Below are 47,787 nucleotides of genomic sequence, written 5' to 3' on the forward strand. Positions count from 1 at the left end.
GCCGCGGCGTCCGGCTTACAATGAGCATGCGGGACGATGCCGCATGGTCTGTTCATCATAGGAGGGGTTCTCAATGAATAACGTACGGACACGAAAAAAAGTACAGACATTGATTCCGGCCAGTATCCTTGCGCTCGGCTTGCTCTCGGCATGCGGATCGAACTCGGATGCGGGAGGAAATGGATCCGTTGCAAGCCCAAATACGGCGTCCGCGAGTCCGGCAAGCGGCGAAGCGACGGCCAGCAGCGCGCCGACCGGAAGCGACGCGTCGGCGCAGGATACCGAAGCGTTTACGATCAGCGTGGCGAGCTGGAACCTCGGAGACGAGCCGCTGGGCATCGTGAAGGCTTATCGCGAAGCGTTCGAGAAGGCCTACAAAGTCAAATATCCGAACGCCACGATCGAATACAAGAATACCCCGGGCGAAGCCTACTTCGATCTGCTCAAAGCGCAAATGGCTTCGGCGTCGGCGGCCGACGTCGTCCAGTTCCAGAGCGCGCAGTTGCCGCTGTTCGCGAAGGCGGGCTATATCGCCGACCTGTCGGACATGCCGTTCGTGGCGAATATCGACGGCGCGCCCAAAACGCAAAGCTCTTACGGCGGCAAAGTGTACGCAGCGCCGTTCGACCTGAACAGCAACGGCGTCTGGTACAACCGCAAGCTGTTCGAGGACAACGGCATCCAGGTGCCGAAGACGTGGGACGAGCTGGTGCAGACGGCGGAGACGCTGAAAAGCAAGGGGATTACGCCTTTTGCCGGCGGCTTCAAGGACGCCTGGGTGGCGAGCATGACCGTCAGCGTATTCCTGCCTAACGAGTACGGCAGCGATACGTTCGAGAAGGACGTTTACAACGGCACCAAGAAGCTGAACGGTCCGGAAATTCAGGCCGCATTCGGCAAGCTCCAGCAGTTCGTGGACAAAGGTTATTTCGGAAGCAACGCGCTCAGCAACGGATGGGATCTGCAGCGCAAGGATTTCGAGGACGGCAAAGCGGCCATGATTATCCACGGTCCGTACATCGGCGGTCTCGTCAACAGCGAGATGAAAGACAGCGGCGGCATGGAAACCGGATTTTTCGCCCTGCCGAGCGACAAAGGCGAGCCGCTGCTCAGCGTATCCGTCGGCGTATTGACGGGCGTCAATGCGCATACGAAAAACCTGCAGCGGGCCAAGGACCTGGTGACGGCGATGCACGATCCGGATGCCATCGTCATTCGCGACAAGGATGCGGGCGTATTCCCGGCCATCAAAGGAATCGACATCGATTACAAAGAAGTGGGCAACAAGGATTTCCTGAGCGTGCTCGGCTCCACCAAGAGCATGATTCAGGGGCAGTTCATGCCGGCGTCCGTCGGCGACGTCTATGCCAAGCTGTTCACCAAGATGCTGGCCGGCAAAGCGTTCAGCCCGTCCTGGCTTGACGAAGCCGACAGCGCCTTCGTTCGCGACAAGGGGCTCGTGGCCGCTCCCGAGCAGTAAGTTTTATCATGGACAGCAACTGGCCGCAAGGCCGGGAAGGGATGCCGCGGATCGAGCTTCGCCGCCGTATCCCTTCTTCTTTCCAACGAACAACCGAAAGCAGGGAAGCGTATGAAATCGGGTTTTAGAAATGCATGGGTCGAACTCTCTTTTGCGGCGCCCGCATTGATTTTTTTTCTTATCATCGTCGTCTGGCCGTTCGTCAGTTCGTTCTATTACGCCTTGACGCAGTGGGACGGATTTTCCAAGCCGGTCTTTATCGGTTTCGACAACTTCGTCAACTTGTTCAAGGAACCCGGCTTTCGGATTGCGCTTCGCAATACGCTGCTTTTTGCGCTGGCCGGCCTTTTCCTGAGCAACGCGCTGAGCCTTGCGCTCGCGCTGGCGCTGAACAGGGCGGGTCGCTCGCAGACGGTGCTGCGCACGATCTTTTATTTGCCGGGCGTCGTCAGCTTCGTCACGATGTCGATCGTCTGGACGATGATCTACCACAATGACGGCGCGCTGAACCAGCTGCTGCGGTCGATCGGACTCGGTTCGGCGGGGCGGGAGTGGCTCGGCACGTACGACTCGGTTATGCCCGCCCTGATCGTCATTATGGTGTGGGGCGGCGTCGGCTTTGGCGTCATCGTCTTTCTCGCAGGCCTCAGCTCGATTCCGGCCGAGCTTTACGAGGCGGCCAATCTGGACGGCGCAGGCCCGGTATCCGTTTTTCGCTACATCACCTTCCCGCTGCTCATGCCGTCGATCACGGTCGTGACTTTCCTTGGGCTGACGACGACGCTGCGGATGTTCGATCTGCCTTTTATCATGACGAACGGCGGTCCGGGCGACGCCTCGAACACAATCTCCCTGATCATTTACAAGCATGCGTTCAGCTATAGCAATTACGGGTACGCGACGGCCGGGGGCATCATTCTCTTTCTGTTCGTCGGCGTCGTATCGCTGCTTCAGCTCAGGCTGACGAGAAGCAAGGAGGTGCAGATCTAAGATGAGCGCGCTTCAGACTTCGGCCCGGGCCAAACGGCAGGTCGATCGCGTCAATCGCGTACCGGCGCGAGCGGCCGCATCGCGGTCGTCGCTTCACGTCGCGTCCCAGGCCGCCACATGGCTCATGGGTGCGCTGTTCCTTGCTCCTTTTCTGCTGTTCTTCCTGAATACGTTCAAGGATAAAGCGCATATTTTCGACGCCTTTTACATGCCGGATCTCACGGATCTGAGCAATTACAAAACGATGCTGCGGAATACGGACTTCTTCGCTTCATTGTCGCTCACGGTCGTCATCTGCGCCGTTACCCTCTTTTTTATCGTCCTGTTCTCTTCAATGGCCGGCTACATCATCAGCCGCTCCGAGCGGAGGTGGATCAAGTGGATGTATGCGCTGTTCGCTGCCGGCCAAATCATTCCCGCCCAGTCGAGCATGCTGCCGCTCTACAAGCTCGGGGTGGCGACGCATCTGATCAACACGCCCGTTTTTCTGATCATCATCTACGTGGCGGGGGGCACGGCCTTTGCATCGCTGTTCTTCGCGGCCTTCACGAGGACGATTCCGCAAGCGCTGGAAGAATCGGCCTTCATCGACGGCTGCGGGCGATACCAGACATTTTTCCGCATCATCCTGCCGCTTCTCAGGCCGGCGACGGCCACGATCGTCACGACGACCGTGTACTGGTACTGGAACGATTTTCAGGGGCCGCTAATCTATTTGAATGCCGGTGACGTAGCGCCGCTTATGATGTCCGTCTACAAGTTCATGGGCGCCAACGCGACGGTGGATTGGGGACCGGTGTACGCGCTTTGCTTCCTGTCCGCCATACCGATGATCTTGTTCTTCTTGTTTACGCAAAGGTATTTGCTGAAGGGCCTGGTCGTTGGCTCGGTAAAAGGCTAGCTTGCGCTTGCAGGCGAACGAGGAGGATGGCGAGACGATGAACGACGCGAACAACGGTGAAGGAAGCGCGTTCGAAACGCCGCCGCTGCGATATCGCCCCTATCAGATCGTCCACGATTGGGGGCCCGATCCGGGAGAGAAGCTGGATCGCCTGGCTTCGCTCGGGATCGGCGGCATCGTGACGAACGTCCCTTGGGACGATCGCTATCTGCAGAATGAGAGCGCATTCCGAGAGCTCGCTGCACATATGGAAGCGGTAAGGGAAATGGGACTCGGCATCTGGCTGTACGACGAAAAAGGCTATCCCAGCGGCTCGGCGGACGGCCTCGCGCTGTCGGACCATCCGGAGCTGCAGGCGCGGGGGTTGTACCGGATTTCTGTGCGCGGCAGCGGAATCGCACCAGTGGTCGTATCGGTGCCGGATGACGGCATTCGCTTCTATTCGGCATCGCTGCATTCGTTAGAGGAAGCGGCGAGCGGCGGCACTGGGGCGAAATGCGCGGAAACGGCGCCGGACGGGTTGACGGTGCGAACCGAGGGCATCGAAGGCGAATGGGTGCTGCACGCTTACGTGGAGAAATACTTGTACGAAGGCACCCACGCCGAGCGGAACGGCTGGTCACCGCGGCGTTATCCCAATCTGTTGGACAGCCGGGCGGTTCGGCGGTTTATCGAGACGACGTACGAACCGTATGCGGTCCATATCGGCCAGGGACGAATCGGCGAAGCGGTGTCCGCCTTTTTTACCGACGAGCCGAGCCTGATGGCCGCCTATCAAAATACGGAAGAAACGTACGCGCGCGCCGTCGTGCCGTGGACGGAGGCGCTGCCCGGCCGATTTGAGCGGGAGCACGGCTACGCGCTCGCGCCTTGCCTGCATGCGCTGTTCGAAGGCGACGGCGTAGCGGAGAGAACCGTTCGCGTGCAGTTTTACCGCACCGTCTCCAGCTTGCTTGCCGAGAGTTACTTCCGTCAGCTTGCCGACTGGTGCAGGACGAGGGGCATCCACTTTTCGGGACATGCGTTGCTGGAAGAGAGCATGGTGTATCACACTGCTTATTACGGCAGCCTCATGCGCGTGCTGCGGGAGATGCCGTTTCCCGGCGTCGACATGCTGACGACAAGGCCCCGACGCTATGTCGACGATCCGTTCGGCTATCTGCTTGCCCCGAAGTTCGTCAGTTCCGCTGCGCGGGCCGCCGGACGACGGGATGTGATGGCCGAGATCTGCCCGGTTCATTTTGATCCGTCCGGCGCGTTTACATATGACGGCGATGCGTCGCTAAGCGACATGACGGGAACCGCCAATCTGCTGTATATGGGCGGCGTGACGCACATCAACTCCTATTACAACGCTCTGGAAATGGGAGAGGAGCAATACCGGCGCTACTGCGCGCATGTCGGCAGGCTCGGCGTCATGCTGGAGGGCGCGGCGCATCTGCCCGATGTCGGCGTCTACTACGGTATCGAGACTTATCAGGCCGACTATAAGCCGATTCGCCAAGCGGTGCGCCATCAGTCTGGGTCGATGTGGGACCGCCACGAATCGCTGCTAGCGACGGCGCGCGGACTCTTGTCGGCGGGGCTGGATTTTAATTTCCTCGACGATCGGGCGATTACCGATGCCGAGCTCAAAGGCGGTGCGCTCGAAGTCGGCGGCATTGCTTATCGCGTGGTGTTGATGCAGAACGTGGAGGTCATCCCGCTCGCCGTGCTGGAGAAGCTGCAGCGCTTCGAAGCCTCCGGCGGACGGATCGTCTGGTCCGGAGCGTTGCCGGCTAGCGGCATTTACGCCGACGAGCATGCCGAAGTTGTCCGGCGGATGCGAGCGTGCGAGCTTGTGCCGGGAGAAGAAGCCACAGTAAGGATACGGGCCGCCTGCTCCGAATCGATAGCTCAGCCTGCGCTTCGGATCGCGGGTGTCGACGGCGGCGAGCGGCTGTTCATGAGCCGTTACCGCAAGAACGGCGAGGAATTGCTCATGCTGCTCCATGCCGGCGACGGCATGGCGGAAGCGGTGCTGGACGCAGGGGCAGGGGGAGTTTCGTCCGCCGTGGTTTATAATCCCGAGACAGGAAGCCGAGCACATGTGAAGCTGCCTTTCCGGCTGCGGTTGAAGCCATACGGCTGCCTGTTCTTGCAGACGATGAGTGAAGGGGATCGTCATGCAGATGACTGATTTCTCCTTTCTACAAGTCGATTTGAAAGCGAATTCATTTCAAGAAGGGGACGACTATCTATGAAATATGCGCGTTTGAGGCCGTGTCTATTGATACTCTTTGCTGTCCTGCTAGTCATGCAGCTTATCGGTTTTGTGTTCTCGCCGGCGGTCGTACATGCGGCAGATGCGGCCGTATACTACGTCAGCCAGTCGGAAGGGGACGACACCGCTGACGGACTGTCGGAGGCGACCGCCTGGAAGACGTTGACGCATGTGTCGCAGAAGACATTTCAGCCCGGAGACCGCATTCTGCTCAAGGCTGGCGACCGATGGACGGGAGAGACGCTGACCCTGCGCGGCAGCGGTACGCCGGACCTGCCCATCGAGCTGTCGTCCTACGGGACGGGGGACAAGCCGCTTATTTCTCCTCAACTGATGGATGCGGCCGCCATCACGCTCCATAACGAGGAAGGCTGGCGCATCGACGGCATCGCGATGGAGAAGGCGATGACGGGCATCAACGCGGAATTCGACGGCGTGTACGACAAGCGGTCGCTCACGTTCGAGAATCTCGACATCCGCGATCTCGACGATACGTTTAACAGCAAGCCGAATTTGTACAACCACTTTTCCACGGGGATCGCCCTGAAGGGGAACGGCAACGCGTCGACGTACCATCTGCGCGGACTTACGATGAAGTCGATCGTCTTCGACAACGTGAATACGCCGCTCTTCCAGGGGGCCATTTCCCAATATACGAACACGGCCGGGTTCGGTACGAACGCCAGGTTCAAGGACGTGACGATCGACGGTTTGACCGCGACGAACGCCAAGCAGTGGGGCTTCAACTTCCTGTTCATGGTGGATGCGTCCATCACGAATATCAGCGCTGAAAATGTGGGCGTGCTGGGCGGCACGCATGACGGCGTCAATCCTTACGGCATCGGCGGTATCGTCGTCGCCAACTCGAAAAACGTCGTGTTTGACGGGGTTGAGCTTCGCAACATCGGCAAAGGCTCGCAGGGATACGACGGCGTCGGCTTCGATTTTGAAGGCGGTACGGACGCATCCAATGTCACGCTGCGCAACGCCGTCATAGACGGCATCGACGGCGCCGGCATCATGATCTTCGACAACGGCGGCGTGGGCGGCACCGACGGCGCTCATGTCGATGGCGCGATCGTTCGCAACTTCGGCAGAAGCCCCGGGAACTCCAGCGGCGGCCTCAAGTTTTTCCCGAACACCCGATCAACAGGCACGATCCAGAACGTGACCGTCGATCGGGGAGACGCGCAGGTTCCGTTCCTGGAAGGGAGCGCCGACGGGTTCACGCTGACGAACATGACCTATGTGCCCGATGCGCTCAAAGCCGAGTTCGTCGAGCTCGACACGGCGACCTCCGGCGATTGGCGCAGCCGGTTCGGACGGGAAGGTTACAAGCTCGAAAAGCTGGAAGCGAAGCTTCCTGCCTATGTCGTGCTGAACGAGACTAGCGGCGCGAGCCCCGTCGTCCTGCAGGAGGCGACCTCCGATCGCAGAGCGCTCACCAATGCGCAAGGCACGTTAAGGTCGGCAGCCGCCCTGGTCACGCCGGAAAAGGGAGGTACGCTCGCCTACGATCTCGATCTGAAAGACGGCTTGACGCACCGGATCGCCTTCTACATGGCGGACTGGAATCGCGAAGGCATGAAGCAGTCGGTGACGGTCGAGGACGAAGCGGGACAGGTGCTCATCGAACCGCGTACAATCGAAAATTTCGGAGACGGCGTTTATTACGTATTCGATGCGGCGGGCCATGTCGTCGTCAAGGTGACCGGGGCTGCGGACAGCAAGGCGACCGTGAGCGGGCTGTTTTTCGGCAGCGCGAAGGCAACGCCGATCATGACGGTCGGCAAGGCGACGGCGAAGCCCGACATCGACGGGGAGATCGGCGCCGCGGAGTGGACGGCTGCCGAACCGATCGACATGAGCGACGAGACGCAGGTCGCGCATGGGGACGGCGCGCTGATCGGCGCAACAGAAACGGACCTGACCGGCACCGTCCGGTTGATGTGGGATTCCTTCGGGCTTTATTTGGCGGGAACGGTTCGGGACAACGAGTATTTTAATCCTTACGGCCAGGGAGACCCGCTGAACAACAACGATGTCATCCAGTTGACCGTCGACCCGATGAACCGCAAAACGTCCGGTACAGCGGACGCATACATTTTCGACTTCGTGCCGACGTCGGGCACCAGTCAAAGCGGACCGGCCGCTTGGTACGAGCATTGGAAATGGGGCGGCGCCGATTACCGGGCAGGCGTGAAGGTCGCGGGGAAAAAGACGACGGACGGCTACGCGCTCGAAGCGTTCCTGCCGTGGAGCGCGCTCCGCAAAAACGGGGAGTCGTTTACGCCGGGTCCGAATATGAAGCTCGGCCTGGGTGTAATGATCGGCGACTTCCGCGCGAACGGCCAGCTAAAGGGCATTTTGACGAACTTCGGCCAAGGCGAGAATACGATCGGCGACGCCTCCTCGTACCGGACGGCGCTGCTGACCGAACACGCTACGGCCAGCGCGAACGTGTCGCAAGGCAAGCCGGTCATCGCTTCCAGCAACAACGTGCCCAGCTCCGATCCGGCGATGGCGGTGGACGGCGACGATGCGACGGCCTGGGTAGCGGCGAACGGCGATCTGCCTCAATCGCTCCGGGTGGATCTCGGCCGGTCTTATCGGTTAAGCAGGATCGAGCAGCTGTATCTCACGAACGACCCTTGGAAGTACACGCTCGAGGGCTCGAACGACGGGACGGACTGGACGATGCTCGCCGATCGGTCGGACAATGCGGTGCAAGGCCCTTCTTTTGCGGACGACGTGGCGGGCAGCTACCGGCATGTGCGCGTCAACATGATCGCGGGCTGGGGCAACTGGGCGACGATGAAGGAGTTTAAAGTGCTGACGGACGAATCCCTTCTCATCTCCGCCGCGTATGCGATCGACGAATCGGCGCGTACGATAGCAGGCGTACGGTACGGAGAATCGGTCGATACGTTCCTGAGCCGGCTTGCCTCCGTTAACGCTGCGGTCGACTTGTTCCGCGCGGACGGGACGACGCCCGTTGCCGGAGGCGCGGTCGAGGACGGCATGAAGGTGATTTTGCAATCGACCCAGGGACAGGAGTCCGTCGTCTATACGGTGAACGTCGAGTCGCCGTTTACGATATCGACCTCCTTCAAGGTGGGCCATAACGGGAATCCCACGGGGCTTGCGCCAGGCGAGCTGCTCACGGGCATGCTTCAAGCGACGAACAATGGCGCGACAGCGCAGACGGTCACGCTGGTGACGGCGTTGTATGACGCTTCAGGCGAGGACGGAGCGATGGTCAACTTCTCTTACCGGACGCAGACGCTCGCTGCCGGCGAGACGTCGACGCTGACGGCGGGCTTCAAACTGCCGAACGCAGTAGCCGGATTTAAAGCGAAGCTGTTCGTCGTGAGCGGCAGCGATTTTCTGGCCCCGACCGGCATTTTAAGCGAGCCGGCCGTGCTGGCCGGAGAGTGAGCGATACGAACAGAGACGCCGGGCGGCATCGATTGCGTCCGGTGCGGAGGAGGACATCGGCTATGAGAAAGTGGATTTTGCTGCTGCTGATCGCGGTGCTGGCCGTTCAGCTCCTGCCGGCCGGGGCGAACGCGGCCGCGGCCGAGGGAGCGCTGACGGCGAAGATCGATCAGAGCGACCGAACGGTAGTTATCGAAGGCAGGCTTCCTGAAGCCGGCACCGAGGTTCTGGTCACGGTCACGGACCCGGAAGGCCGAATGGACTACTTTAATCAGAAAAAGACGGACGAAGCAGGCGGCTTTCGCTTCAGCTACGTCAGCCTTACTGCGACGAAGGGGACTTACCGCGTTCGCGCGATCGGTTCGTCGGCAGGCGGAGGAGCGCCCCTGGAAGCCGAATATACGTATTCGGGCACCACGCCGACGAGCGGCGGCGATTCAGGCGCGAATGTCGTTCCCGGCACCGATGATTTTCAAATTCTTTCTGGGGCCGACGGCACGGTTGTCATAACGCCGAGATGGAGTCGCGATCCGGATAGCAGCGTTTTTTTCGCCGCGATCGGCAGCGAAGCATTAAATCGGGCGATGGCGCTGGCGAAGCCCGATGCAGACGGCGCGCGCCGCATAACGATCCAGGCAAACGCAGCGGAAGCCGCAAAGGGTTATCGCATCGCGCTCCCGGCGGCGGCCCTTCGTGCGGATTCCAAATCGGCGTTTATTACGCTGGAAACGCCCGTCGCATCCGTTACGCTCGCTTCGGATATGTTGGACGGAGACGGGGCTTCGGTCGCGGAATTTACGATAGCGGCAGCGAACCGCGACGGTTGGAACGAGGCGGCGCGCAACGCCGTCGGCAATCGTCCGGCAGTCGATATAAGCGTGCGGCTCGACGGTAAGGGCGTCGACTGGAGCAACGTTGCTTCGCCGGTCAAGGCGACGATTCCTTATACGCCAGCGCAGGGGGAAGCGGCAGAGATGCTGATCGTCCGGTACGTCGATGACAGCGGCCGGTCGATGCCGGTCCCGAACGGCCGTTACGAGAACGGTGAAGTCCTTTTCCGAACCACGCATCTCAGCACCTATGCCATAGCGTACGGCGGCCAGGCGTTCATCGATGTGCCCGCCTCCCATTGGGCGCATAGGGCCGTTGGCGCGTTGGCTGCCAGGGAGATCGTCAAGGGAAGAAGAGACGGCGTCTTCGATCCTGCTGCACCGATATCGAGAGCTGAATTCGTAGCGCTGTTGATGAGAACGTTGGAACGCGAGACGAAGGGTGGCGGCAGCGGTTCCGGCGAGGCGCCGCTTTTTAAGGACGTGAACGCCGGCGCGTATTATGCGGCTGCGCTTCGCGCCGCGGCAGCCGACGGCATCGTAACAGGGGACGGAGACGGCCGCTTTCGTCCGAATGCACAGATCTCAAGACAGGAGCTGGCCGCGATGGTCTATCGGGCGCTTCTCTTGACGGGGCGGCTTGCCGTGCCGGAGGGGCAGGCAGTGGGCAGCGCCGTTTTCAAAGACGCGTCCGATATGGCCGCCTATGCGCGGGAAGGCATCGGCGCGCTGGTCTCCGCCGGCATCCTGCAGGGCAGCGGTCAGTCGTTCCGTCCGATGGCATCCGCTTCGCGAGCCGAAGCCGCTCAGGTGATGTACAACGTCTGGCTTTCGAACGCTGAATAAGGCAGCTTCAATTGAACGTATAAAATGGCATGCGCTAGAGCAGAACGCGGGAGCCCCCTCCTTTGACGGGGCTCTTCGCATGTATTAGTATGTATTAGTGATTGTTAGTACGTATCAGACGAGAGATTCACGACAAAGGAGCAGAGGCATGGACGCCGGAAATAAGCTTGTGAAGGGCCCGCTTGCCCTGTACGAACAGATGCGGCTCAAAATCGTCGAGCTGATCGAGGAACGCCGGCTGCAGCCGCACGATCCGTTGCCTTCGGAGGTCGAGCTGGCCGCCTTGTTCGGCGTGAGCACGAGGACAAGCAAAGAAGCGCTGATCGCGCTCGCCAAGGAGGGCATCGTCTACCGGATGCCCAGGCGCGGCACGTTCCTGGCCGAGGCGAAGGGCGCTGGCAGTGCAGGCAGCACCGGCGTGCGCCTGAAGCTGGCCGTCGTGCTGCCTGCGCTTGACGACTATACCGGCAAAATCGTGGAAGCGGCCATTGAGGCAGGCAGCCGCCAGGACGCGGACATCGCTCTTTATATTTCGGGCGGCGAGCCGGAAAAGGAGGAGGAAATGATCAAGGAAGCGGCCGCGATGCAGGAGATCGGCGGCGTGATCTGGTTTCCCGGCAACCGCAAAGCTTGCAGCAACGAGGTGCTCCGGCTTCATCTGGCCAGCTTCCCGATCGTGATCGTCGACCGGGCGTTCCGCGAGATCGATATTCCGAGCGTCTCTCACGACCATTACCAGGGCGCATACGAGCTGACCTCGTGGCTGATCGACCGGGGACACCGGCATATCGGATTTATCACGGAGGATATCGAGGGCATCATGAGCCGGGAGGAGCGTTATCACGGCTATTTGCAGGCGCTGCTGGATCGCGGCATTCCTTTTTCCAAAGCGTTAAGCTACATTTGCGCGGATGCGCCGGATGCGGACGAGGAGAGGAAGCGATCGGAGCTGCACGCCTTTTTGCTTGAGCATCCCGAGATGAGCGCCGTTTTCTGCGCCAACGATCTGCTCGCCAACCTGACGATCAACACTTGCGTACGCGCGGGTATCGACGTGCCCGGCCGGCTGTCGGTCGCGGGATTCACCGACTCGTCCGTCGCGCAGCTATCGGTCGTCCCGATCACGACCGTGCGCAAGCCGCCCGAGCCGCTGGGCGAAGCCGCCGTCGCGCTGCTCCTGGAGCGGATCCGCCATCCGGAACGGACGCCGCAGCCTGTGAAGCAGCCCACGACGTTGATCGTCCGCGAGAGCGTCGCAGAAGTATGCACGTAAGTCGATACATCGCGGCCCAAGCCGCGCGCCTCACCTGAAGTATGCACGTACGTTGACACTTCCGGCCTCAAGCCTCGCTCCGCGCCGGAAGTATGCACGTACGTTGACACTTCGGTCCTCAAGCCTCGCGTCGCGCTCGAAGTATGCACGTACGTCGACTACTTTCCGCCTCAAGTCCCGCTCCCCCGACACACATGCTTATCAATCAGCAAGACCGTCGCCCCATTCGTTGCCCTTTTTCAGACCAATCCCAGATAAGAGCTCAGTCCGCAAGCCGCCCCGATGGTTGAATCGGAGCCGGCTTGTTTTTGTGATGTCCTCAGTTTACGGCGGCAGCAGCAATTATTTTAAAAAAGGCGGTTGTATGTACTAGTGATACATAATAGTATTAATAATAAATAAAAGTATCAGAGGTGATTCAGTGAAACCGAATTTGAAGCTGGGCATCAACCTCGGCTTTGCCATCAACAAGTACGTGGAGCCCGAGGTGTGGTCCCGAATCGCCGCGGAGGAGCTGGGCATTCGAAATGTTCAATTCGTCGCCGACCTGCTAAACGTCTTTTTGCCGGATGCCATCATTCGCGAGCAAGTCGAACGGATCAACCGCAGCACGCAGCAGTACGGCCTGAACGTGACCAGCACGTTCACCAGCGCTTTTACGCGCGTCAATCACTTCATGCATCCGGACGCCGAGACGCGCAAGGTATGGCTGGAGTGGTTCAAGAAGTTCGCGCGCGTCTCCGCGGAATTGGGCGCGAAGTCGACCGGCAGCCACTTCGGCATTCTCACATTCGCCGACTACGACGATCCTGCCCGCAGGGAATATCTCGTCGGCGAAGCGCTCAAAAGCTGGCAGGAGCTGAGCTGGTACTGCAAGGAGCTGGGCATGGAATACCTGATGTTCGAGCCGATGTCCATTCCGCGCGAGATGGCCAATACGGTCGAAGACACGCGGGAGCTGCTGGCGCGGCTGAACGAGGATGCAGGCATACCGTTCAAGCTGTGTCTGGACGTCGGTCATGCGCCGCATCCGGACGATCGCGATCCTTACCGCTGGGTCAGAGAGCTGGGAAGCGTGTCGCCGGTCATTCATATTCAGCAGACGGAAAAGGATCACAGCCGGCACTGGCCCTTTACGGAGGAATACAACCGGCTCGGCATCATCCACGGCGAGCCGCTGCTGGCCGCGATCGAGCAATCGGGGGCGACGGAGGCGGAGATCGTCTTCGAGATCTCGCACCGCGAAGCCTGGTCGACGGAGTTTCGCATCATTGAAGATCACAAGGAGTCCGTCGCGTATTGGCGCCGGTTCATCGCGAAGTGAAGGAAGGAGCGAGGCAGATGAGAGCGGCCGTGCTTCACGCCGTCGGCGATCTTCGGATCGAAGAGGTCGAGCGTCCGGCACCACGCAGTGGAGAAGTATTGCTTCAAGTAAAAGCTTGCGGCGTGTGCGGCTCCGACATTCCCCGCATTTTTACGAAAGGCACCTACAGCTTTCCGACGATTCCGGGACATGAATTTGCCGGAAAAATCGTGGCCGCGGGCGAGGGCGTGGACCCGGTGCTCGTCGGCCGCAAGGCCGCCGTGTTCCCGCTCATTCCATGCCGCGACTGCGCAGCGTGCGAGATCGGAGAGTTCGCCCAGTGCGAGCGCTACGACTACATGGGCTCGAGAAGTCACGGCGCATTCGCGGAATATATCGCCGTACCCGCGTGGAACGTCGTTCCGGCGCCGGATAGCCTCACTTATGAGGAGCTCGCGATGACTGAGCCGGCAGCGGTCGCCCTGCATGCGCTCAGGCAGGCGGGCATCGAGATCGGCGACCAGGTGCTGATCAGCGGCGCAGGTCCGATCGGCCTGATGCTGGCCAAGTGGGCGTACGCCTGGGGCGCTTCGAGGGTGCTGCTGTCCGATATCGACCCCGCGAAGCTGGCGTTTGCGCGCTCTTTGGGCTTTGCTGACACGGTGAATGCAGTTGAGGAAGACGCCGCGGAACAAGTGCTCCGGATCACCGGCCGAGGGGCGGATGTCGCCGTCGAAGGCGCCGGAGCGGGGGCGTCGCTCGAGGTATGCTTGAAGGCCGCCCGCAGCTTCGGCCGCGTCGTCCTGATGGGCAATCCGGCAGGCGAGATGAAGCTCTCGCAGCAAGGGTACTGGGAGATCTTGCGCAAGCAATTGACGCTGAAGGGAACCTGGAATTCCGGCTACGCAAGTCTGCCGAAAAACGAATGGAAGCTGGTCGTCGAGGCGATGGCGGCCGGCCGGATCGAGCTGCTGCCGCTCGTCACGAATCGCGTGCCGCTTGACGAACTGAACGACGCGTTGGAGATGATGCGGGATCGCAGCGCATTCCATAACAAAGTCATGTTTTGCCAGAGCGAGGAGGAGGAGCAGCGATGAAAGCCGCCGTATTGGAAGCGCTTGAACGAATGACGATCAAGGAAGTGCAGCTGCCGGAGCCGGATGACGACAGCATGCTGATGAAGGTGGAGGCCGTCGGGATTTGCGGCTCGGACATTCGCATTTTCCACCACGGCAACAGCCGGGTCGAGCTGCCTCAGACGCTGGGCCACGAGGCGTCCGGCCGCATCGTGAAGGTCGGCCGCAACGTGACGAAGTTCGCGCCAGGGGACCGCGTATCGCTCGGTGCGGACGTTCCCTGCGGCGCGTGCGTCTTCTGCGAAGCGGGCATGGGCAACAACTGCCAGATCAACTATGCGCTAGGCTACCAATTCGCGGGCAGCTTCGCCGAATACGTCCTGCTGAACAAGACGGTCGTCCATTACGGCCCGATCCACAAGATCGCGGATCATATTACGTACGACGAAGCCGCCCTGGCGGAGCCGCTTGCTTGCGTGCTCAACGGCCTCGAGCTGTCGAACGTCTCCATTGGGGACACGGTCGTCGTGATCGGCGCCGGACCGATCGGCTGCATGCTGGTCGAAGTGGCGCTTAAGATGGGCGCGCGCGTGCTGCTTGTGAATCGTTCCCGCCCGCGGCTTGAAATGGCGAAGCAGCTTGGCGCGCACGCCTATATCTGCTCGGCGGAGGAAAATGCGATCGAGCGGGTGCTTGAGGAAACGGGCGGTCTAGGCGCGGACGTCGTCATCACGTGCAACCCGTCTCCGGAAGCCCAGGTCGATGCGATTCATATGGCCAAAAATCGCGCGCGCGTCAATTTTTTCGGCGGTCTCCCGAAGGGTCAATCGATGGTGACGCTGGATACGAACGTCATTCATTACAAGGAGCTATTCGTTCACGGCGCCCACGGCTCGCTGCCGCGCCATCACCAGAAGGCGGTCGAGCTGATTAATACCGGCATGATCGATATGAACAAGTATATTTCGCACCGTTATCCGCTCGCATCGATCGAAGAAGCGATCGCCATGGCGGAGAGCCATGCGGGCATGCGCGTCATTATCAAGCCTTGACGGGCTCGAACGGAGGAACCTTATCCATGGGCGGTAAAATTGCGCCTTCCCTGATGTGCGCCGATTTTCTTCATCTCGAACAGACGCTGTCCGCGCTGGACCGGGCGGGCGTCGACTATCTTCACATCGACATTATGGACGGCGCGTTCGTCCCGAACTTCACGCTCGGGCCGGACTTCGTGCATGCCGTCCGCCAGGCGACGCGCATTCCGCTCGATTTCCATCTCATGGTGGACCACCCCGAGCGTCATCTGCATCTGTTTCCCGTACAAGAAGGGGACATCGTATCCGTGCACCAGGAATCGACGCCTCATCTGCAGCGGACGCTGCAGCAGATCAAGTCGCTCGGCGCCAGAGCGTCCGTAGCGCTAAATCCGGCAACGTCGGTGCTGTCGATCGAGGACGTGCTGGACGACGTCGACCTGATTCTGGTCATGACGGTGAATCCGGGCTTTGCCGGACAAAAGCTCGTACCGGCGACGCTGCAGAAAATCTCGCGGCTCAAGAAGTACCTTGAGGAACGGGATTGCGGCCATATCGAGATTGAAGTGGACGGGAACGTAAGCATGGAAAACGCGAAAAAAATGCGGCAGGCCGGCGCGGATATTTTCGTGGCGGGCACGTCGAGCGTCTTCAAGCCCGGTGCGGACCTGGTGGCGTTGACCCAAGCGTTGCGTGAAGCCGTGGCTTAGTGCTGCGAGTTTGCCGGCAGCTCAAGACTTTGCTGAATGGAAAGGAGACGCGCTAAAATGACGGATCGGGCTTATGCCTGCTTTGAAGACAAACAAAAAGCGAGAGGCATCGACCTCGGACAGGTGAAGGCGGCGCTTGAAGCGCTCGTCATCGAGACGCCCTCCTGGGGCTATGCGGACCAGGGGACGCGCTTCAAGACGTTCCATTATCGGGGCGCTGCGCGAACGCCGTTCGAGAAGATCGACGATGCGGCAGTCGTTCACGAATATACGGGGGCATGCCCCGCTGTAGCCATCCATATCCCTTGGGATGCGACGGACGATTACGGCGAGCTCGGCGCATATGCCGCGTCCAAAGGCTTGCGGATCGGCGCGGTGAACCCGAACCTGTTCCAGGATGAGGCCTACCGGCTCGGCAGCGTCACGAACAGCCTTGAAGAGGGGCGTCGCAAGGCGACCGGCCATCTGCTCGAATGCGTCGACATCGCTAAGGCGGTCGGCTCGGACGCGCTCAGCCTGTGGTTCGCGGATGGTACCAATTATCCGGGTCAGGCGCCGATCCGGCAGCGCGCAAACTGGATGCAGGCATGCCTTCAGGAGGTGTACGCGCGGCTCGATCCAGGCATGCGGATGCTGATCGAGTACAAGTTTTACGAGCCGGCCTTCTATCATACCGATCTCGCGGATTGGGGCATGGCGTTTAACCTGGCCAGTAAGCTCGGACCGCAAGCCGAGGTGCTCGTGGACACCGGCCACCATGCGCAGGGCGCAAACATCGAGCATATCGTCGCCTACCTGTTGAATGAGAAGAAGCTGGGCGGCTTTCATTTCAACAGCCGCAAATACGGGGACGACGATCTGATCGTCGGCTCCATGAATCCCTACGAGCTGTTTCTAATTTTTTATCAAATTGTCGATGCCATGCGGGACGGCGACGCCGGCGTCAGGCAGACGGCGGCCAACATCGCCTACATGATCGATCAGAGCCACAATATCGAAGAGAAAATACCAGCGATAATCCGTTCCGTGCTCAACGTGCAGACCCAATTCGCCAAGGCGCTGCTGATTAACCCCGAGGAAGTCGGGCAGGCGCAGCAACGCCAGGACGTCCTCGGCGCCGAGCACGCGGTGCGAAGCGCCTTCGAGCAGGACGTGACGCCGCTGCTGGAAGCGTTCCGCGAGGAAAGAGGCCTGCCGGCCGATCCGATGAAGGCGTTCCACGAAAGCGGCTATTTGAACCGCATTCGCGGCAGGGGATAATCATAGCCATAGTCAAAGCCATAGCCATGACGAATAGCGGAAGTCCGAAAAAGCCGGACGCCGCTATTTGTTTTGCGCACTCGCGCCATTATACGCTTAAGGCGCGCGATCATCCGCCTACGCGGGCGATCAGCCGGTCAAGTTCATGCGCGTACCCGTTGTGTACTACGCCGAACTCGGCGTTGACCTGGTCCAGGTAGCGGGAGGTGCCCGAGTTTCCGTGCCAGCGGTAGGCGGTGAGTGGCGAATGGACGAAATGAAAGTCGAAGCCCGCGAAAATCGTCCGCATCCAATAATCGTAATCCTGCGTATAACGAAGCCCTTCGTTAAACCAACCGACGCGGCCCACGACGCTGCGATGCATCATGACCGTACAGCCGTTGATCGGGCAAAAGGTGTGGAACGCGCGCAGAAAAGCGCCGGCGCTATGGAATTTGACGGCCAGCTGCGGCTTCAGTAGCTCGCCGCCGGCGCCGATCAGGTCGAAGTCCGTGGCGCTGATCAAAGCGCCGCGCGTCAGCATATGGCCGAGCTGGCCGGCGACCTTGTGCGGATAAAAGAGATCGTCGGAGCTGAGCCAAGCGATGTATTCGCCTCTGGACATGCGGATGCCGTGGTTGAGCGCGCTCGCCGTACCGCCGTTCGCCTTGCCCAAGTAGTGAATTCTGGACCGGTACGGATCCAGCAGGTGCTGGTTGGCGGTTGAGCCGTCGTCTACGACGAGGACCTCGATATTCGGGTAGGTCTGCGACAGGGCGCTGGCGACCGCCTGGTTGACGTAGCCGTCGTTATAAAACGGGATGATGATGCTGACCAGAGGCCCGGACATCGTTTGTCCCCCTTCCCCGTCTTTCTTCCATGACAGTCTATGTCCAAGAAGTCGGGAGAGGCACGACGCTTGACCGGGGGGCAGCCGTCACGAATGAGATAGCAAGGAATGCTATGCCGTTTTCGATCGCAGCAGGCCTATCAGTCGGCTCTCTTATTGAAAACCAATTATTTCCTTTGCCTAAGCGCGGATCGAGGCGTATAATCCGTTCAGACATCGAGCGAGAAGCGAGGAAAAGGTTATGAACAACGGGTTGGTCAACGCGGTTATCGCGTATATCATGTGGGGGGTTCTCCCGCTTTATTGGAAGCTGTTCAACGATGTGCCGGCGGGCGAGATTCTGTCGCATCGGGTCGTCTGGTCTTTTGTCTTCATGGGCATCGTCGTGGTTCTGCAGCGCCGCTGGGGCGATATGAAGCGAATTGCGGCCAGCCGCGCGCTCCTGCTGCCGCTCGTCGCCAGCGGGCTCTTGATCGCGGCCAATTGGCTCATCTTCATCTGGGCGGTCAACAACGGCCATGTCGTCGAGACAAGTCTCGGCTACTATTTGAACCCGCTGCTGAACGTGCTGCTGGCGGTCGTCTTCCTTCGCGAGAAGCCGAACCGCGGCCAATGGCTCGCGATCGCCATCGCAGGCGCCGCGGTGCTGATCATCGCCGTCGACTACGGGCGGTTCCCGTGGATCGCGATCTCGCTCGCCGCGTCGTTCGGGTTGTACGGCTTCGCGAAGAAAAAGATCCGGCAGGACGCATCGATTGGCTTGCTGTCGGAGACGGCGGTCGTCCTGCCGATCGCGCTCGGCTATTGGATCTACCTGGCCGCCGCGGGCAAGACGACGGCATGGACGCTGCCTGCGTCCACGTTCGTCGAGCTGCTGCTGTCCGGCATCGTGACGGCGCTGCCGCTGCTCTTCTTCGCGCGGGCGGCCGCCCGCATGTCGCTGTCCACGCTCGGCTTCGTGCAGTATATCGGGCCGACGATCATGCTGCTCCTTAGCGTGTTTGCGTTCAAGGAATCGGTGTCGCCGGTTTTGCTCGTCGGCTTCTCGCTGATCTGGACCGCGCTGATCGTATATGCCGCCGCATCGGTTCGCGGCGCGAGACTCGCAAAGGCGGGCTGAACGCAGGCGACAGCACAAGCAATCCGGCGCTCAAGGACAAGCTCCGGGCCGGCTGCTTCACACCGTTCTCGTTGTGCTCCCCGCGGAAAACGGCCCCCGGATGCGGATATGCTCGAAGGGGGCGGTCGGGTTCGCCAATCGCCACAGCATGCGGTCGGCGGCCCGGTAGCCGACCTCCTTGATCGGCAAGTAAGGTCTCGACATCGCGGGAAAAAGGTCGGACGGTTCGTTCAGCATGCCGACCATCGAGCAATCCCGTGGAATATGCACGCCGGCTTCCGTCAATGCATAGTAGGCGGGGGCCACCTGCTCGTCCACGCCGCAAATGATCGCGCTTGGACGAATCGTCCGATATTTCGCGAGAAAGTCCTGTACCCACGCGGTCTCCGTCCCATGAAACGGCGCCGTCGCATGCGCCGCCGGATCGAACGGCAATGCCAGGTCGCGCATCGCCTCCTGGAACGCCTGCCAGCGCAGGCGAAAGCCCCGCTGCTTGACGATATCCCCTGCGTACATGATGCGCCGATGGCCGGCACGCGCCAGCTGCCGAACGGACTGGTGGACGGCTTCGTCCACGTCCCAGATGACGGAGTCCACCCGCGATTCGGGCGGCGGATAGTTGAGCAGAATCCGCGTCGTCGGCAGCTCCAGCAGAAGCTCCTCCGTCCCGCGGTCCATTCGCGGTGCGATGAAGACGCCCTCCGCATAGGCGAGCCCCGAGGCTTCGACCCAATCGCCGAAGTTGTGCGGCGCGAGGCCCGCAGGGAGCAGGACGGGATCGACGGCATGCCCGAATTCGGTGAACCGGTCGTGCAGCCCGGCGAGCAGCAGCCGGTTGAAGTTGATCGACCGCTCGTTATGCAGCAGCACGAACCGCCGCTTCAGAAGCGGATAGGGCGGAATTCGCTCCACGGCCATCGTGTTCTTCTGATCCCGGGTCAGGTAGCCCATCGTTCTCGCCATCTTGACGATCTCGCTTCGCGTCTCCTCGGACATGCCCGGCTTGCCCGTCAGCCCCTTGGAGACGGTTTGCACCGACAGGCCGAGCCTGTCCGCGAGATCGGCCAGCGTTACGCGTTTGCGCCGCATCGCATCCCCATCTCCTTGCGTTCTTCCGACTTGTCCTCCTATTTTAAACAAAAGTGAAACTAAACTTAAAGCTTTTTCTCCTGCATAATCGGGATATCAACCGCGGCCGCAGGCCGGCAGAGGGAGAGAATGGGAATGAAAGTGATGGAAGCGGACATCGTCGTATGCGGCGGCGGGCCGGCGGGCGTGAACGCGGCGATCGCCGCCGGGAGAACGGGCGCGAGGACGATACTGATCGAAAGGTACGGCTTCGTCGGCGGGATGTCGACGGCGGCGCTCGTCTATCCGTGGATGACGTTCCATACGCTGGACGGCAAGCAGGTCATCAAGGGCATCGCGCAGGAGATCATCGACCGGCTGATGGCGATGGGCGGCTCGCCCGGCCATCTGCGGGACACGGTCGGCTTCACGAACACGATCACCCCGTACCATCCGGAGATGTATAAGGTGCTGGCCGTCGATATGCTGAAGGAAGCGGGCGCGAAGCTGCTGCTCCACAGCTTCATGGACGAAGTGCGGACGGTAGACGGGAGGATCGAAGCGATCGAGCTTGCGACCAAGTCGGGCACAATCCGCGTCGAAGGCAAGCAGTTCGTGGATGCGACGGGCGACGCCGATTTGGCTTACCGCGCAGGCGCGCCCTGTCTCGTCGGACGCGGAGGCGACAACCTGACGCAGCCGATGACGATGAAGTTCCGGATGCGGGGCGTCGATCTGCAGAAGGTCAAGCAGTACATGATCGACCACCCGGACGAATTTTACCACAAGACGCCGATCGACGAGCTGCCGCATCTGCCGCTGTCCGGCATTCAGGGCTTCAAGAAGCATTGGCAGAACGCCGACCTGCCGATCAACCGCGAGCAGGTGCTCATGTTCACCGGCCCGGCGGAGGATGAGGTGCTGGTGAACACCACCCGGGTGCAGGGCTTGAACGGCCTGGACGTGGAGGATCTGACGGAAGCCGAGGAGCTCGGCCGCAAGCAGGTGCTCATGGTGGCGGCGTTCATGACCGCCAACCTGCCGGGCTTCGAGAAAGCGTCCATCTCCAACGTGGGGGCGCAGATCGGCATTCGCGAGACGCGGCGCATCGACGGGGCGTACGCGCTGCAGGCCGAGGACGTCGTTCAGGGCCGACGGTTCGACGACGTCATCGCCCGGAGCGGTTACCCGATCGACATTCACGATCCTTCGGGCAAAGGCGTGACCGCCGCCTGGGTGCAAGGCGACGGCGCTTACGACATCCCTTACCGCTGCCTGCTTCCGCGGGAGGTCGGCAATCTGCTGGTGGCGGGCCGCTGCATTTCGACGTCGCATGAGGCGCTGGCGACGACGCGGCTGACGCCGAGCTGCATGGCCACCGGGCAGGCGGCGGGCACGGCTGCCGGGCTCGCCGTCCGGCAAGGCGTCGCGCCGGCCGAGCTCGATATCGCGCTCCTGCAGCGGGAGCTGATCGCGGGCGGCGCCGTTCTAGCGTAGCCAGCGCTTCGGCGCCGTTCGAGGAACCCGAAGAGGAGCTATCCTTCTCGGGTTCTTTTGTAATACAGTAGAATGACATCCGGGCAAGGGGGCTCCGCCATGATTCGCAATACCGCCTCGCGTTTCGTCTCGCTGCGAACGAAATTCCTGATTTTGTTCGCGCTTATGATTACGCTTCCATTTCTGCTCAGCGGCGTTCTGACCTACCAGCGCTATTCGAGGAACGTCGAACGCGACGCCAAGGCGTATTCGGAGCAGATCTCCGAGCAGGTCGCGATCAATCTGGAGCGCTACGTGCAGGACATGGATCGGATTACGCTCTCGATTTATTACGATTCCGGCGTCATGGCCGTGTTGAATCACCATAAAGGGCCTGCCGGCGCGGGCAGCGGCTATTTGACGGTCGGCGAAGTGTCGAGCATCAACGAGCTGATCTCGTCGCAGATCATCGAACGGACGGAACTCGAGGGCGTGTTCATCTTCGCGCTGGACGGCAGCTTGTTCAGCAATCTGCTGGAGACCGTTCAGCGAAGCTGGGATCTGTCGTCCAACGACTGGATGGCGCAGGCGAAGCAGAAGGACGGGGGGCTCGCCATCCTGCCGCCGGAGGACGAGACCTATTATCGCGACGCGCCGAGACAGGTGCTCTCGCTGGCGCGGCTCATCAAGGATCCGATCACGAACAAGGACCGCGGCTATGTGAAAATCGATCTGACCAGCGACGGCTTCGAGAAAATACTGTCCAGCGTCAAGGTGACCGACAACAGCAAGCTGTTCGTTTTTAACGACGATCTCCGACAGCTCTATCCGTTCGACGAAGCGGGCGGCGCGAGCTACCGGAGCATCGCGGACGCCCCGTCCGACCGCTGGCTGATCTCGAAGCGCACGACGAACTACGGAGGCTTGACCATCGTCAGCGCCGTACCGCGGGCCGACGTGCTGGCGGACGCCCGGCAGCTGACCAGCTTCACGCTGTGGATCTCCGCGGCCGCGCTCATCCTCGCGTATCTGCTCGCGGTGCTGACGTCGAACAGCTTCGTCAAGCCGATCAAGCAATTGCTCGGCCGCATGCGGCGCGTGCAGAACGGCGACTTCGAAGGCAGGGCCAAGGTGTACTCGCGGGACGAGGTCGGCCTGCTGACCGAAGGCTTCAATACGATGGTGTCGCAGCTGAACATTATGATCAAGGATATATACGAGCTGCGCCTGAGAGAAAAGGACGCGGCGCTCAGCGCGCTGCTCAGCCAGATGAACCCGCACTTTTTGTACAATACGCTGGAATCGATCTCCATGGCCGCCCACCGGGAGAAGCACGACAGTCTGTCCGAGGTGATCGCCAGCCTCGGCAAGCTGCTTCGCTACACGGTGAACAACAAGGAACGGAGCGTGTACTTGAAGGATGAGCTGGCGTTTGTGGAGAGCTACCTGAACATTCAAGCTTTCCGGCTGGAGGACAAGCTGCGCTTCGATATCGTGGTCGACTTCGCGCACGAGCCGGCGATCGTGCCGAAGCTCATCCTGCAGCCGCTCGTCGAGAATGCGATCGAGCACGGGCTGGGCGAAGCGCCGATCAGCGTGACGATCGTCTCCAGCGTGTCGGGCCAGGACCTGCTGCTGTGCGTAAAGGACGACGGCCGGGGAATCGATCCCGCGCGCTTGCGGGGGATCGAGCGGAGCGTCTACGAGCCGGAGTCGCCTGCGACCGCGCGACTTGCGGACAAGCGTACGAAGGGCTTCGCGCTGCGCAACATCCACCAGCGGCTGCGGCTGCTCTACGGCGAGCCGTACGGACTTAAGATCGATGCCTCGCAGGCGGGCGTGACCGTTCAGGTTCGCATGCCGTTCCAGTGGGAGGAGGATGGACAGGATGAAGATATTGATCGTTGAGGACGAGACCAAGATCCGGCAGGGCATCCGCGCGCTGGTGGAGCAGATCGTCCCCGACCGCCTGCAGGTGACGGAGGCGGCAAGCGGCAAGGAAGCCTGGGAATGGCTGCGCAGGCAGGAAGAAGTCGACCTGGTCATTACCGATATCCGCATGCGCGAGATGAACGGGCTCGAGCTGATGGGGCTGGCCCGACAGTCCCATCCGGACGCCGCATTTATCGTCATCAGCGGCTACGATGAGTTCGCGTACGTGCGCGAAGCGCTTCGTCACGGGGCCGCCGACTATTTGCTCAAGCCGATCGAGCGGGTCGAGCTGGCGCGCGTGCTGCACAAAATCAGGGAGGCGTTCGACGCGCGCAAGGGCGAGACGCCTGCCGAAGTGCCGGGCGACGACAATGAGCGGCTGCTGATCCGCAAGGTAAAAAGCCTGGTGAACGAGCGGCTCGATCAGGAGCTGTCGCTGTCTTATCTCGCGGAGCATGTGTACCTGCACCCGAAGTATCTCTCCGATCTGTTCAAGCGGGAGACGGGGCAAAATCTGTCCGACTACGTCACGGAGCGGAGAATTCACAAGGCAAAAAAGCTGCTGAAGGAGACGGCGCTCAAGGTGCCGGAAATCTCGCAGATGTGCGGCCTGGCGAACCACAAATATTTCCGCGCGCTTTTTAAGCAGCATGCCGGCTGCACGCCGAACGAATTCCGGGATGCCTGACGCGTCTTCCGAAACATCTTACGATTTTGGGTCATTTATGGATTTCGTGGCGTTACGGAGGCGGCTCCGCAGACGGTAAGATTAGACCTGTAAGCGCTTAATATGAACGAACGGGGGAGCTACGAACATGAAAAAATGGACTGCGGGGGTTTCCGCCGTCGTGCTGACGGGCTTGCTGCTGTCGGCCTGCGGCGAAGGAAAAGGCGGCGCTTCCGCATCGGATGCGGCAAGCGGCTCGGCGTCCGCGGACGCGGGCAAGCCGGTCAATCTGACGTTCAGCATCTGGGGGAACGACACGCACAAAAAGATGTACGAGGATATGATCGCGGAATACAAGAAGACCAAGCCGAACGTCGACGTCGAGATCATGACGATTCCGGCCGCAGACTACCAGCAGAAAATTTCCGTGATGCTGGCCTCCAAGACCGCGCCGGACATCATGTGGATGCTGGAGCGATCGATTCCGCAGTTTTTGAATTCAGGGCAGGTCGAAGACCTCTCGCAGCTTAAGGACGATCCGGCATTCGAATTCGCGGACTTCATTCCGTCGACGCTCGAGCTGGTGACCCGGGACGGCAAGCTGTACGGCGTTCCGTTCTCCACGCCGCCGAACATGATTTATTACAACAAGAAGCTGTTCGAGGAGAAAGGCCTGAAGACGCCGTCGGAGCTCTATAAAGAAGGCAACTGGACGTACGACGAGATGGTGAAGGCGGCCAAGGCGATCTCCGATCCGGGCAAAGGCGTTTACGGCATGGATCTGATTCTCCCGAGCAGCTCGTGGACGGAGAGCTGGATGGAGTCGCTCATCACCGTCATGTGGGCGTACGGCGCCGACTACTTCAGCCCGGACGGCAAAAAGTTCGCGCTTAATACGCCGCAAGGCGAGCAGGCGCTCCAATTTTTCAGCGACACGATGTTCAAGGACGGCATTCATCCGAAGCCCGGCGACCAGACCGGATTCGAATCGGGCAAGATCGGCATGCAGCAAAACCTGCTCAGCTATATCGGCAAGGCGAAGGCGATCACCGACTTCGAATGGGATATTGCACCGATGCCGAAGGGACCGGGCGGCAGCCAGGGGACGACGATGGGCTACGCCGCTTACATGATCACGAAGGACAGCGCGCACAAAGCCGAAGCGCTCGACTTCCTGAAGTTTTTGGCCGGCAAGCCGAACATGGCGATCACTTCGCAATTTTTCGTGCCGGGACGCAAGTCCGTGCTCGAATCCGACGAATTCCTGAAGCAGGGTCCGTCGCCCGAGAGCGTCAAGACGGCAATCCTCGATCAGATGGCGAGCGCGAAGGTCAGGCCGGGCTTCGCCAACTACCAGCTGATCAACGACAAGATGAAGGAAGACTTCGATATGATCTATACGCGATCCGATACGATCCCGAACATCCTGAAGAAGATGGAGAGCGACCTGAACCCGATTCTGGCATCGCAATAACGGATAAGTATGCGACGGTTGCCAAGCGACGAGCTTGGCAATCGTCATGAAAGGAGCGGAACGCATGCGCATTTCCTACAGCAAACAAAGTCGCAGAAAGGCGATATACGGATACTTGTTCATCGCTCCGATCATGCTCGGTTTTCTGTTCTTCATGGCCGGGCCGATCATTGGGGCCTTCGGCATCAGCTTCACGAACTATTCGCTGCTGCAGCCCAGCTCGTTCGTCGGCCTGGACAATTACCGGCACGTCTTCACGCAGGACGATACGTTCTGGACGACCGTTAAAAATACGCTTTACTTCTCGGCGGGGCTGATCCCGCTTAATCTGACGCTGGCGCTGGCGCTCGCCTTGCTGCTGTCCGGCAAGCTGAGGGGCATGGGGCTGTTCCGCACCGCGATCTTTACGCCCGTCGTGACGTCGGTCATCATCTGGGCCATCGTCTGGAAATACATTTTTGCGACGGACGCCGGCCTGGTCAATCAGGTGCTGCACTTCTTCGGCATCCAGGGTCCGGCCTGGCTGTACGACAAGCGCCTCGCCATGCCCGTCGTCATCGTGACCAGCGTGCTGAAGAAGGTCGGGATGAATATGGTCATCTTCCTCGCCGCGCTGCAGGAGGTGCCGAAGATGTATTACGAGGCGGCTACGCTGGACGGGGCTTCGAAGTGGAAGCAGTTCACGAAGGTCACGCTTCCCATGATCTCGCCGTCCTTGTTCCTGACGCTGATCATTACGCTGATCGGCTCGCTCAAAGTATTTTCGCAGATCGTCGTCATGACCGGCGGCGGACCGGGTACCAGCACCAGCGTCCTGGTCTATTACATCTATAAGCTGGCGTTCAAAAACTATCAGCTCGGATACGCCTCGGCTGTAGCCTTCCTGCTCTTCTTCCTCGTCATGGCGCTGACGCTCGTGCAGTGGTCGCTGCGCAAAAGGTGGGTGCATCATGAGGAGTAACGCGCTGCGATATGCCGGCCTCGGCATGCGATACTTGCTGCTGATCGTCGTCACCGCTCTGGTCGTCATTCCGTTTTTCTGGATGGTGACGACGTCGCTAAAGGATCAGAACAAAATTTTCGACTTCCCGCCGCAGTGGCTGCCGCATCCGGTCGTCTGGTCGAACTACAAGGAAGTGTTTACCGCGCAGCCCGAGTTTCTGCGGCAGTATTGGAACAGCGTCTATATCGCCGTCCTGGTCACGATCGGCACGTGCCTCGTGGGCGCGCTCGCGGGATTCGCCTTCGCCAAGCTCTCGTTTCCGTTCCGCAATACGCTGTTCCTCGTGCTGCTGAGCGGCATGATGATTCCGAACGAAGTGACGATTATCCCGAACTTCATCTGGTTTTCCAAGCTGGGGCTCGTCGACAATCATTTTCCGATCATCGTGCCGCCGATTCTGGGGGCGGGCGGCATCTTCGGCGTCTTTTTGCTGCGACAGTTTTACATTACGATTCCGAAGGAGCTCGACGAAGCGGCCGAGATCGACGGATGCACGCCATGGACGACTTTCTGGCGAATCATGATCCCGATGACGACGCCCGCCTTCGCGACGCTCGCGATCTTCACGTTCCTGAACAGCTGGGAGGACTTTCTCGACCCGCTGATCTACTTGAACTCGTCGAAGCTGTTCACGCTGCCGATCGCGATGAACCTGTTCACGGACACGGCCGGGACGGCCTGGCATCTGCTGATGGCCGCCGCCGTCATGACGACGGCGCCGCTGCTGCTCGTCTTCTTCTTCGCGCAGCGGAAGTTCGTCGAAGGGGTGTCCACGACCGGGCTCAAGTAAGGCTTTGTTAAAATTAGTACTTTAAGAAACCGTCTCGATCCCTTCATTATAGAGAGATGATATTTATAAGAGGGGTCATTGAACGGGATGGCGAAAAATACGATCATGCGGAAAACGTACCTCCGGGCGTTTGTCACCTCGGCTATTTTGATCACGGTCATTGTCAGCGCGTTTTCTCTGTATCTGGTGCAAAGGTTTTCCCAGTCCGCGCGGGACGAGGTGCTCTCGACCATCCAGAACCAGCTGAAGCAGGTGCAAAAAAGCACGGAGTTTACGCTGTATAAGCTTCGCTTGTACGGGATGCGGATGTTCGCGGACGAATTGGTCCGCGAATGGTTCTCGAGCCCGAACGATCCGCAACTGCTCGTGCGCCTGTCGAACAGCATGAAGGAGTATGCCGCGTCCGAGCCTTTTATCCAAAATATTTATTTGATCAGCGCCAGAGAGAATCGCGTATGGACGCTGCGCGAGTCGATGTTCGACAATATCGATTTTTTCGATCAGCCGCTGCTTCAGAAGGTCAGGAACGACAGAAGCCCTTATTTCCGGTTTCAGGGGCACAGCGACGGGAAGCGGTCGTATATTTATTTGGCGATTCGCGACAACTCGATGAAAAATTCGGACGGCTATCTGGTCATGATGGTCGATAAACGCAACTTCGACGACAATGTGCTGCAGTCCGAGATTTACAGCCAGATGCAGCTGCTCGTCACGGACGCCTCCGGCAACTTTATACTTGGCAACGAGAACGAACGGCTGCTGACGGCGATCCCGACGTTCGGAGAGAGGCCGGAGGGCAGCTTCGATTGGAAGGGCGACGGCCGGAAGTGGTTCGTGCATACAGCGCAAATCGAGCCCGAAGGCTGGCACGTCTACCAGTTTACGCCTTGGGACGTCTGGCAGTACAAGCTGAAGGAGCTGCGCAACGCCATTTTATGGTCGGCGGTCGTCATGCTGACGCTCACGCTCATCTTCCTGTTCTGGGTTTCCCGCCGGCATTATATGCCGTTCAGCGAGCTGATCGGCTTGATTCAGCGCCATGGGACGGACGCGGACGAGAGCGGGCGCCTTCAGCCCGAGCATCAGATTCTGCGCAGCGGGATCGGCAAGCTGGTGACGCAGGTCGAGCAGATGAACCAATCGGTCAAATCAAACCGGCAGACGATCCGGGAGGATATGCTGCGGCTGTGGATTCGCAACGGGACGCTGCCGGCCGAAGCGCTTCAGTCGCTGATCGAGCTGACCCCGATCGCCAAAGCGAAGCAGCTGGGGCTCGCGGTCGTCCGAATCGAATACTATTCCTCCTTCGAGGAGAAGTACAATTTTTATTCCAGAAAGCTGCTGAAGTACGCCATGGGCAACATTGCGCAGGAAACGCTGCGCTATCACCATGCGGAATGCGAAGCCGTCGATTTTGACGACGATCATATCGTATTGATCTGGGCCGGCTCGATGTCCGGCGAGGACATCCGCCGCATGCTGGCGGATATGAAAGGGAATATCGACCGATGCCTGCATATCGCTACGGTATGTTCCTATCATTTGACGTCCGAACAGAACTTTAATCTTCAATCTGTCTACCGGCAGGCAATGGAGTATTCCATGCTGAAATTTTTGAACGGCGAGGACAGAATTTACGAGGAATCGGACTGGAGCCGGTTTCAGACGCAAACGCTGGAGCCGTTCTCCGACAAGCTGATTCAGCAGCTTCTTCAATCCGTCAGCAAGGGCGAGGAGCACGAGGCGTTCCTTGTCATGGAGCAGCTGTTCGCGCGCCTGCGGCATCTGCCCTTCGAAGAATGCAGGTTCCAGCTCATCCGGCTCGTGTACGGCATGAAAAAAATATTTTTGCGGGCCGGCGCGCTTCAGGACTTCGACGGCGTCTCGCGCCAGCTGGATCGCTTCGCCAACCTGAACGAGGTTTACGCGTGGCTGAAGAACGAGATGATCGCGTTCAAGGAACGCAACCAAAAGCCCGGCCGCGAGACGCGCAAGGAGGACGTCGTCGCATCCGTCGTCGATTACGTAAGCAGGCATTTGCAGGAAACGGTATTGACCGTCGAACAGATCGCCGAGCATATCGGTCTTTCCCCGAACTATGTGCGAACGATATTCAAGGATGTTTTGCAGCTGTCGCTCTCGGACTTTATCCTCGGCCTTCGAATCGAAAAGGCTAAAAAGCTGCTGCGCGCGACGGACTGGCCGATCACGCAAATAATGGATTCCGCCGGCTTCCAGACGAAAAGCCACTTCTTCACGGTGTTCAAGAAGGCGACGGGGATGACGCCCATGCAGTTCAGGTTCGAAGCGGACGATCACTCATGATGAGAAAATGGGAAGGGGTTGTTTCGACAGGTCACTCGGCCGCTCCCGCTGCAACCTCCTGCGCCAGCGCCCTCGGAACCGCACAAAAAATGTGCGGTTCTTGCCCGATCGCTCGCCGCGTGCGCATACATACGCTCCCGCGGCTGCCCGCCGCGCCCGCGAAACCTGGAACCGCACAAAAAATGTGCGGTTCTCCCCGATCGCCTGCCGCGCCGCGCATACATACGCTCCCGCGGCTGCCCGCCGCGCCCGCGAAACCTGGAACCGCACAAAAAATGTGCGGTTCTTGCTCGATCGCCCGCCGCGCCGCGCGTACATACGCTCCCGCGGCTGCCCGCCGCGCCCGCGAACCCTGGAACCGCACAAAAAATGTGCGGTTCTCCCCGATCGCCCGCCGCTCTCGCCCCCTTTTGGTGTTTTGTTCAATCGAGAACCTGCAAAAACCGCGTAGGCGCAGCCTTTTGATAGAACGAGAACTATCCAGAACCAGGAAAGCTCCGATAAGATGGGGGCACCGAAAGGGGAGGGAAATGTCTATGGGTAAAGTATTGAAATCGTTATTGGCATTCGTAATTTTATTAGGGACATGGAGTTTGTCTGCCAACAGCGCTCGTGCGGCGGAACGCAGCACGCTGAGCATGGATCAGACGGTAGTAGAACGAGGGCAGCCGTTGACGATCCGTTACACGGGCGCTCAAGGCAAGAAGGACTGGATCGGCATTTACCTTAAAACCGAAACGCCGAAAAAGGGGACGAATGCCTGGAAATGGGGGTATGTGAACGACATCCCCGATGGCACGATCACGCTGACGGATGCAAGCGAAGGCAAAAAGGAATACCCGAGACTGCAGGATCTGCCGCCGGGAGAGTACTATCTCGCGTATTTGCTTAACGACGGTTATACGGAAAATGCGGATCGCTTTTATTTCCAAATCGTCAACAAAGCGATCACACAATTGAAAGCGGTTCCGGAGTCGGTAACGTTAAAGCTGGACGAGCAGGAGAACAGCGCGCAGCTGCAAGTCGAAGCAACCTACAATACGAAGGAAACGAAAGACGTGACGGCGGCAGCCGGCATTCAGTACATCAGCAGCAATACGCAAGTCGCGACGGTGACCTCGGCAGGATTGGTGCAGGCCGTGTCGGAGGGTACCGCTTCGATCGGCATTTCGTTCGAAGGAACGTCGGCAACGGTCGAAGTCACGGTAGGGCCGGCGACGCAGGAACCTGGTCCGAAGCCGGAGATCGAGTTCACGGTGATGAGCTTGAACCTGTGGGCGGGGGATGCCATCAAAAAGCACGGCAAAGACAAGGTGGTCGAGTTCCTCGAGAACGTGATCCGGGTGTCTGGCGCGGATGTCGTCGGCATCCAGGAATCCAACGATGCGATCGTGACGCAGGCAGCCGCAGCGTTAGGCTACAACGTCAGCATCAGGACCGGCTCGGATCGCAGTCTCATCAGCAAATACCCGATTCTCGATGTCGATAAGGACAAGGATTACTACCTGATCGAAGTCGATCCGGGCAGAGCGGTGGCCGTCGGCAACGTGCATTTGAATTCCAAGCCCTACAGCCCCTATAGCATTGCGGACGGCATGACCGTGCAAAGCGTCATTGCCGACGAGAATGTAGGGCATATGGTCGAGATGCGCAACCAGTTTGGCAAGCTTCCCGCGCTCGCCGAGCAAGGGCTGCCCGTCTTTCTGACGGGAGACTTCAATGTGCCGTCGCATCTGGATTGGACGGAGGCGACGAAGGACCGCTACTTCGGCAAGGTGGTGGAGTGGCCGGTATCGAAGAAGCTGGAGCAGCTGGGTATGATCGATTCCTATCGGGCCATCTATCCCGACCCGGTCGCGATGCCCGGCATTACCTGGGCGGTCGAAGGTACCGAGTGGAGAAAGCCGAACGAAGTATACGATCGAATCGACTATGTGTATGCCGGAGGGCCCGCGACGACGCTCGGAAGCAAGCTGATCGGCGAAAAGAAAGTCAACGGCGGACCGACCTCCTATGCGGACGTTCAACTGGACAGCTACTTGCCCGACCATCGCGCCGTCGTATCCAAGTTCAAGGTGAAGCCGCGCACCTATGCGGACCTGAATTTGCCGTCGGCTCCCGAGCCCGAGCTTACCAGTACGCTAAATATGGATTTGAAGACGGTAGAGCGTGGGCAGCCGTTGACCATCCAATACACAGGGGCTCAAAGCGCTAAAGACTGGATCGGTATTTACCGCGCAAGCGAAACGCCGAAAAAAGGAACGAACGCCTGGAAATGGGCGTATGTCAGCGGCATTCCGAGCGGTACGATAACGATCACGGACGCAAGCGAAGGACGCAAGGAATATCCGAGGCTGCAGGATTTGGCGCCGGGTGAGTACTACCTCGCGTTTTTGCTTAACGACGGTTATACGGAAAACGCCAAACGCTTCTACTTCCAGATTGCGGACAAACCGACGGTATCGCAATTGACAGCCGTCCCGCAATCCGTGGAGCTGAAGCTGGGCGAAAAGGATAGCGAACAGCTGAAAGTCGATGCTGCCTACAGCACGGCTGAAACCAAAGATGTGACAACGGCGGCAGGCATCCTGTATGTCAGCAACAAGCCGCAAGTGGCGACGGTCACTTCGGCAGGACTGGTAAAGGCCATATCGGCAGGGACGGCCGAAGTCGGTATAACGCTCGAAGGGAAAACGACGACGGTCAAAGTCACGGTAAGTCCGGCGCCGACACCGACACCGACACCGACACCGACACCGACACCGACACCGACACCGACACCGACGCCGACGCCAACACCGACGCCGACACCGACACCAACGCCGACACCGACACCGACACCAACGCCGACACCGACGCCGACGCCGACGCCGCCGCCAAGTCCGACGTCTGCACCAAGTCCGACGCCCGCGCCAACCTCCAAACCGTTGAATGAAGTGTTCAGCGATGTAGGCCGCAACAACCCGGCACAGGCTTCCATCCAGGCGATGTACGACAAAGGCGTCGTCCTTGGCACGCCGGATTATAAATTCAACGGCAATGCAGCGCTCAAGCGGGCGGACGCCATCATTTTGTTGAACCGCTTGTTCGGGATCAAGGACAACCTGACCACTGCGTTCCAGGATGTGAAGCAGGATAGCTACTTTGCCGGAGCCGTCGGGGCGGCCAGCGAGCTGGGCCTGGTTAACGGCACGGATGCGAATACGTTTAATCCCAAGGGCCAGGTTCGGAATCTCGATTATCTGGTGATGTCCTATCGCTACCTGACCCTCCAGAAGTTCATTGCCGGGGGAGATCGCAACGATTCGGCAGCCGGCAGACCAAATCTGGGCGGCGTCCCCGGCTATGCCAGGGAGGCGGTCCGCTACTTCCTCGGTCAAGGTCTGATCGCACAAGCCGACATCTCGCGTCTGTCCGATGCGGTCACGCGCGAAGAGGCGGTCGTGCTGCTGGCGAAGCTTGATCGGCTCTATCTGAACGTTGAATCCTAAGCTGTACGTTGAGGTTGCCGACTGTGCGAGCAGGCGGCAGCCTCTTTTATGTAACATCTGCGAGAAAAGAAGTTCTTGCTGCGTTTCGTTACAACGAGAACCTGCAAAAACCGCATAAGAACGGCGTTTTGGTAGAACGAGAACTATCCAGAACCGCATGCCTTCCGATACGATGAGGACATTGAAAGGAGAGGGCACAATTGAGTTTCTTGCGAGAGCTTCACAAAAACAAAAGTATTTATGCGATGGCGTTGCCCGGTCTTCTATTCCTGCTCGTGTTCGCCTACCTGCCTATGGTGGGCCACGTGATCGCCTTTAAGAAGTTTTCCGTCTCGAAGGGCATATGGGGGAGCGAATGGAACGGCTTCAATAACTTCAAGTTCTTTTTCGGCAGCGACGACTGGATCCGCGTGACGCTCAATACGATGGGACTTAACGCGCTGTTTCTCGTCTTCGGCCTCGGCCTGGCCGTGATTCTGTCCATCGCGCTGAACGAGATCCATGCCCGGCTTTACAAGAAGCTGGCGCAATCCATTATATTTCTGCCGTATTTCGTCTCCTGGCTGGTCGTCAGCCTGATGGTGTTCGGCTTGCTCAATTCGACGAACGGCATGATCAATCACGAGCTGCAGTCGCTTCATATCGGCGCGATCGACTGGTACAGCACGCCGGCGTATTGGCCGGCCATCCTGACCGTCATCTCCATTTGGAAGTTTGCCGGCTACAACTCGATCATCTTTTTAGCGGCCATCTCGGGCATCTCCGACGAGCTTTACGAGAGCGCGCGCATCGACGGCGCGAACCGGCTTCAACAAATCTTTTACATTACATTCCCCTTGCTGAGACCTACTTTGGTCATATTGACGCTGCTGGCGGTCGGGCGGATCTTCTACGGGGACTTCGGCATGATCTACGGCATCGTCGGCGAGAACTCGCTGCTTTATCCGACGACCGACGTGATCGATACGTTCACGTTCCGCGCGCTTCGCGGGCTGGGCGATTTCGGCATGGCTTCCTCGGTGGCGCTTTACCAGTCCGTCATGGGTCTATTGACCATTCTGCTGTTTAACGGACTCGTTAAAAAATACGATCCTGATTCCAGGCTTTTCTAAAGGAGAACCCGCACATGCAACGACGTTCGAAAACGAGTATCGGCGATCGGCTCGTCAACGGTTCCGCTTATGCGATTACGACGCTTTTCGCCCTCTTTTGCTTGATTCCGTTCTGGATGGTCATCATCGGCTCCTTTACGGACGAGAGCAGTCTCAGAGCGGAGGGCTTCAAGCTGATCCCCAGCAAGCTGAGCCTGTACGCCTATGAATTTTTGCTGCGCGGCGGGCAAGTGTACCGAAGCTATCTCGTGACGATCGAGACGACCGTCATCGGTACGCTTACAGCGGTCCTGATCAGCGCCATGTTCGCCTACGTGCTCGCCCATCGCAAGATCAAGTACAAAAATGCGTTGTCGTTTCTCACCTATTTTACGATGCTGTTCGGTTCGGGACTTGTCGGCTTTTACATTCTCGTCGTCAACTGGCTGCATTTGAAGGATACGCTTTGGGCCTTGATCCTGCCGTATCTTCTGAACCCGTTCAATACGTTCGTCCTCGTATCGTTTTTCCGTACAGTGCCGTACGAGCTGAACGAAGCCGCGACGGTCGACGGCTCGGGCGAATGGCGGACGTTCTTCCGTATCATCCTGCCGATCACGACGCCGGTCCTCGCCACGACGACGCTGCTGTACGCCTTGCAGTACTGGAACGACTGGTGGCTCGCGCTTTTGTTCATCGACGACTACACGCTGCACCCGCTTCAGATCATGATTCGGCAGCTCATCTCCAACATGAACGCTGCGGCTTACATTCAGGGCGCGTCGACGGGCCAGCTCCAGCAGATCCCGGCCTACGGGGTGCAGCTGGCGACCGTCTGCGTGACGATCGGTCCGATCGTGCTGCTGTATCCGTTCCTGCAGCGCTACTTCGTCAAAGGGCTGACGATCGGCTCGGTCAAAGGCTAATTCGGGCTATAACCGGCAGTATTCGGTTGAGCATATAAAGAAACATTCCAGGGAGGCAATCGAAATGAAAAGAAAAGTGATGCTGCTGGCGTGCTTGACGGCGCTGACCGCTACAGGCGCACTGGCCGGCTGCAGCGGCGGCGATGACAACGACAACAAGGAAGCGACGGGCTCAAGCCCTGCGGGCACGCAGCAAGCGCAGACGGATGAAGCGCTTAGCCCCGCCACGTTAAAAATTTATATTCCCGGAGACCGGCCCAAGGATATGGACGCCGTCATCGCCGAGGCCGAGAAGCGGATGGAAGGCACGCTTAACGTCAAGCTTAACATCACGTTTATTCCATGGTCGGATCTGGACAACAAAACGTCGCTCGCGCTTGCTTCCGGGGAAGCCGTCGACCTGATCTTCGATGCGCCGTGGCTGCATATGAACAAGATGGTCGCCTCCGATACGTACGAGGATCTGGAGCCGCTGCTCCAGCAGTACGGCCAGACGATACTGAAAACCCGGCCGCAGGAAATGTGGGACGCGAACAAGTTTAACGGCCATATTTACGGCATACCGCTTGGCGTCTCGCAATACCAGATCAAAGGCTTCTACATCCGCAAAGACCTGAGAGAAAAGTACGGCATGCAGCCGCTGAAAACGTTCGACGATCTCTCGCAGTATCTGTACAAGGTGAAGGAAAACGAGCAGGGGATGAGTCCGCTGACGACACTCGTGTCGACGGACCGCATCACGAACGCGTATCCTTTCTATTTCGATTCGGCCTACGACGTGAAGCAGGAAATTCCCGAGATGTATCCTTTCTTCTATAAGAAAAACAACGACGGAAAAATCTATACGCTGTTCGAAAAGAAGGACGAGGGCATCTGGTCGGGCATTCAAGGCATGCGCAAATGGTATCAGGACGGCATCGTGAACAAGGATAACCTGGCGGTGCAGAACGAGCGGGATTTGTTCACGGCGGGCAAAACGGCGGCGATCACCTCCGCGGACGTCGGCATCCCGTCATCGATCCAGGACGCCGTCGGCAAGCTCGGCGGGTCGGCCGAATGGGTCACCTTTATGGATCCGTCGCAAAAGTACCAGACCGACTTCAAGCAATGGAACTTCATCAGCGTGCCGAAAAGCAGCAAAAACAAAGAGCGCGCCATCATGTTCCTGAACTGGGCGAACGAAAAAGAAAATTACGATTTGCTCAGCTACGGTCTGGAAGGGAAAAACTGGGAGGCAGTCGGCGAAGACGGCTTCAAGGCGCTGAACGGCGATTATCCGAACTTCGGCTTCGACTGGATCTGGAACCCGACCAACGAACGCTACGACGCGTCCCTGTCGCCGGACGAGCTGAAATGGTGGAACTGGGCGAAGGACGCGGCCAACTTCACGAAGTCGAAGGATTCCGGCTTCACGTTTAATCCGGAGCCGGTGCTGCAAGAGATGGCAAGGCTGAAGGCGAACTCGTACGTTTATCCGATTCTGCTCGGCACGCTCGATCCGGACAAATCCTTTGCCGACTTCGAGGCCAAATACGGATCGGATCTGAAAAAAATTCAAGCGGAATATCAAAAGCAGCTGGATGCGTATCTGGCGGCGCAGAAATAAGGAGATTCGAAGATGGCCTTGAGCAGGTTTGCGCACAATCCGATCGTAGCAACGAACGACGTAAAGCCGATCTATCCCGATTTTCAAGTCGTCGGCGTTTTTAACGCGGGGGTGGCAACCTTCGGAGACGAGATTATTTTATTGCTGCGGGTCGCGGAGATGCCGATTCAATCCGACGAAGATCAGGTGCTGGTCCCCGTGCTGAGCGAGACAAACGGCGAGCTGGAGATCGTCCGCATCGCCAGGTCGGACGACCGGTACGATCTGTCGGACTCGCGCGTGATCAAGCAGCGGGGCAAGTTCGCGTACCTGACCTCCCTCTCCTACTTAAGGATTGCGCGCAGCTCGGACGGCATCCGCTTTACGGTGGACCCGGGTCCGGCGATGCTGCCGGACGGCCCGCTGGAGTCCTGGGGCATCGAAGACCCGCGGATTACGCAGATCGGCCGTCAATATTACATCACGTACAGCGCGATCTCGTCAAAGGGCGTGAGCGTCGGCGTCGCCGTGACGGAGGACTTCGTGACCTTTGCGCGAACCGGCACGATGCTTCCTCCCGAGAATAAAGACGTGGCGATTTTCCCCGAAAAAATCGGCGGCAGCTACTATGCGCTCCATCGGCCGGTGCCGAAGGCGATCGGTTCTCCCGAGATGTGGATCGCACAGTCTCCCGATCTCGTTCATTGGGGACGGCATCGGCATCTGATCGGCCTTCGGGAAGGTCAATGGGACGGAGGGAGAATCGGCGGCGGAGCCGTTCCGATCCGGACGCACGAGGGCTGGCTTGCCCTGTACCACGGCGCGGACGAGACGGACCGCTATTGCATGGGCGCGCTGCTGCTGGACCTGGCGGATCCGGCCCGCGTGATCGCCAGATCCCGCGTGCCCATCCTGGAGCCGGAAGCGGAATACGAGGTGAACGGCTTTTTCGGCCGGGTCGTCTTCTCGTGCGGCGCGCTGCTGCTCGATCGAACGATCCGCATGTATTACGGCGCCGCGGACGAAGCGATGGCCGGCGTGGACATCCCGTTGACGGACATTTTCGATACGCTGCATTAACAGACTGAAGGCAGTGCGAGCTGCCTTCTTTCTTCCAACGGTTGGAAAGCGCTATCAAACGATCGATTAAAGTTACGTTTAAAAAGGAGTGCATGGGCATGACTGGACAAATACATAGGCTGGCGAAAAGGTGGATCTGTCTCCTGCTCGCCGGCGCGATAATCTCTTCCTTGTGGCTTTCCCCGTCCGCATCGGCGGCCGATCCCCAATCCCCGAACGCTGCGCAAGAGAACGCGGATATCAAGCGGATGAAGCTGCGGATCGTCGACTTTCTGATCTCCAAGGATATTATCAACGACGGCACGAACGGCCGGGTCGAATGGACGTTCAAATCGCAGGCCGCTTCTTACTTAGCCAGCCAGAAGCCGGACGGCAGCTGGGCGGACGTCGATTATGCGAGCAAGCAGTCGGCCGCCAACGGACGCGGCTGGCCTTCCTACCTGGCGCTGGACCGGATGCAGTCGATGGCTGCGGCGTTCGCCGATCCGAAGAGCCCGAGCTACCATGGCGATGCGATGCTGGACGGCATCAAGCGGGCGCTGGATCACTGGTTCACGGTCAAGCCGACCTCCACCAACTGGTGGGAGAACACGATCGGCACCCAGTTAAGGCTGGAGAAGATCGCGGTGCTGTGCGAAGGCTACCTGACGGCGACGCAAGCGGCCAATATCGTCGGTACGCTGGACAGCAGCCCGAACACCGTCGACGGCGCCAATTCGTCCTGGTACAACCAAAATTACATGTATCGGGGCTTGCTGCTGGAGGATGCCGCCATCGTCCGGGACGCCGTGGAGGCGTTCAACATCCTGTCCAAGGTGACGAAGACAGTGACGGGCATCCAGTCGGACATGTCCTTTTTCCAGCACGGCAAAACCAACTACACGACGGGTTACGGCAGAAGCTTCGCCAGAGACATGTCGTTCTGGGCCTATATTACTTCGGATACCGTCTTCGCCTACAGCGAGGCGGCGATCGACTCGCTGTCGTCCTACCTGCTTGACGGCACCCGGTATCTGGTGAGAGGCGACGTGGCCGACCTGGGCATGGGGATGAACGGACCGGACTGGCCAGACTACGAGAGCGCGGCTTTGACCTTCTATGAAGATCCGATGCAGTGGATGGAGGCGGCCAATCCAAAGCGGTCTTCGGAGTTCGCGAGCTTCCTGGACAACATTCGCCGGATCGGCACGAGCACAAGCAACGGACTGAACGACAACAATATGACGCAATGGCAGACGCTCGTCTCGTCCCATATGCGGTCCGACTACGGCATTACGGTCAAAATGTCCTCCAGCACGGTGAAGGGCGGCGAATGGAGAACGATCAATCCGGGCGGCTACAACCTGCTGTACTGGACGCCGCAGGGCGCGACCGCCATTCAGCGGACGGGCGACGAATACAGGCCGGTCTATCCGTTGATGGACTGGATGCACGTTCCGGGCACGACGGCTCCTTACGTACTTACGAAGGACGGGAATTTCAACAATCCCCGGACGTTCGTAGGCGGCGTGACCAACGAGCGCTACGGCGCCACCGCCTTCGACTTCAACAAGCTGAGCACGAGCGGCAAAAAGGGCTACTTCTTTTTCGACGACGAAATGGTGGCGCTCGGCGCGGGCATCGCTTCCACGAACGCCGCTCCGATCCATACGACGTTGAACCAAAGCATGGCGGTCGGCGACGTGATCGTGGACGGCCAGACGATGGCGGAAGGGACGAAGCAGGCGAACGGCAAGTGGGCCTACAACGATCGGATCGGCTATGTATTCCCGAATCCGACGGATTTTCAAGTGAAGCTGGAGACGAAAACCGGCAAATGGAGCGACGTCGTCACGGGCAGCTCGACGGAATCGATCACGAAGCCGCTCTTCTCGATCTGGCTCGATCATGGCGTAAAGCCGACCGGCGCTTCCTACCAGTACATCGTGCTGCCGGACAAATCGGCCGAAGAGGTCGGCAGCTACGCGAACGACAATCCGATTCGCATCCTTTCGAACACGGCGTCGGTTCAGGCCGTTCGGCACGAAACGCTGCGCCTGTCGGAAATGCTGTTCTATCAGCCGGGAACGGTAACGGTAAGAGACGGGCTGACGGTTGCGGTGGATAAGGCCGCCATGGTGATCGTGGACGAGTCCAAGACGCCTGCCCGCATCTCGGTCGCCAATCCCGAGACGCCCGGCATTACGGTGAACGTGACGCTGGATCGGGACGGGGAAAAGACGACGACGACCTATCGGCTCGGCAAAGACATCTTCGCCGGCCGAAGCGTGACCCTGAACGAGGGTGCCGCCCTCGACGACAGCGGATTCGACCTTGCCTACACCAAAGGCGCGGCGGCATCCTCCAGTCAAGGCAAGCAATTCGCCTCGAACGCGACGGATTTGTACAGAACCTCCTTCTGGCATTCGAACGCTTCGGACGACGAGTGGCTTTACGTGGATTTGCAGGACCCGTATACGATCAATAAAGTCCGATTGAAGTGGGAGTCGGCCTACGGGAAAAGCTACAAAATTCAAGTGTCGAACGATGCCGTCGCCTGGACGGACGTCTATGCCACCTCGCTGGGAGACGGCGGCATCGACGACATTTCCTTCAATAAGGTAAACGCCAGGTACGTCCGCATGCAGGGCGTAAAGCAAGGGACCGCGGACGGCTATTCGCTGGCCGAATTCAACGTCTACGAGGCGGTGGCGCCCAATCTCGCGGAGGGCAAGAACGTGACGGTCAGCTCGACACGGGCGGCCGACGTATCGGCGGGCAATGCGGTCGACGGCTCGCTGACGACCCGCTGGGGATCCAACTATTCGGATCAGCAGTCGATTTACGTCGATCTGGGCGCAAGCCAGACGATCGCGAAGGTCGTCTTGCATTGGGAGGCCGCGTACGGCAAGGAGTATCAAATCCAGGTATCCGACAATGCGGCGGATTGGACGACCGTGTACAGCACCGCGAACGGGGACGGCGATATCGACGAGATCTCCTTCGAACCGGTAAATGCCCGATACGTCAAGATGAACGGCATAAAAAGAGGGAGCACCTACGGTTATTCGCTCTGGGAATTTAAAGTGTACGGCGCCGAGACTGCGGAGCGGATTCCTGCACGGGTCGAGCTGAAGGCGTCGCCGTCTTCCGCGACGGTAGGCGAAGACGTGTCCGTCTCGGGCGTCGTATATGACGGCGACGGGCTTCCGATATCCGGCATGGCCGTCGAAATTTCGGCAGCGCCGGGAAGCGCCGACACCGTCCGCGCGATCACGGACGAAAACGGCGGGTTCAGCCATGTTTACGCGGCGCCGGGGGTTGCCGGCGACATGACGATCTCGGTCGTTCTGCCTTCGAGTCCGTCCGTGACGGGAACGATTGTCGTGCCGGTGAAGTGGGCCCAGCAGGTGCCCGTTGGCATCAAGCTGCAGGCGACGCCGTCTTCCGTGGCGGTCGGCGGGGCCGTGTCCGTGACGGGAACCGTATACGACGGCGACGATCTGCCCGTTCCCGGCGCAGAGGTCGAGCTCGCGGCTTCGGCGGGCAGCTTCGAACCGGTTACAGCGATTACGGACGCGAACGGCGAGTTCAACGCGATCTTTAAGGCACCGTCCGTCGCAGGAGAGGTGACGATTACGGCCGCTTCGGCCGCGAATCCGTCCGTGGCGAATACGATTGCCGTTTCGGTCCATGATGACGTGCAAGTGCCCGTTCGCATCGACCTGCAGACGATGCCGTCTGCCGTGACGGCGGGGGGCGAAGTGTCTGTCTTGGGCGTTGTCTATGACGGCAACGATCTGCCTGTCCCCGGCGTAGAGGTCGAAGTCTCGGCCTCGGCGGGCAGCGTCAAGAACGCCAGGCTGGTAACGGATTCGAACGGCCGGTTCGGCACGGTGTATACGGCACCGTCCGCAGCCGGAGAAGCGAAGATCACAGCCGCCTTGACCGCCTATCCGTCCGTGACGAGCGCGGTTAAAGTGTCCGTCGGCCAAGCCGAGCAAGTGCCTGTCCGAATCGACATGCAGGCTGCGCCATCCGCCGTGTGGACCGGAGACGAAGCGACCGTGACGGGCATCGTAACGGATCGCGACCGTCTGCCTGTGTCCGGCGTAGAGGTTGAACTCGCGGCTTCATCGGGCAGCATTCAGGCGTCCAAAGCGACAACGGATGCGAACGGCCGGTTCAGCGTGCGCTTCACGGCGCCGTCAACAGCCGGAGAGGCGACGATCACGGCAGTGTTATCCGCTACAACGTCCGTAACCGGCAAAATAAGCATTTCCGTCCACGAGCGTCCGAACGGAGGAACGATCGTGACGCCGCCGGTCAAACCCGACGAGCCAAGCGATGGCCCGGACACGCCGGACGTTCCAGGCCGCGAGTTCTCGGACATCGCCGGTCACTGGGCGCAAGCGAGTATTATGGAAGCCGCAAAAAGAGGGATCATTACAGGTTATCCGGACGGCTCGTTCCGTCCTTACCGCACGGTGACGCGCGCCGAATTTGCGGTCATGCTGGTCAAGGCGCTGAAGCTTCAGAACGAAGCGTCGGTTCTGTCCTTCAACGACGCGGACCGAATCGGCCAGTGGGCCCGGACGGCCGTTGCGCAAGCCGTAAGCATGGGACTGATCCGGGGCGACGCGAACGACAACTTCCGTCCGGACGCGCCGCTCACGAGAGCGGAAATGGCCGTCATGCTCGCGAGAGCGTTGAGCCTGACGCCTGAAACGGCGTCCGCGGGCTTCGCTGACGATCGCGACATTCCGGCCTGGGCCGTCGGCGCGGCTGCAGAGATGAAGAAGCTGGGCATCATGCAGGGCAAAGGCGGCAACGGCTTCTTCCCGAAGGACGTCGCGACGAGAGCGGAAACGGTCGCCGTACTGCTCCGGATGCTAGAGGCGAAGGAAAAGGAACAGGAAAAAGAATAGCAATAAGTGCCATTCCCTTCCTCGACATTTTTCGAGGAAGGTTTTTTTTCTTAAAGTAGCAAAACAGCAGGCGGGGAGTGTGGGGCGATAAGTGTTCAAAAGCAGTTAATCGTCGCGCTAAACCGGGCCGGGGGTGAAATAAGTGTTCAAACGCAATTAATGAGATCAAAATCGGACCAAAACGTTCGAAGTTGACAATTTAACTGCGCTTTAACACTTATTCCATTCAGGACGTCGCGATCAAGGGAAATAACGGCTTTTTAACAGCTATCGGGCAGGGGACAGGGCGCAAGCGCAAGGCCACGAGTGCAAGGCAGCAAGCGCAAGGACACGAGCGCAAGGACGCCAAGCCCGCAGGCTTGGCGTTGTTCATCGTTCACGATGGACTCTATCGGCCTCGGAATACTCGCAGTCCCGTCAGTAACGCTTTGCAGCGTTTCTTCTGCCGAGAGTACGACGCAGATCCATCATGTAACGCTGTGCAACACCTCTTCAGCTAACGGTCGACTACTGGAACAACTTTTAGGGAACTATGGGGAAAGCTCCGGTCGACATCTTCGACAAGCCGCTTCCGCCCGCTCCGACTCGGTCGTAAGAAAAGCAAAACACCAATCCGGCGGCCCGGATTGGTGTCGTGCACCTTCTGTCTGATTCGCTTAGAAGCCGATATTGTCGAGCAAGTGGATCGTACCGTTTTTGAACGTCGTGTTGGCGCCTTTGTCGTTGATGAGCGTATTGCCCGTGAAGTAAACGTCCTTGATCTGACCGTCGCCCCATACGCCGATTCCGCGATGCGCGGCGTTTTTGATGATGTTGTTCGTGAAGGTAACGTTGTCGATTACGCCCGTCGAGGCGTAGACGAGCACGTTCGGATGGTTCTGGGGCTCCTGGATGCCCGTATGGTCGACCGTATTGCCCTTCACCGTGACGTTGTTGACGTTGGCCGTATTGTAGGAGCCTTCGCAGGCGATATAGATGCCCGCCATTTGCGTATCCTTGACGGCGTTGCCTTCGATCAGCACGTCTTTGCCGCCGACGACGGAGATGCCGCGCGCTTTGGAGCCGTATCCGACATCGTTGTTGCGGATCGTAATGTTGTGAACGGCCGGCTCGTCGTAGCTGACGACCGCGATCGTATCGTCGCCGACGCCCTTCACGAGGTTGCCTTCGACTACAATGTCGCTGCTGCCGTTTGTCATATGAATGCCGTCGGCGCCGGTCGAATCGACGACGTTGTTGGAGATGCGTCCGCCTTTGGCTTCATAGGTAACCAGAATGCCGGCCGTGCTGGATTTGTAGACGTACACGCCGTCGATGACGAAGTTCGTGGCGCTGCGGACGGTGATGCTGTTCTTCTCGTTGGCGCCGTTGCCCCGTGCCACCGTCGTCGCATACGTATGCTTGATGCCGGTCAGCTTGACGCCGTCGCCCTTGATGTCGATCGAGCCGTTCTGCGGATCCGTGGAGATGAGCGTGGTCTTGTCCATGCCGGCGCCGCTCAGGCTTACGCCGTCGAGCGTCAGGATTTTGCCGAGCGTGAAGTTGCCGGCCGGTACGGTTACGAGCTTGCCTTGCGTCTTGGCCTTGGTCGCGCAGGCGGCGAAGGCGGCGTAGTCGTCCTTGCCGTCGTCGGCGATCGCGCCGCAGCTCGTCACGTCGATGCCGGCGTTGGCCGGCGTTGGCGTTGCTGTTGCAGCCGGAGTGGCCGTAGGCGTCGGAGTAGGCGTAGAAGTTGGTGTAGGCGTTGCAGTAGGAGCAGCAGTAGGAGTAGGCGACGGCGTAACGGTAGTCGGCTTGGCGATCGGCGTAGCGGTCGGAGTTGGAGTAGGCGTCGGCGTGGCGACCGGCGCATCCGACTTGAATTCGATCGTCGGGCTCCAGAGCGCGTTGTCGCCGACGGAGGTATTTCTGCGATTGACGATAAAATAGATCGCCGTTCCCTTTTCGACGGGGACGCTGCCGACGCTTTTCGGCGCGTAGCCTTTTACGAGTGTCAACGTATTTTTCCACAGCATCTTGCTGTCCTTCAGCACCGTGACGACAATGCCGTCTCCGAGCTCGGAGCTTCTGGACACCTCTCCGGTGATCGCGATCGTGCCTTTGCCCGGCGACACCCACTTCAGAACGGAGTCGGCATTTTCGGACGGTTGCAGCTGATTCTTGGATACCCAGGGATAAGCGCCGTTCGACGGCTGCCAACGCTTGTTGTCCGCGTTATAGACGAGATCTGTGTAAACGGAGCCTGTGAGCGATTGATAGTACCATTGACGCTCGCCTTGCGTATGATTAAAATCGGCGGCTGCGGAGAAAATTTGTGAGGTATTGCCGGAAAGCGCATAGGCCGTCTTGTCGGCAGAGGAGGAGAAACCGTAGACGACACCAAAGGCCGTAACAAGCGCTAATGCCACCGAGCTGAACTTTTTCAAGAAAAAACCTCCATCGTGTGTTTGAATGTTTGAGAAGGTGGGTAAAGACCTAATGTTAGGTCTGTACATGGAATATCGGCGGGACAAACGACGGTATGAAGACTTTGGCAACGCCTGGCGGGTGCCAATTTATTCCTGCTGCTTTTTGTCGTGTCTTGTTGTGCCGTGTCTTGTCGTGCTACGCTTATGAATATACCATCGCTCCCGCGTCAGCCATATCCCCTGACCTTCTCATTGTTGCCGTTCCTGCGCCTATCCCCCAATGTTCCTATTGCGCGGCATGGACCTCCTAAAAAGAGCTCCGATATAGGAATGCATTTCCTATAGGCGGGGCGATGAATCCTATTATGTACGAACGCGCAAAAGGCTGCCCCGACATGGGACAGCCTTTTCTTTGTGCAAAACATATTGGCTTGGAGGGCGTGCATCGCTGCGTCTGCTTAGCCTTTGCGGCTAGGCAGCTTCGTCACGGACCCGGTGCCCGGAGATTGCTCGGAAGCGAATTCCGTGTCGCTTTGGGAAGCAGCGGGAATTTTGTTCGCTTGAACGTTGGCGCCTTGACGGGTCGTTCCGTTTTGCTTGTTGTTCGGCATGCGTTGCACCTCCCGAGCTTGGAATGGAACAGCGTACATAGGTTGCCGAGCGCGACGGCGAACTATGCCTGAAGCGAACATGCAAATTACGGTCGAAAAACCGCCTGCAGCCAGTGAAGGCCGCAGGCGGTTGTAGGCGTTGCAGGACGGCGTCGTTGTTCGTCGGGCGATCAGTTTTCGCCCTTCGCTTTAAGCTGGGCGAGCAGCTTGTCGCCTTCGACGTCGAGATTCGGCAGGATGCGGTCGAGCCACTTGGGCAGGTGCCAGGCGGCATTGCCGAAGATCGCCATGACCGCGGGGACGAGCGCCATGCGGACGATGAAGGCGTCGACCAGAATGCCGATCGCGAGCGCGAAGCCGATCTGCTTGATCATGATGTCCGGCGCGAATATAAAGCCGGCGAAGACGGAGACCATGATGACGGCGGCTGCCACGACGACGCGGCTGGCTTGTTCGTAGCCGTGCACGACGCCGTCGATCCCTTTATGGCCGTGAACGTACGATTCGCGCATCGAGCTGACGAGGAACACCTGATAGTCCATCGCCAGTCCGTACAATATACCGGTTACGAGGATCGGCATGAAGCTGAGCAGCGGCCCGCCGGTGTCGAAGCCGAACAGCGCATGGAGCCAGCCCCACTGATAGACGGCCGTCGTGATGCCGAACGTGGCGAGCACGCTGAGCAGGAAGCCGACCGTCGCCTTGATCGGCACGATGATCGACCGGAAGACGAGCAGCAGAATGATCAGCGACAAAATTACGATAATAACGATGTATACCGGAAACGCCTCCGCCAGCTTGGCGGACATGTCGATATTGATGGCGGTGAAGCCCGTGACGCCGAGCTTGACGTCGCTGGCCTTTGCAACCGGCGAATCCGAGTCGCGCAGCGCCTGCACGAGATCCTTGGTCGCATCGTCGTTCGGCCCGGTCGTCGGGATCACGGTGATGATGCCGATATCGCCGGTTTCGTTGATGCCCATAGGCGAGACGATGGCGACGCCTTCCTGCTGCTGGATGCCCTGAACGATCGCGCCCAGCGTCTCCATCGTGATCTTCCCCGATTCGGCGCGCGGCTCGGCGACGAGCAGCAGCGGGCCGTTGTAGCCTTCGCCGAAGCCCGCGGAGATGGCGTCGTAGCTCTGGCGGGCCCCGGTGTCCAGGTTCGCCGTCGCGCCGGACGGAATGCCCATCTTCATATTGGCGACCGGAATCGCGGCGAAGCCGAGGACGACGACGACGAGCACGACGACAAGCCAGCGCGCCTTGACGATGCCCTTGACCCAAGCATGCGCGAAGCCGTGCTTTTCGGAACCCGCAGCGCCTTTATTCGCCCGTGCCTTGGCGGAGCAGATGCGTTCGCCGATCAGGCCGAGCAGCGCGGGCAGCAACGTCAGCGCGATCAGCACGTTGACGAGGACGGTCGCCGCGGCGACGAGCGCCATGGCCGACAGGAACGTGATGCCGATGACGAGCATGCCGCAAAGGGCGATGATGACGGTCAGGCCGGCGAAAAAGACGGCGCTGCCGGCCGTACCGATCGCGCGGCTGGCGGCTTCACGGGCGCTTAATCCCTGGTCGATGATCATCCGGCGCTGCC

The 47,787-nt window shown here is 59.4% G+C and carries 31 protein-coding genes; 26 read left to right on the forward strand and 5 right to left on the reverse strand.

The genetic code is table 11. The annotated features are described in order from the left end of the window. Positions 1-73 precede the first annotated feature (73 nt). The 12 genes from KVT38_RS03245 (at position 74) to rhaI (ending at position 17,404) form a co-directional block, all read left to right on the forward strand. Positions 74-1,480 (forward strand): ABC transporter substrate-binding protein, encoded by a 1,407-nt coding sequence (locus KVT38_RS03245; protein ID WP_217592254.1) that lies wholly within the window; start codon positions 74-76, stop codon positions 1,478-1,480. Between the two features lie 111 nt (positions 1,481-1,591). Continuing rightward, positions 1,592-2,470 (forward strand): carbohydrate ABC transporter permease, encoded by an 879-nt coding sequence (locus tag KVT38_RS03250; RefSeq protein WP_217592255.1) that lies wholly within the window; start codon positions 1,592-1,594, stop codon positions 2,468-2,470. Position 2,471: 1 nt separating this feature from the next. Further along, entirely contained in the window at positions 2,472-3,371 is a 900-nt protein-coding gene (locus tag KVT38_RS03255) for a carbohydrate ABC transporter permease (protein WP_217592256.1), read from the forward strand. Positions 3,372-3,408: 37 nt separating this feature from the next. Continuing rightward, complete coding sequence (locus tag KVT38_RS03260) at positions 3,409-5,550, forward strand: glycosyl hydrolase family 2 protein (RefSeq protein WP_217592257.1); 2,142 nt, start codon at positions 3,409-3,411, stop codon at positions 5,548-5,550. 90 nt (positions 5,551-5,640) lie between these two features. Continuing rightward, a complete protein-coding gene (locus tag KVT38_RS03265) occupies positions 5,641-9,072 on the forward strand; it encodes a discoidin domain-containing protein (protein ID WP_217592258.1) in 3,432 nt (1,143 codons plus the stop codon). Between the two features lie 62 nt (positions 9,073-9,134). Continuing rightward, positions 9,135-10,748, forward strand: a complete 1,614-nt coding sequence (locus tag KVT38_RS03270; protein WP_217592259.1) for an S-layer homology domain-containing protein — start codon at positions 9,135-9,137, stop codon at positions 10,746-10,748. Positions 10,749-10,896: 148 nt separating this feature from the next. After that, positions 10,897-12,021 carry a GntR family transcriptional regulator gene (locus KVT38_RS03275; protein ID WP_217592260.1) on the forward strand — a complete coding sequence of 375 codons (1,125 nt, stop codon included), beginning with the start codon at positions 10,897-10,899 and terminating at the stop codon, positions 12,019-12,021. A gap of 421 nt (positions 12,022-12,442) precedes the next feature. Beyond that, on the forward strand, positions 12,443-13,345 hold the full coding sequence (locus KVT38_RS03280) for a sugar phosphate isomerase/epimerase family protein (RefSeq protein WP_217592261.1): 903 nt from the start codon (positions 12,443-12,445) through the stop codon (positions 13,343-13,345). Continuing rightward, complete coding sequence (locus KVT38_RS03285; RefSeq protein WP_217592262.1) at positions 13,321-14,421, forward strand: galactitol-1-phosphate 5-dehydrogenase; 1,101 nt, start codon at positions 13,321-13,323, stop codon at positions 14,419-14,421. The genes KVT38_RS03280 and KVT38_RS03285 overlap by 25 nt, the downstream gene beginning before the upstream one ends. Then, positions 14,418-15,452, forward strand: a complete 1,035-nt coding sequence (locus KVT38_RS03290; protein WP_217592263.1) for an alcohol dehydrogenase catalytic domain-containing protein — start codon at positions 14,418-14,420, stop codon at positions 15,450-15,452. Before KVT38_RS03285 ends, KVT38_RS03290 begins: the two co-directional genes overlap by 4 nt. Before the next feature lie 26 nt (positions 15,453-15,478). Further along, positions 15,479-16,144: a ribulose-phosphate 3-epimerase gene (rpe, locus tag KVT38_RS03295; protein ID WP_217592264.1), complete on the forward strand. Its 666-nt coding sequence runs from the start codon at positions 15,479-15,481 to the stop codon at positions 16,142-16,144. 57 nt (positions 16,145-16,201) lie between these two features. After that, positions 16,202-17,404, forward strand: coding sequence for an L-rhamnose isomerase (rhaI, locus tag KVT38_RS03300; protein WP_217592265.1), 1,203 nt, complete (start codon positions 16,202-16,204; stop codon positions 17,402-17,404). A 109-nt stretch (positions 17,405-17,513) separates the two neighbouring features. On the opposite strand, the gene KVT38_RS03305 is transcribed toward rhaI, so the two are convergent. After that, on the reverse strand, positions 17,514-18,233 hold the full coding sequence (locus KVT38_RS03305; RefSeq protein ID WP_217592266.1) for a glycosyltransferase: 720 nt from the start codon (positions 18,231-18,233) through the stop codon (positions 17,514-17,516). 241 nt (positions 18,234-18,474) lie between these two features. On the opposite strand from KVT38_RS03305, the gene rarD reads away from it, so the two are divergent. Then, positions 18,475-19,353, forward strand: coding sequence for an EamA family transporter RarD (rarD, locus tag KVT38_RS03310; protein ID WP_217592267.1), 879 nt, complete (start codon positions 18,475-18,477; stop codon positions 19,351-19,353). Between the two features lie 57 nt (positions 19,354-19,410). Here the strand turns inward: rarD and KVT38_RS03315 are convergent, their stop codons facing one another. Further along, a complete protein-coding gene (locus KVT38_RS03315) occupies positions 19,411-20,442 on the reverse strand; it encodes a LacI family DNA-binding transcriptional regulator (RefSeq protein ID WP_217592268.1) in 1,032 nt (343 codons plus the stop codon). Positions 20,443-20,577: 135 nt separating this feature from the next. Between KVT38_RS03315 and KVT38_RS03320 the strand changes: the two genes are divergently transcribed. The 13 genes from KVT38_RS03320 (at position 20,578) to KVT38_RS03380 (ending at position 43,168) form a co-directional block, all read left to right on the forward strand. Further along, a complete protein-coding gene (locus tag KVT38_RS03320) occupies positions 20,578-21,918 on the forward strand; it encodes an FAD-dependent oxidoreductase (protein ID WP_217592269.1) in 1,341 nt (446 codons plus the stop codon). A 99-nt stretch (positions 21,919-22,017) separates the two neighbouring features. Then, on the forward strand, positions 22,018-23,805 hold the full coding sequence (locus KVT38_RS03325) for a cache domain-containing sensor histidine kinase (RefSeq protein ID WP_217592270.1): 1,788 nt from the start codon (positions 22,018-22,020) through the stop codon (positions 23,803-23,805). After that, positions 23,786-24,517: a response regulator transcription factor gene (locus KVT38_RS03330; protein WP_217592271.1), complete on the forward strand. Its 732-nt coding sequence runs from the start codon at positions 23,786-23,788 to the stop codon at positions 24,515-24,517. Before KVT38_RS03325 ends, KVT38_RS03330 begins: the two co-directional genes overlap by 20 nt. Before the next feature lie 127 nt (positions 24,518-24,644). Continuing rightward, positions 24,645-25,970 carry an ABC transporter substrate-binding protein gene (locus KVT38_RS03335; RefSeq protein ID WP_217592272.1) on the forward strand — a complete coding sequence of 442 codons (1,326 nt, stop codon included), beginning with the start codon at positions 24,645-24,647 and terminating at the stop codon, positions 25,968-25,970. A 64-nt stretch (positions 25,971-26,034) separates the two neighbouring features. Then, a complete protein-coding gene (locus KVT38_RS03340; protein WP_254638937.1) occupies positions 26,035-26,931 on the forward strand; it encodes a carbohydrate ABC transporter permease in 897 nt (298 codons plus the stop codon). Continuing rightward, complete coding sequence (locus KVT38_RS03345; RefSeq protein WP_217592274.1) at positions 26,921-27,763, forward strand: carbohydrate ABC transporter permease; 843 nt, start codon at positions 26,921-26,923, stop codon at positions 27,761-27,763. Before KVT38_RS03340 ends, KVT38_RS03345 begins: the two co-directional genes overlap by 11 nt. An 87-nt stretch (positions 27,764-27,850) precedes the next feature. Continuing rightward, a complete protein-coding gene (locus tag KVT38_RS03350; protein ID WP_217592275.1) occupies positions 27,851-30,088 on the forward strand; it encodes a helix-turn-helix domain-containing protein in 2,238 nt (745 codons plus the stop codon). A gap of 536 nt (positions 30,089-30,624) precedes the next feature. Further along, entirely contained in the window at positions 30,625-33,579 is a 2,955-nt protein-coding gene (locus tag KVT38_RS03355) for an S-layer homology domain-containing protein (protein ID WP_254638938.1), read from the forward strand. A gap of 200 nt (positions 33,580-33,779) precedes the next feature. Further along, a complete protein-coding gene (locus KVT38_RS03360) occupies positions 33,780-34,691 on the forward strand; it encodes an ABC transporter permease (RefSeq protein ID WP_254638939.1) in 912 nt (303 codons plus the stop codon). Between the two features lie 14 nt (positions 34,692-34,705). Further along, entirely contained in the window at positions 34,706-35,596 is an 891-nt protein-coding gene (locus KVT38_RS03365) for a carbohydrate ABC transporter permease (protein WP_217592277.1), read from the forward strand. A 64-nt stretch (positions 35,597-35,660) separates the two neighbouring features. Next, complete coding sequence (locus KVT38_RS03370) at positions 35,661-37,202, forward strand: extracellular solute-binding protein (protein ID WP_217592278.1); 1,542 nt, start codon at positions 35,661-35,663, stop codon at positions 37,200-37,202. Positions 37,203-37,214: 12 nt separating this feature from the next. Continuing rightward, on the forward strand, positions 37,215-38,261 hold the full coding sequence (locus KVT38_RS03375) for a glycoside hydrolase family 130 protein (RefSeq protein ID WP_217592279.1): 1,047 nt from the start codon (positions 37,215-37,217) through the stop codon (positions 38,259-38,261). A 98-nt stretch (positions 38,262-38,359) separates the two neighbouring features. Beyond that, positions 38,360-43,168, forward strand: coding sequence for a polysaccharide lyase family 8 super-sandwich domain-containing protein (locus KVT38_RS03380; protein ID WP_217592280.1), 4,809 nt, complete (start codon positions 38,360-38,362; stop codon positions 43,166-43,168). 656 nt (positions 43,169-43,824) lie between these two features. Here the strand turns inward: KVT38_RS03380 and KVT38_RS03385 are convergent. The 3 genes from KVT38_RS03385 to KVT38_RS03395 form a co-directional block, all read right to left on the reverse strand. After that, positions 43,825-45,594, reverse strand: coding sequence for a right-handed parallel beta-helix repeat-containing protein (locus KVT38_RS03385; RefSeq protein WP_254638940.1), 1,770 nt, complete (start codon positions 45,592-45,594; stop codon positions 43,825-43,827). A gap of 440 nt (positions 45,595-46,034) precedes the next feature. Further along, on the reverse strand, positions 46,035-46,187 hold the full coding sequence (locus tag KVT38_RS03390; protein WP_217592281.1) for a hypothetical protein: 153 nt from the start codon (positions 46,185-46,187) through the stop codon (positions 46,035-46,037). Between the two features lie 170 nt (positions 46,188-46,357). After that, the coding region (locus tag KVT38_RS03395) for an MMPL family transporter (RefSeq protein ID WP_217592282.1) at positions 46,358-47,787 on the reverse strand (1,430 nt) is incomplete at its 5' end.

This window comes from Cohnella sp. GbtcB17 (assembly GCF_019091135.1).
GTDB lineage: Bacteria > Bacillota > Bacilli > Paenibacillales > Paenibacillaceae > Cohnella.

Excerpts from the sequence above, each read along its gene's own strand:
- KVT38_RS03245 (WP_217592254.1), top strand. The coding sequence starts at position 74 with ATGAATAACGTACGGACACGAAAAAAAGTACAGACATTGATTCCGGCC.
- KVT38_RS03250 (WP_217592255.1), top strand. The coding sequence starts at position 1,592 with ATGAAATCGGGTTTTAGAAATGCATGGGTCGAACTCTCTTTTGCGGCG.
- KVT38_RS03255 (WP_217592256.1), top strand. The coding sequence starts at position 2,472 with ATGAGCGCGCTTCAGACTTCGGCCCGGGCCAAACGGCAGGTCGATCGC.
- KVT38_RS03260 (WP_217592257.1), top strand. The coding sequence starts at position 3,409 with ATGAACGACGCGAACAACGGTGAAGGAAGCGCGTTCGAAACGCCGCCG.
- KVT38_RS03270 (WP_217592259.1), top strand. The coding sequence starts at position 9,135 with ATGAGAAAGTGGATTTTGCTGCTGCTGATCGCGGTGCTGGCCGTTCAG.
- KVT38_RS03275 (WP_217592260.1), top strand. The coding sequence starts at position 10,897 with ATGGACGCCGGAAATAAGCTTGTGAAGGGCCCGCTTGCCCTGTACGAA.
- KVT38_RS03290 (WP_217592263.1), top strand. The coding sequence starts at position 14,418 with ATGAAAGCCGCCGTATTGGAAGCGCTTGAACGAATGACGATCAAGGAA.
- rpe (WP_217592264.1), top strand. The coding sequence starts at position 15,479 with ATGGGCGGTAAAATTGCGCCTTCCCTGATGTGCGCCGATTTTCTTCAT.
- rhaI (WP_217592265.1), top strand. The coding sequence starts at position 16,202 with ATGACGGATCGGGCTTATGCCTGCTTTGAAGACAAACAAAAAGCGAGA.
- KVT38_RS03305 (WP_217592266.1), bottom strand. The coding sequence starts at position 18,233 with ATGTCCGGGCCTCTGGTCAGCATCATCATCCCGTTTTATAACGACGGC.
- rarD (WP_217592267.1), top strand. The coding sequence starts at position 18,475 with ATGAACAACGGGTTGGTCAACGCGGTTATCGCGTATATCATGTGGGGG.
- KVT38_RS03315 (WP_217592268.1), bottom strand. The coding sequence starts at position 20,442 with ATGCGGCGCAAACGCGTAACGCTGGCCGATCTCGCGGACAGGCTCGGC.
- KVT38_RS03320 (WP_217592269.1), top strand. The coding sequence starts at position 20,578 with ATGAAAGTGATGGAAGCGGACATCGTCGTATGCGGCGGCGGGCCGGCG.
- KVT38_RS03325 (WP_217592270.1), top strand. The coding sequence starts at position 22,018 with ATGATTCGCAATACCGCCTCGCGTTTCGTCTCGCTGCGAACGAAATTC.
- KVT38_RS03330 (WP_217592271.1), top strand. The coding sequence starts at position 23,786 with ATGAAGATATTGATCGTTGAGGACGAGACCAAGATCCGGCAGGGCATC.
- KVT38_RS03335 (WP_217592272.1), top strand. The coding sequence starts at position 24,645 with ATGAAAAAATGGACTGCGGGGGTTTCCGCCGTCGTGCTGACGGGCTTG.
- KVT38_RS03340 (WP_254638937.1), top strand. The coding sequence starts at position 26,035 with ATGCGCATTTCCTACAGCAAACAAAGTCGCAGAAAGGCGATATACGGA.
- KVT38_RS03345 (WP_217592274.1), top strand. The coding sequence starts at position 26,921 with ATGAGGAGTAACGCGCTGCGATATGCCGGCCTCGGCATGCGATACTTG.
- KVT38_RS03350 (WP_217592275.1), top strand. The coding sequence starts at position 27,851 with ATGGCGAAAAATACGATCATGCGGAAAACGTACCTCCGGGCGTTTGTC.
- KVT38_RS03355 (WP_254638938.1), top strand. The coding sequence starts at position 30,625 with ATGGGTAAAGTATTGAAATCGTTATTGGCATTCGTAATTTTATTAGGG.
- KVT38_RS03365 (WP_217592277.1), top strand. The coding sequence starts at position 34,706 with ATGCAACGACGTTCGAAAACGAGTATCGGCGATCGGCTCGTCAACGGT.
- KVT38_RS03370 (WP_217592278.1), top strand. The coding sequence starts at position 35,661 with ATGAAAAGAAAAGTGATGCTGCTGGCGTGCTTGACGGCGCTGACCGCT.
- KVT38_RS03375 (WP_217592279.1), top strand. The coding sequence starts at position 37,215 with ATGGCCTTGAGCAGGTTTGCGCACAATCCGATCGTAGCAACGAACGAC.
- KVT38_RS03380 (WP_217592280.1), top strand. The coding sequence starts at position 38,360 with ATGACTGGACAAATACATAGGCTGGCGAAAAGGTGGATCTGTCTCCTG.
- KVT38_RS03390 (WP_217592281.1), bottom strand. The coding sequence starts at position 46,187 with ATGCCGAACAACAAGCAAAACGGAACGACCCGTCAAGGCGCCAACGTT.